We start from the raw sequence: 57,671 nt of genomic DNA on the forward strand, positions 1-57,671 counted from the left end.
GCCAACATTAACATGAGGTTTTTCTCTCACAAACTCGGCCATTTTTGTTCCTCCAGAATTATTTTTGTTCTTTTATTTTTTCAACAATACTATCAGGCACTTTTTGATAGCTTGAAAAATGCATACTATACTGTGCTCTACCCTGCGATGCTGAACGCAAATCATTAATATAACCAAACATATTAGCTAATGGCACCATAGCATGAACATATTGTACATTCTTGTCTGCATCAACACTTTCAATCAATCCTCTACGTGAATTAATATCACCAATTATATCACCTAAATAATCCTCAGGAGTAATAATTTCAACTTTCATTACTGGCTCTAATATACATGGACCAGCTTTTGTTGCCAAATCTTTAAATGCCCCTTTAGCCGCCAATTCAAAAGCCAAAACACTAGAATCAACATCATGGAATGCACCATCCATTAATTTAGCTTTTAACTTGATTACTGGATACCCAGCAATCATACCATTTCCCATTATTGATTCCAAGCCCTTTTTTACACCTGGTATATATTCCTTAGGAATAGCACCACCAGTAATACAGCTTTCAAATTCAAAATTATCCTCAGTATCATCTGACAATGGTTCAAAAATAATCTTTACTCTTGCAAACTGTCCAGCACCACCTGTTTGCTTTTTATGAGTATAATCAATTTCAACACTTTTTGTTATTGCTTCACGATATGCTACCTGAGGTTTTCCAACACTAACTTCAACATTAAATTCTCTTCTCAAGCGATCAACAATAATTTCTAAATGTAACTCACCCATGCCTTTCAGTATAGTTTGCGAGCTCTCATCATCAAATGACATATGTAATGATGGATCTTCTGCTGTTAAACGAGATAATGCAACTGCCATTTTCTCTTGATCTGCAACTGATTTTGGCTCTATAGCTAATTCTATTACTGGTACTGGTAAATCAATTTTTTCCAAAATAATCTTATCAGATATAGAGCATAAAGTATCTCCTGTTGTAACTTTTTTTAAGGCTGCCAATGCAACTATATCACCTGCTTTTGCTTTTTTAATATCCTCTCTATTATTGGCATGCATTAAAAGCATTCTGCCAATCCGCTCCTTATCGCCTTTAGTAGAATTCCAAACAGTATCACCAGATTGCAAGACTCCAGAATATATACGTAAAAAAGTAATGCTACCAACAAATGGATCATTCATTATCTTAAATGCTAATGCAGCAAATGATTCACTTGGTACACATTTTCTTGTTAGTTCCTGACCATCATCAACTCCAATTCCTGAAACAATTTCATTATCTAAAGGTGAAGGTAAATAATCAATTACAGCATCTAAAAGAGGCTGAACACCTTTATTCTTAAATGCAGAACCACACATTACAGGCACAAAAATACCTGCTATTGTACCACGCCTAATGCATTGTCTAAGCTCATCTAAAGTAACTTCTCCTGTATCTAAATATTTTTCAGTAATTGACTCATCAACTTCAACTACTTTTTCAATAAGTATTGTATTGTACTTCTTGGCAATTTCTATGTGATCATTGTCAATATCAACAATATTATATTTAGCACCAAGTTCTGAACCATCCCAAACCAATGCTTTCATTGTAAGTAGATCTATTATACCAACATGTTTATCTTCAGTGCCAATTGGTAAGTGTGTTACCAAAGGACAAATGCCCAGTCTATCTTTAATCATATCAACACACTTAAAAAAATCAGCGCCAGTGCGATCCATTTTATTTACAAAACATATACGAGGAACTTTGTATCTATCAGCCTGTCTCCAGACAACCTCAGATTGTGGCTCAACACCAGCAACACCATCAAATACAACAACTCCACCATCCAAAACTCTTAATGAACGCTCTACTTCAATAGTAAAATCAACATGGCCTGGGGTATCAATGATATTGACTACATAATCTTTATCATTCCTAAACCAACTACACTTTGTTGCTGCAGAAGTGATTGTAATACCACGCTCTTTCTCTTGTTCCATAAAATCCATTGTTGCAGCCCCTTCATGAACTTCACCAATCTTATGAACTCTTCCTGTGTAGTACAAAATCCTCTCTGTAGTTGTAGTTTTTCCTGCATCTATATGAGCCATAATGCCAATATTTCTGTAAAAATTAAGATACTCTATATTTTGTGTCATAAATAAAAACTACCAATATTAATATTACCATCTAAACTGTGAAAAAGCCCTATTTGCTTCAGCAGTTTTGTGCTTCTCTTCTTTTAATTTAATTGCATCGCCCTTTTTATTATATGCATCCATTAGCTCTATAGATAATCGTGAAGCCATGTCACTACCAGTCTTTTTTCTAGCAGATTGAATAATAAAACGCATACCTAAAACCCATGAGCGGCTCTCATTAACATCTACAGGAACTTGATAAGTTGCACCACCAACTCTGCGTGATCTAACTTCCACTAATGGCCTAACATTTTCTAATGCTTTATGAAATAACTCCAAGCAATCAATACTGGATTTTTTACTAGCTTTTGCTAAAGATTTATACAATATATTTTCTGCAGTAGTTTTTTGTCCACGTAACATTAATATATTAATAAATTTTGCAATCTTTATATCGCCATATATTGGATCTAAAGTAATTGATCTTTTTTTAGCTATTCTTCTGCGAGACATTAAATATACCTAAATAAATAATTAATTTTTTGGCTTTTTTGCACCATATTTGGATCTTCCTTTTTTTCTATCTTTTACACCCTGTGTATCAAGTGCACCACGCACAATATGATAACGTACACCCGGTAAATCTTGAACACGACCACCTCTAATCAAAACAACAGAGTGCTCCTGAAGATTATGCCCCTCACCTGGAATATAGCCAATAACTTCCATAGAATTTACTAATCTAATTCTGGCAACTTTACGCATAGCAGAGTTTGGTTTCTTGGGTGTTGTAGTATAAACCTTTATACAAACACCTCTTTTTTGGGGGTTTCTTGCCAATGCTGGAACTTTATTAATAACCCTTTTAGATACACGTGGTTTTTTTATTAATTGATTAATAGTTGGCATAGAAAATGTTAAAGAATAATTTAGTATGCAGTATAGCAATACAACCCAAACAAGTCAATTGCTACTATTAAATATAAGCCACATTATACAACATAATTTCCTATGTAATAATTAAATTATAAAATTAACCATTATTTTTAACAAAATATTATCTAAAGTTCAGTCAGCTCCAGCAAAACTAACCAATTTACTAACTTTAGATCAATAAGCAAAATACTAAAACACTAACTGTATTTTTATAAACTGTATTTTTATAAATAAATTTTAGAAAAATAAAATCTTATAATCTAAGAATAAACTATGAAACAATCTAAGCACTATAAACTTGCAATACCTTAGAAAAATAATCTAAAATGCTCTAAATATAGAATAAAGTTTTTAATCAAATATGAGAGCTAGACATACAACTCATATAACCAATATAGGTGGTATTACAATAGGAGGAGCTCTGAACATAGCTATACAATCTATGACAAACTCCAATACTGCAGATATTAAATCTACTGTTCAGCAAATCATAGATCTAAAAAATGCAGGATCCAAAATAGTTCGTATAACAGTTAATGATGATGAAGCAGCAAATGCTGTGCCTTATATTAAACAACAATTAATTGAAAAAGGTTGTAATATACCACTAGTTGGCTGTTTTCATTATAATGGGCATATTTTGTTAAAGAAATACCCTTCATGTGCAATGGCTTTAGACAAATATAGAATTAACCCTGGTAATGTTGGTTTTGGCAATAAAAAAGATGTAAACTTCATTTCAATAATTGAAACCTTATTAAAACAAGATGCTATTGGCAAAACACCATTTTCCAACATATACTATAACAAAGCATTAAGAATTGGTGCAAACTGGGGCAGTATTGATACAACATTAATGAATGAACTAATTGATAAAAATAATACCTCTATCAATCCCAAATCATACAATGAAATAATAAAATGTGCACTCATAACCTCAACAATACAGAGCGTAAAACTTGCAGTTAAAACTGGCATGACAGAAAACCAAATAGTACTATCATGTAAAATTAGCAACCCTATAGATGTAATAGATGTATATCAAAAAATAGCAAAAAAGAGTAATTGTGCACTGCATATTGGCCTAACAGAAGCAGGAAACGATGAGCATGGTGCATTAAAAACTGCCACTGCAATGTCAGTGTTACTATATAATGGCTATGGTGATACTATTAGAGCATCAACTACTAACATTAACAAACCACGCTCATATGAAGTCAAAATATGCCAACAAATATTACAGGCAATGGGACTACAATCATTTTCACCAGCTATTACATCTTGTCCTGGGTGTGGACGCACAAATAACCAATATTTCAAACAACTTGTACAAGGAATACAGCAATACATAGAAAAAAATCATCAGTATTGGCTCTCTCTATACAGCAAAACAAATGAGCTAAAAATAGCAATTATGGGATGCATAGTAAATGGTCCTGGGGAAAGCAAACATGCAGATATTGGCTTAAGTTTGCCAGGCAATGCTGAACATCCATCTGCAGTTGTATATATAAATGGACAAAAACATTGCACACTACATAATGAAGGATGCATACTCAGTGAGTTTAAAAAAATTATAAATAATTATATAAAAAACAAGCAGGATATAACACAATGTAGTGACTAAATACATGCTATTGATCTGCCTATATCTGATGAATTTGTTTATTGTCAACAATATTTTCACCATATTTTTCTGGAGTGACTTCTGACATAATAGATGAAGTGCATGAGTTATCATCATTAAAAATTTTGGACTGATTAATTTCAGCATGATTTAATGATTCTGGTTCAATAGGACTAATACCATTTTTAATACAATTGTAACCAATTAGAATGCCAGATATACCACAGAATGTCATACATAAAATCTCTAGAATATACACAGAAAACATAAAACCAAGAGCAACAGATCCATTACCAATTAAAGTTGATAAAATCCATGGGTTTGCAGCATGACAAAACAATATAACTAAAGAAAAAAGAACTATGCTACCAACCTTTTCTCCTATAGTCACAGGAGATAAAGTAAAAATTTTTTTTATTAAATCAAATAAAAACACAGCAAGTTAGATTAATAAAATTACTGATTATTGATTAGAGGAAGCTGAAGATTTGATAAAATTATCATAAAGCTCCCTAGTCTCATTCTCTGAGTGGGCAACACTCACATAAACAACAGTAGATACATCATAATGTAGGTTAATTTCTACTGGATGAACACCAGAAAATTTTATTGGTTTTCTTATAAGAATAAAATCTTTTGCTATTTTATGACCCATATTACTTAAACTTGCAGATATATCACGTGCTAATACTGATCCAAATAACTTATTATTATTTCCCACTTGCCTAACAATAGAAATCATTTTACCCTGTATTTCTTCTACTAACTTTTTAGCTATTTCCCATGCCTTATGATTTTCAGCATCAAGTTTTTCACGCATTGCAGTAAGCTTATCCTTATTTTCCTGAGTAGCATAAACTGCAAAACCATTGGGTAGCAAATAGTTTCTGGCATAACCATCTTTAACTTTTACAACATCCCCCACCTTTCCAAGGCCACGCCTACTACTAACTAAAATAACATCCATAATTACAAACTCTTGTTAATTTGACTGATAAGGCAATATAGATAAATAACGAGCTATTTTTATCTGTCGCGCTAGCAGCAACTGCTTGTTATGTGAAACAGAGGTAATTCTACTAGGCAATATCCTACCACGTTCAGATATAAATTTTTTTAATAAATCTGGATTCTTAAATGAAATTTCTTCATTTGTATTACCATGCAGTGGGCATAGACGCTTTCTATGAAAAAACTGCTGCTTCTTTAAATTAGCAAATGGTGAATTTTTTGTATATGAATCATTATTTGCAACCTCAGCATCACCACTCATTTATCCATCTCTTAAATTACTTAATTGTAAATTAAAATAATAATATAATAAAAATTTTTGTCAAGAATTTTAACGTAATAAATAGTTATCAATGACTTTATATACTTGACAAAGTGGCAATCCCACAGCTGCTGAATAAGATCCTCTAAACCACTGAACAAAAGCATCTGCAAAACCTTGCAAGGCATAACCACCAGCTTTACCTTGCCACTCACCTGTAGATAAATAAAAGTCAATTTCTTTACTACTAAGACATTTTATTTTCACTATACTAACCACAGTTCTCAAGATAATATTACGAGATGGAGTAACAAAACACAAACTAGAGTAAATCCTATGTCTTCTACCTGACATCTTACATAAAAAATTTTTAGCCTCATTTATATCAGATGGTTTGCCTAATACCTGTCCAGAAAGTACAACAACAGTATCTGCACTCAGCATAATATAATCTGAGTATTGCAAACAATCACGAAATGTTGATATTTTTAATTTAGCCATTCTAAGCGTATAACACTTAGCTGATTCATTCTTTCTTATTCTCTCATCCACATTGGGATTCTTAATTAATGTGGGGAAAACACCAATTTTTGCCAATAACTCTTTTCTTCTTGGCGACCCTGATGCCAACAACAATGGATTAGTTAATTGCAGCCTAAATTTTTGCAGTCCTGGCACTACCAGCTCCACCATCACCCTTTTCTCTATAAACTATACGTGCACGATTTTTATCATATACACTCATCTCCATGCTTACTCTATCGCCAGCAAGAATTCTAATTCTACGTTTACGAATTTTACCAGCAGTATGTGCCAATATTTCATGCCCATTATCAATCCTAACTTTAAAATTTGCATTAGGCAAAACCTCAGTAACTACACCAATAACTTCTATTATAGAATCTTTTTTACTCTTACTCATCACACCAACAAAACACAATAATCACTTTTTATATAACCAAAATAAACCAAAGTCAATTTAAGATAAACAATTTAATAAATTTAAATATCTCAATAAAGCTTTCAATCTCTATACATGTCACACAATACAATCAAAAATGACTAATAATATAATAACAAATCTATAATGCAACTAATCAACTAAACTATTAACAAACAATAAATTCAACTTTTTTCCAGTAGTTTGATCCAACCACCACCTAAAACCCTTGAACCGCTGTACATAACACATGCTTGCCCAGGTGCAATAGCAAAACATGGAACCATAACCTTACACAAAACCTGACCACATTCATCTAATGACACTACTGCCTCAATTCTATTAGAATTTGCCCTAATGCAAACATCAATTGTTTTACCTAAATGCATTTCAGCATCATTATTTATCCAATTTATATTTTCTATATAAAATAAACTACCTTTTAATTCATCTTTATGACCAACAATTATTCTATTGTTAAGTGCATCAATATGAATTACATACAAAGGATCAGTGCCAATACTCAAGCCGATACCCTTGCGTTGCCCTATGGTATAATTAATTATACCATTGTGAAATCCTAAAAAATCACCACTAGTGTTAACTATTTCACCTCTCTTACAAATCTTATCTCCTGATTCTCTGCTAATAAAATTAACATATCCATTAGTTACAAAACAAATATCCTGACTCTCCTTTTTTTTGCTTACACTTAAACCATAACTAGCTGCCAAGCTGCGAGTCTCATTCTTACTCAATCCACCTAATGGAAATTCCACAAAGTTTAATTGATCTTGTGTAAGGCTAAAAACAAAATAACTTTGGTCTTTTTTATTATCAATGCCAGTATGAAGTTCATTAATACCATTCTTAAATTTTTTCTCAACATAATGACCAGTAACTAGTGCATCACAACCAGAATTTTTTGCAAAATCAAGCAAATAGCCAAATTTAACTAACTCATTACATTTAGAACATGGTATAGGTGTTAATCCATTAATATACGAATTAACAAAATAATTAATTACCTTCTCTTGAAAAAGACTAACACAATCTATAGTATAGTGTGAAATACCAATTTGTTGCGCCACTTTTTTAGCATCTATTATATCTGCTGTTGCACAACAGGATTTACCATTACTAGACTTAGAAGTCTCATTATCTGGATAAAGCAGCAGTGTAGCTCCAACAACATTATAGCCATAATCTTTGAGAATTGCAGCAACAGTTGAGCTATCAACGCCTCCAGACATGGCAACCATAATCTTGCTACCCCTTGAAAGTCTTTTTGAAAAATTATTCAATGATTGATAATTAGTTAAATCCATTGATCAAAAATACCCAAATATTGACTTAAACAACAATAAGTAGTGGGATGTGAAAAAATAATTATTTAATTATATCACAATGCCTTTTAATAAAAAAGAATTCATTGACTCAATAAAAATTGCTAAAAAAAAATATTCGTATTTCAGTATTGACAAAATTTCACAGCATTTAAATATACAGCAACAAACACTGCCTAAATCACTAAAAATATTGTTAGAAAATAGCATACGTGGATCGGAAAGTCTTAATATTAAAAAACTCAAAACATTAAAAAACTGGCCAAATTTAAATAATAACCTAGAAATAAACTTCATGCCTAGCCGAATACTAATGCAAGACTTTACTGGAGTCCCAGCATTAGTTGATCTTGCAAGCATGCGTAATGCAGCAAAAAATGCCAATATAGCATTAAATAACATAAACCCACTAATACCTGTAGATCTAATTATAGACCACTCAGTACAAGTAGATTATTTTGGTTCAAAAAATGCATTTAAACAAAATATAAAAGAGGAATATAGACGAAATAAAGAGCGCTATAAATTCTTGCATTGGGCACAAAAATCTTTTAGCAACCTTAATATTTTTCCACCTGGAATTGGAATATGTCATCAAATCAACCTTGAATTTCTAGCTAATGTAGTTATGGTACATAAAAATGGCACAGATAACATGTTGTATCCAGACACATTACTTGGTACAGATAGCCATACCACTATGATTAATGCACTTGGTGTTTTAGGCTGGGGAGTTGGTGGCATAGAAGCAGAAGCTTCAATGCTTGGAAAGCCCTTAGTAATGCCAATACCACAGATAGTTGGTGTTAAGCTAGTAGGAAAAAAACCAGCAGAAGCTACAGCCACTGATGTTGTATTATTAATAACCAATATACTACGTAAAAAAAATGTTGTATCTAAATTTGTAGAATTCTATGGAAAAGGGGTAGACAACTTATCTCTTGCAGATAGAGCTACGATATCCAACATGTCTCCAGAGTATGGCGCTACCTGTGGATTTTTTGCTGTTGATGATCAAACAATAGAATACCTCACTCTTACTGGTCGTCCACGTAATCTTATAGAAATAATCCAACAATATTGGAAATTACAAGGACTGTATGGACAGTACAAAGAAGAGCCACAGTTTAGTGAAATTATTGAAATTGATATTAGCAATAGCAAAATATCATATGCAGGCCCAAAAAGACCTCAAGATTTGCTGACAATATCAAGTACAAAAATACATTGTGATAAAAAAACTAACAGCAATATACAAAAAAATGCACAAAACAAAAATTATCAACTAAAAAATGGCGATGTAGTTATTGCAGCAATAACTAGTTGCACAAACACTTCCAATCCATATGTAATGATAGGTGCAGGTATGATTGCTAAAAACATTGTGAAGTATGGCCTTAAAACAAAACCATGGGTTAAAACATCCTTAGCACCAGGATCAAGAGTAGTGAGTGAATATCTGGATAAACTAGGTTTAACAGAATACCTTGAAAATTTGGGTTTTAATCTTGTGGGATATGGATGTACAACATGCATAGGCAACTCTGGTGCTCTCAATGAAGATGTAACAAAACAAATTATAGATAAAGATCTAGATGTTGCAGCTGTTTTATCGGGTAATCGTAACTTTGAAGGCAGGATAAATCAATTAACAAAATCTAATTACTTAATGTCTCCAATTATGGTAGTTGTACATGCTGTAGTTGGCAATATGTGCACCAATTTACTAAAAGAACCAATTGGATTTAGCAAAAACAACAAACCAGTATACTTAAAAGATGTATTGCCAAAACAACTAGAAATAAATTTGGCAGTAAAAAACACCATTAATGGTAGTATGTTTACTGAAAATTATAAAAATTCATTAAGAGACAGCCCAGAATGGCTTGCTTTAGATAGTAAAGCAGAAATGACATACCAATGGGATGAAGATGATCTATATATACAAAACCCACCATATTTTGACAATATGAAACAAGATAGAAATCTTGATATTGTAAATGCACATATTTTAGCAATCTTTGGTGATGGCATAACCACTGATCACATATCACCCGCAGGTACAATAGCGAAAGATTCAGCAGCAGCAAAATTCCTCAAGAAAAACAAAGTAAAAAGTAAAGACTTCAATTCATATGGTTCAAGGCGTGGCAATCATCACATAATGATGCGAGGCACATTCAGCAATATAAGAATCAAAAATCTTATGGTTAAAGAAACTGAGGGTGGTATCACTAGGCATATACCTAGCAACAAGGTAATGAATATATTTGATGCAGCTATGTTATATAAAAATAAAAATGACTTAGTAGTAATAGCTGGAAAAGATTATGGAATGGGATCTAGCAGAGATTGGGCAGCAAAAGGCACCAGTCTGCTTGGTGTTAAGGTAGTTATAGCTGAGAGCTTTGAAAGAATACACCTTTCTAATCTTATTGGTGTAGGCATCATACCATTAATTTTCATAGAAAGTAATGCAGCCAGTCTTAAGTTATCTGGATATGAGTTAATAAGCTTCCCTAAGCTCAACAGCCAGCTAAAACCAAATGGCAAGGTTGAGTGTATAATACAATACCCAGACCAAAATAAAACAAAACTATACATGAAATGTGCTGCAAAAACAACCATTGATACAAGTTACATAAGACATAATGGCATATTACCTTGGGCAATGATGCAAATAATTGAATCTAAAAAGTAATAATTAGGTAGTATACCCATAAAAATCATTTACAAAAAAATTAAATAAATAATTATTTATAATGTCATTAATCTATGCTAAAAAAAATCCTGCTAATTTTAACATGCATAGCATATTTTTAATATAATCTTGTAAATTATTTACTATACAACACTTACAGTTTAGAATAAAATAATATTGACTCAATACTTCAAAATACTAAGCATAAATAATCAACCATATAAATAAATATACTGTGTTTAAAAACAAGCAGCACTTAGCATACAACAACATTAATTAAACATACTATTAAAGACTATCACCTAATGGCAATTTATCACTATGTGTAAATTCTTTATAGCATAAAAATTTATAAAACCTTAATAATAATACATCTATTAAAAAGCATTAGTGAACAAAAATTGATCTATGCACGTGAAATATATGATAAATCAGTAGTTGAGATAATAACCTTATCTCCTGCTTTAATAAATTGTGGCACCATAATCTTAATGCCATTTTTGATAATAGCTACTTTGGATGATGCACTAGCTGTCTGTCCTTTTATAACTGGTTCTGCTTCCTCTATATCAACCACAAGTTTTGTGGGAAGCTTAATTGATATAGGTATAGACTCACAAAATAAAACAGCAACATTCATGCCAGGCTCAAGAAAAACAACTCTATCACCAATAATACTACTTCTAAGATCTATTTGCTCAACAGGATCAATACACATAAATACAATTAGATCATCATATGAATATAAATATTCATAGTTCCTCTCTTCCACAAAAAGAATATCTACCTTATCACTAGCACTTAAACGCTTTCTAACATTGCTTTTACCCACATCGTTACCAGCAACTATTCTTAAATGTAAATCATAAGAAGAGCTACCTCTACCCTTCATAGTATACTCAATGTTTGTAATGCAATAGATATTATCAACATTATCTTTTGGTAATTTAATAAAATTACCCACCCTAACTTCAGTAACTCTTGATGACATAAAAACCTAACTAAAAAACAAATTTGATACCCATATTAACAAAAACTGCTTTAATACTATCAAATTCAAATCTGCCATCAACTGCTTCAGTTTGTTTGACTTTTAAGCTGTCAATATAACTAACACTTGATACTTTAAAATTAACTTTATTAAATTGTATATATCTAATATATGAAGTAAGCAAAACATTACTAGTAAGAGGCAGCTCCATACCTGCAAAACCTTGGTATGCAAGATTAATTGAATTATAGATAAAAAATGACACTGATGACATGCCTGCACCAATGCCAAGAAATGGTGCTATATCTAATTTATTATCAAATTTCATTGTTACATTAATAAAACCACAGGCAACATTCGATGAATGATCAAATGGTGTGCCACTAGAATCTGATACCTTAGGAATAAATGCAGTATTTACCTTGTTTTGCACAAAAATACCATTAGCTGCAATAGCTACAATATCTGTTATCTCATAATTAGCAGCACCTTCTAAGGCAAAAAACTTATTATCAAAATCAAGATTAAAATTTCCATTTTTTACAAACTTACTATCAGAAGTGAATTCACCAGTTTCTGTATTTGGAAAAAAAAAGCTGCCAACAGAAAAAGATGTGCTAAAATCACCTTTATATGCATAGGAAAAATTTGCAAATAGCAGTATAATTAAAAATAATGCTTTACTCATATCAAATCGTATTTAAATGGGTGATACTGGACTCGAACCAATGACCTCTTGCATGTCACGCAAACGCTCTAACCAGCTGAGCTAAACACCCTATATAATTAATTATTAAATGAAGTAGTGCTAATGTCAACAAAAATAAATAATCTAATTACATTATAAATTTCAATCCCAATGTAAATACACTACGAACAAAATTATCCTGAAAAAAACATTGTTTATTGCCATTAGTTACACTACTTGAATCCGAACCTGAATCTGTATCACTATTGTCCACATCAGTTGCTGATAAAGCAGAAACTGCAATGCTGTTAAAAGATGGTTTCTTTATAGAGCTTGCTTCATAAACTGTAAAAGCATGTATAGATTCTTTTAATATAATATTGACACCAGCCTTACCACCAAATCCCGTAGTAACACTATATGCATCAAAAAATTTACTTTGATTAGATGTGACAAAAATCCCAATAAATGGTGCTACACTACCTTTAGTAGTAATTTCATAATTAATACCAGCTGATACAGACAATAATTGCAAGGCACTTTCTATAAGTCCACCTGGCAAACCATCAACCTTTGGTATATTTGTTTTGAAATCAGCATGTGCCAATCTTGCTGCACCCTCTACTGACACAGAATCAAATAAATTATAGCCAATAAGAAAGTTAAAATCAATCTCATTGTCATAATTTGCAAATGCCTCACCTTCAATAATACTATTCCCATTATCATCTAGGCCTGCTATTAAAAAAGAGCTAGACTTCATTAAGCCAATTCCTGCTGCATTACTTACATAAATATCACCCATAAGTCCTGCACATGATATGCTTGCAAAACAGACAAGTGATACAATGAATATTACTAATCTAAGCATTTATAAAAACCTTACAGACAGCCAAACTAATATGATATATTCTGTATAAAATTTTAACAATAACCAATAGTTAACAACAGGATGAATAATGTTAAAACAAAAAAAACAAGTGTATTGATTTAATGTTATTAAGTATTAAGTGCAAAAAATTTATTTTAACTACTATGCCAAATAACAAACTCATCAATTAGTATTACTAAATTGAAAATCATATACATAAAGTTTTTATCTAAAAACAAAAACATCTAAGCAAAACTATTATGTTGTTTCACTATAAAATAGTTATTAATATTAATAAAAATTAAAAAATATATAAACAATGCAAACAATCTCTAATATTAAATTTATCATTAAAACTTATGGTAAAGATTTGGGTCTAGGCTTCTCTTTTAAAGAAATAGCAAAAACTCAACTCTCCAATATAGAGAAAGCAATCAAAACATTAATGCCAATGACAAAGCATATATGTATAATGCAACAAACACATTCTAGTAAAACTGTAAATATAGAGCAGATGCCTAATGGCAGCATATCCATACAACAATCAGATGCTCTAGTATCAAGACAGAAAAACATTGTGCTATGTGCTTTTCATGCAGACTGTGTTCCTGTTGTTGCAATAGACCAAAAAAGCAAAATTACAGGCATTGCACATACAGGGTGGAGAGGGGCAAAAAATAATATTCTAGAAAATATGATTAAATCTATGACCACTGCAGGATCTTCTATTCAAAATATACAAATTAATATTGGCCCATGTATCCGCCAAGAATGTTATGAGGTTGATAATGATTTTTTTCATGCATTTCTTGATGATGACAAAAATAATAGAAAATTCTTCATCTCAATAAAAAATGACACTAAACAGCTCTTCAATCTCCCTGAATTTATAAAAAACAAGCTAAAAAATTTAGGTATAGTAAACATAAATGACACAATGCTTAACACATACAGCCATGAAAATTATTTTAGCTATCGCAAATCTAGTCAGCAAAACAAACCATTGGGATCAAATATAACTATTGTGTCAGCAATCAATAAATGAGTAAAAAAATCCCACCAAGCCAAAATGATATAAATTTTTGGTTAGAGGTTATAAAAAATGTTAAGCCAATAAAACAAAATAAAAAAATTAGCATAATGCCACCAAAAGCAATGCAGGATAGACATTTTGCAAGTAAACCTGTGCAATCATTTAGCATGCCACCAAAAACAAGAGATATACCAGATAAGCAGATCAGTATTGCCAAAATAACACGTAAACAGTACAAAAATTTCTTACATATGGGTATACAGAAACTAGATTTGCATGGCTGCACATTACAAGAAGCATTTGAGCTGCTGCTTTATACAATTAAAACTAACTATGAGCAAAAAAATAGATCACTTCTTGTTATAACTGGTAAAGGTGATTTACATAATAAGAAAAAACATGAGTCAATCAAAGGCAACTTATCAAAATGGCTGTTACAAACAGAACTAAAAAACTACATAAGCTACTATTCACAGGCAATGAAAAAAGATGGTGGGGATGGTGCATTTTATATAAAAATAAGAAAAAAAACATAAATTCATCAATCAGCACACTTTATATTTAGCACAACAATCACAAAAAACCTATACAAATAAAACATGAGGTTATATAGATCCAAATAGTGCTACTGATTCAAATTACTTACGTAATGTCAGAATATGGTTTTAAATCTAAATTATTGCTAAAAACTCTATAAGCAAAGAAAGATAATATCTCAATATCAATCTTATGAAACATCTTGCAATCATCAATCTCCATAGAAAGCAAAATTCTTATTATTTTATTAATATAATCCATACTCCAAAAAGATAGCTGTCTTTTTATGGCATTTGCTAAATGAAAAAATATAGGAGGATTCATCATAGCAATAGCATTTTCAAAAGATTCACCTCTTTCTATAAAGCACTGTATTTTTAACATTTGTGAAAAATAATTTTGTAAATAACGTATAATAGTTGGCACCTTAACACCTTTGTACACAAAGCCATCTAGTAAAACAAAAAAGCTTGTATCTTTATCAGCAAGCTTAATGCACAAATCACTTAAACCATCTTGACTATAAGCAATACAACATTTTTTTACATCACTTTCTTCAATTATACTGCCATCAGCATACAAAGATAACTTTTTAACCTCAGATTCCATAAGTAATCTATCTCCATTAATAGCAGATACTATAGCTTTCTTAGCACTCTCACTGCATTGCAAATTGTAGCTTCTTAGTAAGAAATCTAATAATTTTCTTAGCTCTGCTATAGAGTCTGTATAGCAAGGAATTGAAGCAAATTTAGCGGACTTCTCACAAAAAAAACGTAATGTAGACTTAGCACTCAAACTACCTGCTAAAAAAATTATATATGATTTAGAAAACTCCATCTTATCCAACAATTTTAATAGCTGCTTTGATGCAAAGTCTACAGCACCATAAACTACAACGATTTTTAGTGCATTTGATGCAAAAAAATCTAAACTACATAACTCTAGTTCCAACAAACTAGGATCTTGCAATATGGAATTATATTCTAATTTAGCTACACAGGTATTATTCAATACAAAATTATTAAGATTTTTTACTATAGCTGCAAGCAACATCTCAACTTTACCCAAGTCTTGCCCATAGAGCAGTACACCTTTGTAGCACTGCAAACTATTTAAAAAATTTTTTACTTCTGTTTTTTTTATTTTCATTGCCAAGCACTAAAACAAAATATTAATTATTATATACACTTTAAGAAGATTGTGTTATTATTAGTGCAGAATAATGCTTGATATTTTATAAGGGGGTGTATTTTGGTAACTGTTTTTGTGCACAATAAAAACATTGAACAAGCTTTAAAATGGCTGCAACGCAAAATTCAACGTGAAGGCGTGCTAAGAGAAATCAAAATGCGCCGGGCATATGAAAAACCATCAGAAAAAAAAGCTAGGAAATCTGCTGACTCAACCCGTAGAAGACGTAAATTTGAAAAGAAAAAGATGAATAGTGGTTATTAAATTATCTATACAGATTTAACTTCAATAACTTCTGGGATATAGTATTTAAGCAAATTCTCTATCCCATGCTTTAGAGTAATATTAGCACTTGGGCAACCAATACATGCTCCTTTCAACTCTAATAAAACAATCCCATTATCAAAACCTCTAAATACCACTGAGCCACCATCCATAGCCAATGCTGGCTTAACACGATCATCGAGCAGTGCTTTTATCTGTTTAACTATATCACTGTTTAGATTATCATCTATATCACAATTGCCAGTATTATCACTTGGCAATATTTCTTCATTTCCATCAAACAGTGCCAAACCTACTTGGAAAAAAGATTCAATAGACTCAAAAATCATTTGACGTAAACTATCCCACAACTTACCATCATTTTTCCTCACAACAACAGCATTAGTTGTCAACATCACTGAAACAATACCTTCTATTTTAAATAATACTCTAACTAATGCAGAATTTATATTAGAATCATCTAGGTTAAAAGAAACTGGTTCAAAACTATAACCTAAATTCCCAAAAACAAATTTTAGTGCATTAGGATTTGGTGTTTCTTCAATTTGCAAGATCATAAAATAATAATTTTATTTAATACTATATAAAATTATACTATAGTTAATTATTTAGTGCAAAAAGTTATGTTGCAATATATATTGTTCATAGTAATCACACTATTTCTTGGTAAGTTATTAACGCCAATAATAATGCCATTAATACTAATATTTATACTAAGGCATATTTTAGTTGCATTTGGCATTGTGAAGCCAAAATTTTTCACAATCAACTTACGAGATTGGATTAACAAAAATACTACTAATAACTATAACCAACAAAGCTACAATGTAACTATGTCAAAATCTGAAGCTCTGGAAATTTTAGGCCTTAATATAAATGCAACAGAGCAAGAAATAAAATCTACATACAACAACCTTATCAAAAAAGTACACCCTGATCAAGGTGGGTCAGCATATCTAACAAGGCAGATAAATTTAGCAAAAAAAGTTTTAATAAAAAAATAATATCTAATTGAAAAGCTAAATTAGACTAATGAAATATTCATAACAAATGCTATTTGCCAAAAAATGAATAGAAATATACCAAAAATACAATGCTGTATACAAAAAATTAACATTTTATAAAAATAATTAAAATATGCTCAATTTGCACCAGGAATTATCATGCATGCAAAAAAAACTATTCAAAAACTAAAAGCTATAACCCTAGTAGAACTCAGTATTGTCTTAGCTGTTATGGGACTATTGATCAGTGCAACTTTAGTTGGCACACAAATTATAAAACAAGCACAAATACGCTCAATAATAACACATCTACAAGATGCAGAAAAGGCAATATACCAATTTCTCATTGCCCACGAATACTTACCAGGAGATTTTCCAAATGCACTAGATTTATGGAGTTACACAGATTTTCAGGAAAAATGTACAGGATATGATAATGGCACTGCAATTAATGATTTTACAAGCACCAATAAAGGATTTAATGGAAATGGTGATGCTATAGTTGGTGTTGCTGCCAATTCTGCTTCTGCTGGCAGTGTAGCTGGTCCAGATACCTCAGGTGTATTTTGCCACTTAGTACTTGGTGGATTTATGAAAACTGGGAACACAGTAATAACAAGAGTTCCTACATCTACAACTGCACAACTTGGAAAAGCAGGCATGTCACCAGATGGTAAAAACTCTATATATCTTATTGGCGCTAATACGGCCACAGACAACTTGCTTGGCAAACATGCACTTTATATGATTGGACCAGACAGCACTGCCGCTGACACTAAGCAAGCAAGAACTTCAAACCTAAAAAATACAGTTTCTACTAGCAAAGATCTCATGGCAATAGATATAAAAATAGATGATGGTCTGCCTGGTACAGGTCGAATAATTATGTTCAATGATACAAATGGAATTGGAACTAATTCATCATGCTGCGTAAAAAAAACAACTACTACTGGTTCAGCTCCTAAAACAACTGTTGGTACAGGTCTCACTGGTAGTAGCAAAAAATGCATTGATAGCTCATACTATAACTCAAAAAGCACAGGGAAAAATGCTTGCTATATGGCATATACAAGTAAAATGTTTTAACTAAATCACAACAAACACACTGTAGTTACAGTGTGTTTGTATCTAACATTCTTTAAACAAAATTATGATACAATCAATCCATCAAGACATTCATGTAAATCTTTCACTAAGTATAATGAACCGCATATTACTACCGTTCCAACCCTAGAGGAATTTTTTGACACTAACCTAAATGCATCTTCAATATCTTCAGCTATAAAAGATTTAACCCCTGCGCTTGCAGCAAACATACCAACCTCCTTGGCTGTACATGCAGATGGTTCAGACTTTACACAAACACAGCAAGCAAACTCTACAGCAGGCCTTAACCATCTAAAAAAATCAACCCCATTCTTACCTTGTGTGAAACCAGTGATAATATAAAATGGCTCTTTTTTTCCACTCAACATCCATGCAGATAAAACTCTTGCAGCATCAGGATTGTGTGCACCATCAACAAATACAGACCAACCACTACCCTTTAACAAACGATTCTTTTCCCAGCAATAATTAATCAATTCTATTCTAGCTGGCCAGTTTACATTAGCAAAACCATGCTCTATATCTTCTTGATATATATCAGCATCATTCCTTTTATTGAGAATACTAATAGCAGCAATTACTGTTGCAGCATTATATACTTGATGATCACCTGCTAATGCTGGCTTAAGACAGCTCATCTCCCAACCATTGGAAAAAAAAGTCATGTATGAATCTTTTATGCTGTAATCCCACTCAACACCACCTCTGGATAATGCCACTTTTTTATCCTTTGCATTATCTTCTATTTTTTTTATTATATCTGCAGTCTGTTTTGCAACAACACATGGCACACCTTTTCTCATAATACCAGACTTCTCATAAACAATATTGTCCATACTGGTACCCAAAAAATCAACATGATCAAATGATAAGCTGGTTATTATAGATACTAAAACATTATCAACTATATTGGTAGCATCCAATCTACCACCCATACCAACTTCCAATATAGAAAAATCTGCTCGAATCTGTGAAAATGCCACAAATGCTGCAACTGTTAGTGCCTCAAATAAACACATTCTTAAGCCATTAGATGCTATTCGAACATCTTCTAAACAATTATAAAGCAGACTATCGCTTATAGCAGAATTTGCAACCACAATTCTTTCATTAACATGAATTATATGTGGCGATGTATATAAATGCACTTTATAGCCAGCACTTACAAGAGTTGAAAACAATAATGCAGAGGTTGATCCTTTACCATTAGTTCCTGCAACATGCAATACTGGTGGGATTGATAAATGTGGATTTCCCAGCTTATTTAAAACTTCAGCAACAATCTCCAAGCCTTGCTCATGCTGGTATCTAGCAGAATTCTTAGGCCAATGTGGTAAAAATGCCATAAAAATTTATATAGAAAAATATAATTATAATTAAATAATCACTAATAATAAAATCTTTTATTGTCTCATGCAATCCAAGTGAATAGAATCAAAAAATAAAGTAATAATGCTTAAACTTGCATATGTATCAAAAGGCTATACAAATCCCTAAAAAATACTGTTTATTATTATTAATTGGTATGTTGATATGGTTCATGCCAAAAACAAAAACTTATCAATTAGCAGATACTATTAATACTTTACGCCTGAGCCTAACATGTATGATTGCAATGCCTGTGCTCACCATAAAAAAGAAATTCTCTCTAGATAGAAAAATGCCATCTATGTTTCATATTATACTTATGGCTCTTTGTGGGTTGTTAAGCACACTTTCAATTCCAATACTTCCACTAATTCCAGTATTTGTTACTATACCTATTCTATGCTTAATCACAGCTAAAGTTGATAAACGCAATGCTTTCATTCTTGCATGGATTTTTGGTGCATGCCATCAAATAACCAATATGTATTGGATATACAAACCATTGAGCATTGCTGGTGCAAATTTTAGAATGCTAACTCCATTTGCAATTATTGCTATTGCTATCTTCTCTGGCTTTTTTACTGCTATGGCCATTCTATTGGCGCACAATCAAAGACGAGAAATTCATACAAACCCTGTAATCTTCTCTACTACTTGGGTTGTAATGGAGTATTGGAGAAATTTTATGGTACAAGGATTTCCTTGGGGGATAACTGGGTATTTTTGGATGCAGTATGAAACAATGGCACAAATCACTTCTATTATAGGAATATATGGTCTAAGTTTTTTAACTGTTATTATCTCCAGCAGTATTGCTATTGCACCAAAGAATCCAAAAATAATTGCAGTTCCTATGATGATAATGTTATTGATGTATATATATGGATATATCAGACTAAACAATTCTCAAATTACTTATAATAAAAATATTAATATGATTATAGTTGGCTCTAACATAGAGCAGAAATACAAATGGGATCCAATGGAATCAAAATCAAATCTTTTTACTCAAATAAGCAATACACAAAATATATTAAAAAATTTACATTCAAAAACAACTGATACAAATATTGTTGTATGGCCAGAAACAGCAGTACCATATGCTATAAAACTTGATGACAATGGTGAAAGCATAAAAACCCTTACTAAAATATTACCGGACAATATACAATTTTTAATTACTGGTGCCATAAGAATCTCAAAAAATAGAATGTGGAACAGTCTTTTAGCAATAGATAAAACAAATGATATAGTTAAATTCTATGATAAAAGATTACTAGTTCCATTTGGAGAATATATACCAGCAATAATACCAATGAAAAAGATTACCCCTGGTCATATTAATCTAAATGCTGGCAACATAGATAATGTTATAACCCCATCCACTACAATACCTAATTTTGGCACTATGATATGTTATGAAGCATTGATGCCATATCAACTAACTAATACAAACAAACCAATCCAGTGGTTAATTAACATTACAAATGATGCATGGTTCAATAAAACAATAGCACCATATACACATTTTTCTATGACACGTATACGTGCCATAGAACGTGGAGTACCACTTATAAGAGTTGCCAATCAAGGCAAATCAGCTGTTATTGACCCGTATGGTAGAATAATAAGCAAAGATGACAAAAACCATATAGTTTCAGCATTGCCAAATCCCATAAAACCAACTATTTTTAGCCATTTCATTGACAATGGTCATATGCACAAACTTATGCTTGTAACAACTCTATTAGTATTCTTAAGATACTGTTTTAAAATATATTCCAAACATAACTTTTATTATGGTTAATATAGTAATATTTTACAACTAAAAGTTAAAAATATATAATTTATATATACAAAAAATTGTCTTTACAATAACTATTATATTATTATTGAATTATACTTTTACCCCCTATATACTAAAGTATTGTATTAGTGACATATAATTCATATGCCCCATCCAATTGATTTACACGCTGGCAAACAATTGCGTACCATACGCTTAGTCCGCAACTTAACACAAGAAGATTTAGGCAAAAAGGTAAATATAACAACTCAACAAATACAAAAGTATGAAAAAGGACAAAATCGCATTAGTGCAAGTAGACTTTATGAATTTTCAGTTGTGCTTAATGTCTCAATTGATTATTTTTTTAAAAATATAACAGATGAACCACAACTAAAAGATGATATATTAACACATGCAATACAAAATGATGATTTAAAATCACCATCAATGGCAATGTTCAGTGAAAATAGTGAGTCATTCATTAACGCTTTAAATGTCAACCCAATAGAAAACAAAGTTGCTGGCAGGCTACTGCATTCATTTTTCTCTATAAAAGAACACCACATTAAAGAAAAAATATTACAACTAGTCAAAGCACTAGCAAAAGAAACTAATTCATAATGCAATTGATTGTATAGACAAATCAACTGTACAATACTTATTTTTATCTATGTTATATGAAAATTCTAGCAAAAAAAGCTCTTGGTCAACACTTTTGCATCAATCAAATAGTTCTAGCATCCATGATTGAAGCTGCTGGAAATATTAAGAATGAATATATACTAGAAATAGGCTCAGGCACTGGTGCACTTTCCAATGCAATACTAGTAAACAAGCCAAAAGAACTTATCATGATAGAAAAGGATAGTAGATGTATACAGTTGCTTAATAAAATTAAAATACTACACAAAAATATAACTATAATAAATGCTGATGCCACAAATTATGATTTTTCTAAAAATTTTGCAGAAAAACAACCACTTACAGTAATTGCCAACTTGCCATACAATATCTCAACTGCAATTATTAATCATTTTCTAAAAAATATTAGTATTTTTAAAAAACTTACCCTAATGTTTCAACAAGAAGTTGCTAAACGTATAACAGCATCTCCTGGTAGCAAAGACTATAGCAGACTATCGGTATTGGTTGGTATGCTTTGTGATGTAAAATATATTACTACAGTATCACCACAAAGCTTTTACCCACAGCCAAAAGTTAACTCAGCAATAGTAACACTTACTCCAAAGAATATTACATATACACAATCTGAGATATCAACAATAAATAAAATAGCAAAAATAGTCTTCAATCAAAAAAGAAAGCAGCTTAGAAAAAGTTTAAATTTTATACCAAACATTATACAACACTTAGAAAATATAAAAATAAACCCAAAAAATAGGCCAGAAAATTTACAGATAGAAGATTTTTACAATATGGCAAAAATACCAACAATCAAAAATTTAATTCTCAGAAGATAATGATGCAATCAACATATCTAATGCACATAGCACAATATGCATTCTTATAGTAGCCCTATCATTGCCTAAAAAAATATTACTGACAATATTATTTTGAAATTCATTATTAATTTTGCATGTGCATGCTATGTATGCTAATCCAATATCTTTTCCCTCAACCTTATCAGGACCTGTAATGCCAGTGGTAGCTATTGCTATGCTATTTTTCAGTTTACCAAACTTATTAATAGCATTCAATGACATTGCTAATGCAACATGCTCACTAACAACGCCATGATTTGCTATCAAATCTTTATCAATGTCTAGTAAATTAATTTTTAAATCTGTAGCATAAGCAACTATTGCACCCTCAAAAAATCCAGATGAACCTGCAATGGAAGTGAGACTTGCTGCAAGCAAACCACCAGTACATGATTCTATGCTAATAATTTTTATATTTTTCTCATTAGCTAAATCTTTTATTTTAATAATTTTAGAATCAATTGAATTAACACTAGATGGATGGCAAATCATTTGGAAAGTTTTTTTCTCAGTATTTCATTCACCAATGATGGATTGGCCTTACCAGAAGTCTTTTTCATTACCTGTCCAACAAAAAAACCTAAGATCTTTTCTTTGCCATTTTTATATGCTAAAACACTATCTTGATTAATTGCTAAAATATTATCAACTAACTTCTCTATAGTAACTTCATCACTAAGTTGCTCTAGCCCCCTAGATTTGATTATAGACATTGGCTTACCACTAGTTTCACACATTTCTGCAAATACTTGCTTAGCTATAGTTCCAGATATAATACCTTGCTTTATAAGAATCACTAAGTCAGCCAAGTCACTAGGTTTAACAGGTGATTGCAATATAGATATTGAGTGTTTATTTAAATATCCAAATAATTCAACAGAAACCCAGTTACCTATCATTTTTGCATTCTCTAAGGAAATACCATGCTCAACAGCCTTTTCAAAAAAACTAGCACAATCCTTATTAGAAGCAATAACTTTTGCATCATATTCATTTAAATTCAAACTATTAACATATCTAGCAATTTTAGATTTTGGTAGTTCAGGTAAAGAGGCGGCAACACTATCTACAAAAGATTGCTCAAGTGAAACTACTGGTAAATCTGGATCAGGAAAATAATGATACTCATAAGCATTTTCCTTTTTACGCATAAATTCTGTAGTAGATAAATTAGGATTAAATAGTCTGGTTTCTTGTGTAATAGTGCCACCTGACTCAAGTAATGCAATCTGACGCTTTGCTTCACTTTCTATAGCAATAGAAATATTTCTAATAGAGTTTAGATTCTTAATTTCACACCTCTCTCCAAGTTTATCAGAACCTAATGGCCTCACTGAAACATTAGCATCACAACGCAATGAACCATTTTCCATATCACCATCACAGGCATTTATATAACGAAGTATTAAGCGTAATTCTTTAAGAAAACTAGTAGCCTCAGATGGTGAGGAAATATCTGGTTCAGTAATTATCTCCATTAATGCAATACCAGCTCTATTGAGATCAATGTAAGTGTGTATAGGCGACTGATCATGTATACTTTTTCCTGCATCTTGCTCAAGATGAATACTGCGCAAAACAATTTTCTTCTTATTTTCAATCTCAATAGCACCACCAGTAACAATTGGATTATAGAATTGTGTAATCTGATAACCTTGGGGCAAATCAGGATAGAAATAATGCTTACGATCAAAAAATGAATCCTTATTAATATTGCCACCTAAAGCTAAGCCAGTTTTAACAGCTTGTTTTATTACAAATTGATTCAATGATGGAAGAACACCAGGAAGTGCAGCATCAATAATTGAAGCATGTGAATTTGGTGCACCACCAAAATCTGTACTTGCACCAGAAAATAACTTAGATTCAGATATTACCTGAGCATGTATCTCTAATCCAACATCAACCTTCCAATCACCTTTGCTGCCATTTATAACCATCCTATCCACCACGTACGCATAACTTTTTCATCCTATTATACATTTTTGTAAAGCCAAGCAAAGAATAAGTATCATAAGACTTAGTGTTTTTATGAGATATTGCACTCACTCTCATTGTTAAGCCCTTTTTCATTTTATCAATTATAATATTATCAGTCTCTTGGTCATTAGCCCAAGCAAACTCACCTCTGGTAAATAAAGTATAATTATTCTTACCATCCACAGAGAGCATAACATTACTTTTCTCAAGATATGGATAACCTGCAGAAATGCTAAGCTCATCATCTCCTTCATCATTATTAATAACTATAATATATGGATCATCTCTTTTTTTATAAGTTCCCTCCTGCTTTATTGGAAAAGAGCCTATATAACATACGGAACTATCACCTTGCTTTGCCCTATAAAGACTCCATCTTTTCTCATGATCAATTTCTTTAACATCATCACTGGAAAAACTTGCAAAAGAACTAAATAACGTAAGCATTATAGCTAAACAGTGCAAAATATTAAGCATAAACAATCCAACAGGCATTAATAATGCATATAGTACTAATAAAACAAATCAAGTCAATAGCTCAAAAAACATTACGCAATGCTCGCAACTTTTTAAAGGCCTTAAATTCATCATTTACACCCAATGAGTTTCTTATGAAAATTTTATCACATCTAAAAAAAGGATTAATTTTCTTTTCCAATCTCAAGGTAGATGGTGCTGTAATTAGATTAGGCATTAGTAAATTTTTATAATCTAAAAGATCTCGATTGCCTGAATCATATTGCAATGCAAAATCCACATTCTTAATAGTATACTCATGGCCAAAAAACACCTTGGTATCTTCTGGTAAAGATTTTATATTCTGCATGCTACAAAATAGCTCAGACACACTGCCCTCAAATACTCTGCCACAACCAGCAGAAAACAAAATATCACCAGAAAAAAGCCACTTAAAATCTGATATATAAAACATTATATGACCAAAAGCATGTCCCGGGGTATTAATAAATTTAATATTAAAACCCTCAAACACAAATAAATCTTCAGCAATAATATCAATTCCAGCTATATATTTCTGATTTGCAATATTGTTTACAATTTGACAACCATATTTTTTTTTAATTTTATCATTACCACCAGTATGGTCATAATGATGGTGTGTGTTTAATATATATAATGGTTTTATATTAAGTTTATCAATTCTATTAATTAATGGTTGTGTATCTGTGGTAGTGTCTATGATAAGAGCATTACCATTTTCTAAAGAATAAATTATATAATTATAATTATCCAATAATACTCTAACAATCTCAACCTCTAACAATGCAAACCTCCATACAACTATTGGCAAAAAGTGAGCAATGGCCTAGCTTTAAAAAATATTTTAGATAATCATAAAACTAAAAAATTTGTAACAAATCATCTATTAAATAAGCTTAAGACTAGAACACAAAATACACACATTACATATTAATACAACACAAAAATAAATAAAAAATCTAAATGAAATCTTAAACTAGAAATGCACTAAAGCATAGAAGCAAAATAAAAAACCTGAAAAAAAACTACTTAAATATTAAGCTAAGCACCAGCTTCTATATTTGAACAATTTTGCTTACTAAAAGATTTCTCCACTACAACAGTATTGGACATACTTAACTTAGAATATCTCTCTAATAAGTCTAATTCAGCTACAATTTCTTTATATATTCCACGTAATTTTCCTGTCAAATCATAACAATTGGAAGCTTTATTCAAAAAATCATTACAATCAGATAAAAATCTATTTCTAACATGCTCAGATATACTGTCCATAATATCACAAAAAACACCTTGAGCTGTACACATTATAGAGGCGCTTACTGCATCACTATCATCACATGATTCTATATCATGAAAAATATTTTGCAATCTACCCATCAAAGTGTACAGTTCTTTAGTTGTAATATCAGTTGAAACAATAGAATTTTTTAATAACTGCATCATCATTGATGTATCTGATGCAAAATAAGATGTAATACCCTTAATAATAGGTGCATTGTTGCAAGAAAGCAGATAACCACTTATACTATTCTGCAGTGCTTCATAGCTCTGCTCAGACAAAGCATTATAACATCCAATCCAATAAATTATGTTATTAATTGAATTATATATATCATTTTTCATCTGCCCAATATTACTAAAAAATCTGGTAATTTTTACACTATCATCCAATTTAGAAATACACTCTTCTTGCTGCTCACCATGAACAGCAACGTATTTCTCGTGACTCTCATGCAATGACTGAGCAAGATAATCAGCTATAAATGGCAGCTCTCTAATAATTAAACTAAAAGCCATTTGAACCATTCGCATAATACCACCTTCACGATGCAGTGAGATGCCTTGTTCATTGTTAACTTTAGGTAAAATATTATCTATCTCATTAAACAATGCATCCACTGAAGTAATATTTGTAAAATTCAATAAAATTGACTTAGTTGATCCATCTATAGATATAAAGCTACTAGCTGGCAAATATTGAGAAAAATTTTCTAAGAGTGAAGTTATATTATTTACAACACTGGTCATCTTAATAAGCCAATCACCATAAATTCTACCATCATCAAAATTATCACGAAAAGATTGTATAGTTCCAACTAACTCTGTGCACATATCTTTAACGATATGCAACAAATTATACCATTGATCTTTTCTTATAGGAGCAATATTGCCACTATAATTTCTGTAGTGAATACAATCAAGAACCAATTCATTAATATTCTCAATACATTCAATAGCAATTGGCAGTAAACTTTCCACTCTATATGAACCTAAAACAAGAAAATTTATTACTGCATCTTTCATTCTATTAGTGCTGCTTTTTTTTAATCTATGACACTCTTTGCATGCTTCATCAAGTTCTACAATAGCATCTGCTAGTGTATTAATTACATCCTTGTCACACAAAATAGCTGTTAATTTATCAAAACTCTTTTGATTAAGTAAAATGCTACCTGCCATTCTAATCATGCGATTGCCAGACAATGAGTCTGCTAAAAATAAAGCTCTTTCTCTAAAAACTGGCCTAATAGCACAAAATCTCTCAAGTAGATCTTTATTTTCAATAATCTTTTCTGCAAGTTTTCCTAACCTATAATGACATACACGTTTCTTATAACTTGATAAATCTTCCCCAGGTTTTCGCTGGCAAATATTGTAAGGATAAAAACCAGCACGAGTTACTAACTTAGACAACAACAATGAACTATCAGCTGTAGCTTTTAATTTTAATGGAGTGTGTATATTAGAACTACTATGAGGTTTGCCATCTGTTACAAGCAGCAAAACTTCATCACTATACTTAAAACTTTTAGCATGAAAGGAGTGCTCTATGTTGTATACAAACCTTAAGACTGAAGTCACATATGGCGCAAAAAACAACATAATATCGCCAAGCATAGCTTTGACAAGATCTCTCATTACATCATATGTGCTCAAAAAAACCAGACACAAAAATACATAAAAATGTATTATTGTACCTATCATATTATTTAATGAATTAAAAAAACCTTTCTTATTCACTAAATTCCTAAAAAATTAATCTAAAATGCTAAATTATAACATATAAATTACAAAGAATCACAAAGTAAATCATTTAATTTACTTAAAAAATCAATCTTATTAACTATCTCTTCATTTTCCATTACACAAGCCTCTGCAAATAGTATATGCACAACTCTAGCTACTTTCTCAGTATCGCTATCTTTGTTTAAAGCAATAGCATTTTTTATGATAGGATGTTTTGTATTGATCTCTAATATTTTTGCTGACTTTTGTGAACCTGAAAGCTGTTTCTGATCAATAAGCATACGCTCCATCCTAGAGTTCATTGCCCCTTCTTTGATTGCTAAGCACACTGGACTATCATGTAATTTTTTGGAAATACCAACTTCACTTACTGCATCACCAAGTATCTCTTTTGCTTTTTCTAAAAACAACTTAACTGCCTCTTGATCTTCTTCTGTTTCTGCTGAGGAATCATCTTGTTCAACAGATTTTGCTATCTCATCAAGATCAATATCAGAAATTGCTACAGATTTAAATCCAGTACCCTTATAATCCTGAACTACACTAGTCCAAAAATCATCCACTGGATCACGCAAAATTAAAACCTCAATACCTCTAGAAACAAACCCTTCTATTTGTGGACTTCTTCTGGCATTCTCTATGCTATCTGCATTAATAAAAAAAATATTTTTTTGTTGCTCTTTCATTCTAGATAAATAATCATCTAAGCTTATTAGCTCATCTCCAATAGAACTGTAAAATCGTGATACTGATAAAATACGCTCTCTAGACTCAGTATCCATTGCCTCACATAAACCTTCTTTAAGAACAGAGCCAAAATTATCCCAAAACTCAACATAAGCTTTAGAATCTGACTTAGCTGATTTATCTAATTCACTCAAAACCTTTTTAACTATTAAAGATCTAATTTTATTAACTGTACTATTATTCTGTAATGTTTCTCGACTAATATTAAGAGGCAAGTCATCAGAGTCAACTACTCCACGCAAAAACCTCATATAACTAGGTATTAAATTTACATTATCTTCAGTAATAAAAACTTTATTTACATATAGCTTAACGTTTGTACGTCTGTCTGGATGAAAAAGGTCAAATGGTTTTATTTTGGGAATAAATAAAAGATTGGTATATTGAACCACACCTTCACTTTTATTGTGTAATATCATCCAAGGCTCACCACCAACATGTGCTACACTGCGAAAAAATTCATTATACTGCGTAGAGCTTATATCCTTCTTATTTTTACGCCATAATGCAGCACCACCATTCAACTTATCACTACCTTTCTCATCATCAATCCATTCAATATCAAAACCAACATGATCAGAATAAGTTGTTACAATATGCTCTATACGAAAACGATCTAAATATTCTTTCTTATTTTCTTTTAATTTTATTAAAATCTGAGTACCTCTAGGAAGTTCTGTATCAGACTCAGTAATTGTAAAACCATCCTTACCATCTGAACTCCAAACCCATCCTTTACCATTATCATCAAATTTTCTTGACTTAACAATTACTTCATCAGAAATCATAAAGACAGAGTAAAAACCAACGCCAAATTGACCAATTAAATCATTTGCTTTGCCTTTATCTTGCTTCATGGCTTCTATAAATCTTTGCGTGCCAGACTGTGCAATTGTGCCCAGATTATTTACTAAATCATCATGATTCATGCCAATGCCATTGTCATGCACCAATAAACTACCCTCATCTTTGTTGGCTTTAATACAAATTTTTAGCTTTGCATCATCACCAAAGACATTAGAATTAGAAATAGCCATATAACGAAGTTTATCACAAGCATCAGATGCATTGGAAATTAACTCTCTTAAAAAAATGTCTTCATTAGTATAAAGTGAGTGAATAACTAAATCCAAAACCCTGCCAATCTCAGCATCAAAAACATGTTTTTCTTTGTGCTTTGCTTCCACCATAAAAAACCTTAATGAATTTAACTATACTATATAGATAATTTTTAAAACTCTAATTTTCAAGTGCTAATCAAAAAATGTTTACAGAATGTCTATATTTATGTCAAAATAAAAATATTTTATTAGCAAAATACATTAATGAGTGATACTGATCTTAATGAGAAACAATGGGAAGCTGTCTCTAAAACAGAAGGACCTGTAATAATTCTTGCAGGTGCAGGAACTGGTAAAACAAAAACAATAACAACACGCATAGCACAGATAATAAAAGATGGCATAGCAGAAGCACCACAAATACTTGCTGTCACCTTTACCAACAAAGCTGCAAAAGAAATGCGGGACAGGATAGATAATATGGTTGGCTATCCAGTGAGACCATGGGTTCAAACTTTCCATGCTGCTGCTCTCTTGATTTTACGTCAAAATGTTGAAAATATTAAAAATTTCTCTAGAGATTTTACTATATCTGATGCAGATGAACAGCAAAAGCTGATTAAAAGCATTGCAAATGAAATTGCACCTGGTTTCATAGATAGAACAACACATAAAAAATTTACCTCACGCTACATCCTTGGAGTTATACAAAACTGGAAAGACAATGCCAAAACACCAGAACAAGCAGCACAAATTGCTGCCTTTAGAAAAAACCAACAACTTCAACAAATAGCAAAAATTTATGGCACATATCAAGAAAGATTGCAAAAAAATAATTCCATGGATTTTGGTGATCTTTTAATAAAAAATATAGAGCTATTTACAAATCAAGATATTTTGCAAAAATACCAAAACAAATTCAAATACATTACAATAGATGAATATCAAGATACAAATACAATTCAATACCAATGGGCAAAACTTCTAGCAAAACAACACAACAATATTTGCTGTGTTGGCGATGGTGATCAGTCAATATACAGTTGGCGTGGTGCCAAAATAGAAAACATAATGAATTTCATGAAAGACTTTCCAAATTTCACACTAGTTAAATTAGAAAAAAACTACCGTTCAACCACAAATATACTAAACATTGCATCTTCTATTATTAGTTACAATAAAAATAGAATCGACAAAAGACTATATTCAGACATGCAGCATGTAGAAAAGGCAAAAATAATCAAATTTCCCAATCAAATAATAGAAGCTAATCATATTATTAACCAAATAGTAAACACTAAATCTCAAAACCCAGAAAGAGATTGCATAATACTAATCCGCTCTAACTCACAAAGTAGAATATTTGAGGATATGTGTGTAAAAAAAAATATCCCATACCAAATAATTGGTGGCATGCGCTTCTATGATCGCGCAGTAATAAAAGACATGATAGCTTATCTAAAAGTTACACTAAATCCTGATAATGATATGGCACTACAACGCATTATCAATAAACCAAAACGTAGCATTGGGGAAGTAACATTTGAAAAAGCACTAAGCTATGCTATGCAAAATGGATCAACCATTGTGCAAAGTATAAATGATCAAACTCTAAATCAAAAAATTAAAACTAAAATAATACCTGTAGTGTCAAAAATAAAAACATGGCATGAGCTATCTAAAACAGAAAAGCCAGCAGAATTACTAAAAATCATATTAAATGATTCTGGATACAAGGAAATGCTAAATAACAATAAAGACAATGAATCATTGGATTCATTAAACAATATAAATGAGCTTATTAACTTTCTTTACAGCTTCAATGATCTTGGCACATTCCTTGAACAAATTGCATTAAACAATTCTGCTGATAATAGCACGGAAGAAGTAGTTAAAATAAAAATAATGACTATTCATGCTGCAAAAGGATTAGAATTTCATAGTGTATTCCTACCTAACTGGAATGATGGTGTTTTTCCTAATAGGCTAGCAATAGAAGATTCTGCTATTGGCATAGAAGAGGAGAGAAGGCTTGCATATGTGGCAATCACTAGAGCCAGAGAACAATTATGCATATCATACTCAGCATCTGGTATAAACAATGGAACTTACTCAGAGTTTGAGAAATCGCGCTTTATAAATGAAATAGATCAAGAAGATGTTAACTTTGTTGATCTAAGCACAGGAAATCTAATGCATCGGCCAAACAAAAAGCAAAATAAATTTAATAATATAAACAGACAACCTGAGAACAAACAAAAATCATTACTATCTATTATTGGTAAAAAAATAGATCATCCAGAACTTGGTAGGATAATTGTATTATCTGCTAGTAGTGATATGGCAGAAGTATTGTCACTTAAAAGTTGCAGCATAACAAAAATTCCACTTGCACAGCTAAAAATATTTAAAAATATTTAATCAATAACAACAGCATTTCCAGAAAATTATTCAGTTAAAAATCTGTAAGCTTAGTATCTGTAGATGCTATAATTTTTGAGCCATACAGTACTATGCAATCATTATTCATACAAAAAACTACTGTATGAGTCTATATCACTAGAATGAAAATTATTAACACCACAGCATTGCCCATTAAAATCACAACTGCACCTTTATCTTATTTTTTATACTTGTTTTTCATCAGTTATAGAGGATGATTATAGTTAACTGAATTAACAGTGTGCAATCTACTTGATGAGGTGTGTAACATGTATCTAGGAGTTTTATCACTTTGACTTGCATAAGTAGATCCTATGTCATTAGGGTTAACATAATCTATGTTACAACAACTACCAACTGCACCTCTGTCTTGTTTTCTATACTTGCTTCTCGTCAATTGTGGAGGATGATTATAGTTAACTGAATTAACAGTGTGCAATGCACTTGATGGGGTGTGTAACATGTATTTAGGAGTTTTATCATTATATGCAGAACAATAAGATAGCTTAGCACTAAAGCCACATCTACATGATTTATGCATATTCAATACTTTCTTCTCAGAAACCTTAGATGCTGAAACAAAAATACCATATTGTTTATCTTGCAAAAGCTCAGCAGAACCAAAATCTAATTTCATGCTACTTCTATAAACAATTTTGCCATCTGATTTCTCATATTTATTAAATGAAAATCTAGTCATAAACAATGGATCATATGATGCATAAGATCCTGCATGTGGAGTAATAAAATGAGCAACATGCCAGCTCTTTTGCATACTGGAATCTTTGAACTTCAGAAGTGGATAGTTACCAGCATTATCTTTTTTAAAAAGTGGACAACTGTTATGATCTTGAGATCTAGAATATCCCTCAAGCTTAGTATAACAATCTTTAACAAAAGAAATACTTCTAGTTTCTGGTATTGGTTTATAGTCTAATGTTTTTGTATCTCTCACAGGATAAGATTTTACATCAGTAAAATATATGGTATGTATTTTATCTGACAGCATGATAAATATCTTTTATAATTAGCAAACAATTATTATCTATAACTACTGCAAAATATCAATAAATTATATATTTTTTAAACAAACTAGATGAAATAAAAAAAACTAAATATATGTAAATAATATTAAAACAATCAATCAACAAACTTCTCAAGCTTAATGCTTGCTGCTTCAATAAAATGATCTATCCTAGTAGTCATCTTATCAATATCAGTAGAAAATTTATTATAAAAAACAAGTGCTGGTATTGCAGCAAACAAACCAATTGCTGTTACCAATAATGCTTCAGCAATACCTGGTGCCACAACAGCTATTGATGTATTTTTTGCACTAGCTATTGCCTGAAAACTTGTCATAATTCCCCAAACAGTACCAAACAATCCAACAAATGGACTGGTTGATGCTACTGTAGCTAATATTGACAAATTACACTCAGCATTCCTAAGCTCTCTCTCAGCTGTTAAAAGCATTGTATTATGAGCTTCCCTAATAGCAAAATTCTTTTTCTCATCAATACCAGCACAAGACTCTATCTTTTTAAAACCATTATTAAAAACCTTAGCTAAAAAACCACTTTGCACAGATGAAAATTTATTATAAAAATCCTTAACGTCTTCACTTTTGCCAAATTTTCTTTCAAAATCATCCATTGCCTTTGACTTTCCATGCAAAATAATTAGCTTATTAAAAATAATTGACCATGATGCAATAGAAGTAAAAACCAAAGTCACAATAACAACCTTAACCATAGTGGTTGCACCACCAAACATCTTGAAGATCCCCATATCACCTGTGAGTGAATTAGATACAAGACCTAAACTAACATACTGATTAATACCCATAACTCTACACAATCTATGTGGAAATAAATATATATAACAATAAACAAAGACTCAAAAAAATGCAACACTTGGAAAAAATTAATAAACTTGATCACCGCTACCAATAGAGCTTAGTGATTGGACATTAACTGAGCAAATTTGCTTCAAAAATGCAAGAATAAAACTTGTCCTTTTCTCTGTAAAGCCTTCATGGCTGTATATCCACATCTTTAACTGACCTTAAGCTGGAGCATCTAAAATTTTTTTTAATGCAAAATATAGCTCTCCACTATCTGTAAAAAATCCATCAGTCTTATTTTTTCAATAGATAGACCATTATATTAATATGACCAAGCTCATTGAAAATTCTTTCTAAAACAGCTGATCCATTCATCAATCCTCAAACTCTAGTCACATAAAGTTAATTTTTTATAATTTTAGCAACTAAATCAGTAAATCTGTAGCGCAACTTAACAACACTACGCATTATAATTGGTGGAGTGTTCTCAAATGCATCAACCCCATGAAATGCATCACTAAGAGTAATTAAATCACTCTTAGACAACTTATCAATTTTTTTCTTTTTCATAGATTCAAACACATCAATTAAAATTAATGCTGCTATCCTATGCTTATAAAGTGGATGACTACTTGAATGTTGTAAAATAACCTTCAAGTTTGCTATCTCTTTGTTGAGAAAATTTACTAATGATATTTCTAATAACTTATCTTTTACATCATCTGAGACACTTGACAATGATCTCAAAATTTCAACTAAAAAAGTCACAAAATTATCAAGAGCCGCAAAACCATGGAACACAATGTAGTTATTAAACACTTCAATCTTAACACTATGAATGTGATGAACAACATCATTTCTATCAGCTAAAGACAATTTTATTTTTTTTACTAAAGCAACTGCTAAATCATTCTTTGCAATATTATCTATGCCTATTGACTTTAAAATCAAATTGTCATGACTAAAATATATAGCAAATGATGGGTTATGAATAGGCAAAAAAACTCTATCATCAGCAATCAACTTGTTAAAAGCCTCCTTGTAACCAGCACCATACCAAGCACTCTCACCTATATTATTAGTATACATACGTTCTAATATTTTCTCTGCATCAGAATAGAAAAAATCTTGATCATTGGATAGCACTACATCGTACAAGCCATTAAAATTATTTTTTTTATAATCAATAGCAACACTACTTGACAAAATAAGATGACTTACCATGTTATGATTAGAAATAAATAGATCATCCCACTTATTCTTTGCCACCTCATTGCCAAGGTGTAAAACCATTGTATTGCTATCTTTTACTGTTAGATTCTTATGCACTAATATTTACCAAGCTAGTATTAATAATTATTAATTAAAATATTAATCATAAATAATTAATATTTTATTTAAATAACAAACTACAAAAATTTACACAAATAAACTATATTATACATAAACATATAGTATGCACTCAAGAAGCTAAAAACTTTTGAAAGACTCTACTAAAATTATAAAATACATAATGCTGTTAATTTAATCAAAAAGATAAAAAATTTGAATAATTATTGATAAGTTCAATAGAAATACATTAATAAAATACTGTTTTATCTGCCTCTGGTTCTTATAAAGTAAGATTTACATTTTATTCTAAATAATAAAAAAATTCTGAATAAATACTATTTAACTAATTATAGATATGCTCAGTTAAGCATATAGACCAGCCTAAAGAAGAAGCGGGGCTGTCTATAATAAAATAGCTTGTCCATTGCCAAACTCATGCACTAATAATACAATGTTAGCAATATCTACATAAGGTAAATTAAAATGGGTAGGAAAATAAAAATTGCTCCATCGATATTATCTGCTAATTTTGCATCACTTGGAAGTGAGATAGAGGAAGTAACCACAGCTGGTGCAGATTATATACACATAGATGTTATGGATGGCTTCTTTGTACCCAACTTAACAATTGGTCCATGTGTAGTAAGCAGTATAAGAGGCAATAGTAATGCTGTGTTTGATGTTCATCTTATGGCCACACCAGTAGAAAATTTAATACATGAATTCATAAAAGCTGGTGCTGACATAATAACAGTGCACTATGAAGCAGTAACACATCTGCACAACATAATTAACCAAATTAAACTACATGGTAAAAAAGCTGGAATAGCAATTACACCATCAACCCCTGTTAGCGTACTTGAATATATAATGACAGATATAGACCTATTGCTCATAATGACTGTTAATCCAGGATTTGCAGGACAAAAATTCATTAACTCACAACTACGCAAAATAAGTGAAGCAAAATCAATGTCCATAAGACTAAATCCTGATATTGACATATCAGTTGATGGAGGCATTAATATTGATACAGCTACTATGGCAGTTAAAGCTGGCGCCAATGTATTAGTTGCTGGCACTGAAATTTTTAAAAAAGGCATAAAAGATTACAAAAAAAACATTGAAAACCTACGAGGTATCTAATATGAAAATAAAAATTTTTGCATTGATCGTATTAATAATTAGCATTTCTTCAAATAGCTGCCTAGCCGTAAGAAAACAACAGGTAATCAGCAAACCACCTGAATTGCTTTATGCAAATGGCATTAAACAAATTAAGGAACATAGCAAAAACACAAAATCCATAGAAATTTTTAAAAATCTTATGGTAAGCTATCCATTCTCAAATTATTCACTCAAGGGACAAATAGTTAGTGCATATATCCACTATAAAAATCGTGAATATCAAGATGCTTATACTGCAGCACAAAACTATATAAACAATTATCCTGGTGGACAGTATTCATTGTATGCATTATATTTAATGGCTTTAGCTAGCTTCCATAATGCTATTATAAATAGCACAGACATTTCTATGCTATCAAAAGCAAAACTAGAGTTAGAATATCTATATAATAAAGACCAAAATGGTATATATATCAATGATATTAAACAAAGACTAAAAATTATAAACCAACTAACAGCAAATCAAATTATAGAGATTGGTTTGTTTTACTTTAAAAAACAAAAATATCAAGCCACTATAAATAGAATGCAAGATATAGTAAATCAATATCCTGATAGCAAAAACGTCACAACTGCACTCCAGTATATTATTATCTCTTATAAAAATTTAGGCTTTAATGATAGAGCTGAAGTATATACAAACATTCTATATAAAAGATATACAAAAAAAAACAATAACATGCAAAACAACAACAATTGAAATAATAGTTACAAGCTACAGATTAGCCTGAGTTACAGTAAATTTTTTTAAAAAATATTTAATGTCCATGACAAATTACCTGTTCCTAAAAAAAATAAGACTATCATTATTAACTCTCATAGTGCATTCTAGTAAACATTATTAATATTAAATCAAAAATCTATTAATCAATAAAATGGATGAATTGCCATAAGATGGCTGAATAAACCCTATGTCAACATTAAAGCTTGTCTATAAACAATAGACCTTGATTAATAAAGCTGATAATATGTTTATATATCTATGTTTATAGTCATTACTTATACTAATATGAAATAAAACAAATCTAGCAGTATGAATTGCACTAATTATAGCATTAACCAGCAACTTCACTAAATAAACTATACTATGACCTAATGCTGATCCATGTTCCAATCTTCTAAAGAAATAGATCATGCACATCACCTATTTTGTCTCTTTCTTTTAACAAATATCAGTAATTCTTTATCTAGATAATACCTAAAGACAAAGTTAAGAACTCTTATAATGAAAACCAGTTCAAAAATCTACAAAATCAATTTTTCAATAACAATAGCTCATATTTTGTACAATTAGTGGAACCAACGTTACAACAAATTACTCATCTTCATTAAAGCTATTATCATTTCCATCAGATTTATGAATATTTGATTCTTCTTTGTTTACATCTGAATAATGATCAGAGCTCTCATCACTAGACTCATAACCAGAACCTCCACTGCTATTATCATCAGCCCCACCACTCCTCTTACCAAGTGTAACTGCATATACGCAAAGCTCTTCAAAAGATACGTGATTTTTCTGAGATAATTTATGTAACTTATCCAAACTACTCATAATAACTGCAGATATAACTCCACCTCTCTCTTTACTTAGCCATGATGACTGATTTTGCAAAGGATGTGCATCCTTCTTGGGCTCTCCAACATAAACAACAAATGGAGAAACTTGACCATTAAAACTACAAGGTAAACTAAATTTTTTCATAAACAGCAGCACTTCAATTTAACAATCTATATACAAAACTAACATAACAAACATTAATTAAATCATTTTATATGGATTTTCCAAAAAACTTCTTAATGTCTTTGCAAATTTAGCAGCAACCACACCATCAACTACTCTATGATCAACCGACAATGAGCATGTCAAAACAGATTTTATAACCATCTTATCGTCAACTACAACTACTCTTTTATCTGCGGCTCCAATAGCTAGTATAGCAGATTGTGGTGGATTAATGATAGCTTGAAACTCTTTTACGCCAAACATTCCCATATTTGAAATAGTGAAACTACCTCCTTGAAATTCATCCAATTTTAATGCATTATCTTGTGCACATTTAATTAATCTCTTAACCTCTCTAGATAAATCAATCAATCGTAATTGATCAGCCTTTCTAACTATAGGAGTTATTAAACCAGACTTAATTGACACAGCAACAGAAATATCTACATCTTTATAATGAACAATCTTACCATCTTCACGCCAAGATACATTCATCTCGGGATGCATGCTTAATGATAGTGCTACAGCTTTAATAATTAAATCATTCACTGTAACTTTAAGCCCAACATCACCTGCACACTCATTAATTTTTGCTCTAGCCAATAATAAATTATCTACTATAGAGTCCATAGTTAGATAAAAATGAGGTATTTCTCTCTTAGAAAAAGATAAACGCTCAGCAACAACTTTGCGCATATTATCTGGTTCACTAATACTTAAGTCACTATGAGTATTTAAATTGTGTGCTGATGATACCATGTTATTTACATCATTGGATAAAATATCCAAAACATCGCTCTTAACTATCCTGCCATGATCACCACTGCCATATACTTGATAAAGGTTGATATTGTTATCAGCGGCAATTTTCCTAGCCAAAGGTGTTGCAAAAATACGATCACCACAAGATTCATCTCTGTATACTGTCTTAAGACAATCTATATTATCATTAATGGATTTCTCAGTTATATTACCATTTTTCTCATATAGCTTATCTCTATTCAAATCTGCTATTATATTATCCAAAACATCAGGATTCTCTCCTCTTGTGAGCAACATTGCCACCACTGAATTAACAGAAACATTTTCAGTGCCATTACCAACAATAATCTTACCAAGCACTCCTTTATCAGAGGATTCTACCTCCATAACAGCTTTGTCAGTTTCCACTTTAAACAAAACATCACCAGGAGATACTGCATCACCCTCGGCTTTAGACCAATCAACAATTTTTCCCATTTTCATTGTTGGTGACAAAGCTGGCATCAGGATCTCTATTGGCACATAAACTCCACATTAACATAATTTACATATAAAACATTGTAGTAAAGGCTTATGTTTTTTGCAACAGGTCACATAACTACACCTAATACAATAAATGAGTCAAACTTACTCATAACTAATACAATTTAACTCTATTTTTTAAAATCACTGTGTCTTCCAAGAGCTAAAAGCTTTATTAAACCTGAGTCTTTTTTCTTATAAATCAATAACAAATCATCTTTAACATGACATTCTCTACAATTTTTCTCATTTCCAACCTTTCCATTCCATTTATGCTCTTTATGGTTAGAATCTAACTTTCCCATGTGAATCTTACTTATTACATCACACAACTTTTGCAAATCATTCTTCACATCATGAGAAATATTCTTAAAATTCTTTCTGAATTCAGATGACATTATTACCTCTATCCTAGAATCATCAAGTATGCTTTTAAAATCTTCTATGTCTTGTTTTAATTCTAAGCACCTAGATATCATCTTCAATTTCTCTATATAATTCTTCAATATCAAATTTTTCACAATCACTATCAGGAGTATTAATTGCATCAACTATTTCTTTTTTTAAAACAAGCATCTCATAACCATCATCACCTTGTCTGATTATTGTATTTTCAGGCAATAATGCAGATATATTTTCTAATGCATAAAAATCTTCAATTGCATTATCAGTAATAATTTTATCTTTATTGCAGCAAACTTCTTGCCATGGTGCTTCTTCATGTGTTTTCTCTACTAATCTACCTGTACTATATTGCCCATATGCATCCCAAATTGTATCCAGAAAAACTACTAGATCATCTGATGCAATATCAGCAGATGATTCAATGGCATCTAACGTTATATTATTAGATCCATATTTTTTCAATCTATCATACTGACTTCTGATAACAGGACCATATGGCCAAGCTTCAATTGGATCTTCAAAAATTCTCTTTTTTTTCAACACCAAGTACCAGACATAAGAATAGTACAATATTTTTTGTAGTTTCAAATGTGTAATAGATTCTTCTTTCTCCAGATTTTTATTAACTTTTTTTATAAAAAAATCAGCAATCACATTAGATTTAATAGAATCATCAGTGGATTTATTATCATAATACATAACTTGTACCATTGCTCATTATATTTCTATATAATACAATACTCTCTGCTTCTGAAAAACTAAAAGCTATTGTTATTAAATATATCAATTATTTTATTCTATTAATGCTGTGTAAAAAATATTTAATAATTAATTATTATTGTATATTTTTGATTGCTTATGTTTTTACTCTGTCTTCATAATGGAAATAATAAACCTATAGATAACACAATACTCAATAAATCAAAGATTGAACTACTGAAGATACAATTGACTACAAAGCATATAAGTTATAATATTCAATTTTATTATCTCATTATACTTCAAATGGGCATTGATCAAGATGCATTGCATTTCCATCGCTCTGGAAAAAGACCAGGAAAAATTTCATTAAAACCTACCAAACAATTACTAACTCAAATGGATCTATCTTTGGCATACTCCCCTGGAGTTGCTGCACCATGTCAAGAAATTGTAAGAGATCCTGAGACTATTTATGAATACACATCAAAAGGAAATTATGTTGCCATTATTACAAATGGGACAGCAGTTTTAGGACTTGGAAACATTGGTGTAGCTGCATCAAAACCAGTTATGGAAGGTAAAGCAGTGTTGTTTAAAAAATTTGCTGATATAGATGCAATTGATATAGAAATTGATTCTACTGATGTAGAAGAATTTGTACAAATTGTCAAAAAAATATCTGTAGCTTGGGGTGGCATTAATCTTGAAGATATTAAATCACCAGAGTGTTTTTCCATAGAAAAAAAATTAAAAAATATACTAGATATTCCAGTATTTCATGATGATCAACATGGCACGGCAATCACAGTTGTTGCTGGATTAATTAATGCACTAGAAATAACCAATAAGCAGTTTGATGAAATTAAAATTGTTATAAATGGCCCAGGTGCTGCAGGAATAGCCTGTGGTGAGCTCATAAAAGCCATGGGTGTTAAGTCAAAAAATATAGTATACTGTGATAGCAAAGGTGTTCTTTATAAAGGACGCAAAGAAAATATGAATTATTTAAAAGAAAAGCTTACATTAAATACAAAAGCAAGAACTCTTGCCGATGCAATAATTGGTGCAGATGTTTTTCTTGGGCTATCCACAAAAGATGTGTTGCTACCAGAAATGCTGAAAACCATGGCCAAACAACCAATAGTATTTGCTATGGCCAATCCAGATCCAGAAATCAAGCCAGAATTAGCAATAAGCACTTGCCCTGATGCAATAATTGCTACTGGCCGCTCTGATTACCCAAATCAAATTAATAATGTAATGTGCTTCCCATACATATTCCGTGGCACCTTAGATGTTAGGGCAAAAGAAATAAATCAAGAAATGAAAATAGCAGCAGCAAAAGCCATAGCTGGCATTGCCAAAGAAACTGTACCTGAAGAAGTCATAAGAGCCTATCCAAATATAGAGATGCAATATGGAACCAACTATATAATACCATCGCCATTTGACCCAAGATTGTTGCCCACAGTTGCAACTGCTGTTGCCATAGCAGCAATTGAAACAGGCGTTGCCAGAAAACCTGTAGATATAGAAAAATACAAAGAAAAACTTATGCACTCAACTGATGCAGCATTGACAACATTAAACACTCTATATGCAATGGCGAAAAGCAAGCGTAAAAAAGTTATATTTGCAGAAGGTGAAGAATATAGCGTAATTAGAGCTGCATCTCAGTTATATGAAAATGGATATATACAGCCAATACTAGTTGGTGATTGTGCTAAAATAGCAAAAGCAATGAAAAACTTAGGTATTAAAAATAAAAATGGTATTAAAACTATTAATGCAGCAATTTCACCACACAATGATCTATACATTGACTATGCCTACAACAAGCTTAAAAGACATGGCTTTCTTCTAAGAGATTGTGCACGTGCTGTTAAAAATAAACGTAATGTCTTTGCATCTTGCATGTTGGCATGTGGTCATGGCGATGCAATGCTTGCTGGTTTAACAAGAAATTATCATAAAGCATTAAATGAAATATGCAGCGTACTAGCCAATCCAGATGATTCAAAAGAAATATTATTTGGAATGACAGTGAATGCATTTGCAGACAAAACAATATTTATCACTGATACAAATGTAATAAAAAATCCAACTGCTGTACAAATGGCTTCAATGGCTATTCTAACTGCTAAAGAAGTAGAAAATCTTGGTTTTATACCAAGAGTTGCTTTTATAGACTCATCCAACTTTGGTTCTCATAAATCTGAAAATTATGATAAAATTCAATTAGCTAACAAAATCTTGCAGCAACATGATGTTACATTTGAGCATGATGGAGAGCTGTCAATTAGCATTGCTCTAAACTATGATAAAATAAAAAATCGATACCAATTCTGCAGGCTTACAGCAGCAGCCAATATATTAATTATGCCAAATATGCTAACTGCAAATTCTGTTCATGCAACTATAAAAGAAATGGCAGGTGCAAAGGTGATTGGGCCAATGCTAGTTGGTACTTTGCATTCAGTGCAAATACTGGAAATGGATTCAAAAATGAATGATATTATAAATGCTGCAATATGGGCCACAGCACACATGGATGACATTAATGATGTAGACAGTAAACAACCAGAGAATAGATAATGTTATATAATACAACTATACTTTTAGTGTTGCTTGTTTATTGGATGGCACTTATTGGACATGCAACAATCACATCTACCATAATTGGCATTGCAGTATCTGCAGCAATAGTTAAGTTTATGTACAGAATAATAAAAATCTCCAGTAAATCTTATGCAAATCAAAAAAAATTTAGACCACAACTCAAAATATCATTTTATATATTTCTCTATATTCCATGGCTTTTATGGCAAATAATTCTTTCCAGCTTAAAGGTAGCTACTCTTATATGGCGTAAAGCATCTATTAATCCTATGATAATTGAAACTAAACCAAACAGCAAAACCAATCTTGGAATCACCATGCTGTCAAACTCAATAACACTAACACCTGGAACTATCAGTATCGTTGAACAAGGAATAAGCAAGATAAGAATACATGCACTTGATATTAATTCAACAGCAGATGCTATAAAAGAATTAGATAAATTCAACCTTCAAATAATGAGAGTTACTGGCACAAAACAAAAAAATAAAAAAATATCTAAATTTAATTAACATTCTTACCACGCCTACGCATAAATGCTGGAATATCTATAGAGTCATTGTTTATATCAGTATCAGCAGAAACAGATGCAAGCTCCTTAGCTTTTTTAGATCTAGCATTAGCATCAGCAACCATGCTCAATAAATTACTTATGTCCTGTTTGGTCTCATCAGATACAAGATCAGATGCATCACTGTCTGCACCAACATCATCAAAAGACACTGGGGTGTCAGTTTTTTCTTCAAGATGAAAACCTGTAAAAGTCTTTAAACGCGACTCAATTTTTTCACTGCCAACACCAGTAGCAACAACAGAAATTTTAATTGATCCATTCAGCGACTCATCAAAAGTAGAACCAAATATAATATTTGCATCACTATCAACTTCTTCTTTTATACAACCAACAGCAGCATCAACTTCAAATAATGTTAAATCATCACCTCCAGATATATTAACCAAAACACCTTTAGCACCCTTCATGGAATTATTATCTAATAATGGATTAGAAATAGCACAATCTGCTGCTAACATTGCACGGTTGTCACCACTTGCCTCGCCTGTGCCCATCATTGCTCTACCTTTGCCTTGCATAACAGATTTAATATCAGCAAAATCAAGATTAATTAAACCAGGATTGACCATCAAAGCAGTGATACTATTAACCCCATCTCGCAAAACATTATCCACTCTTTTAAATACATCTTTAAAAGTTGTGTTTTCATTAGCAACACGAAATAAATTTTGATTAGGAATAATAATTAATGTATCAACATTCTTTTCCATCTCTTCAAGACCCAGCATAGCAATTTTTTTGCGACGCAATCCTTCAAAATCAAATGGAGTTGTTACAACACCAACAGTAAGAATATCAAGTTCACGAGAAATTCTTGCAATTACAGGTGCTGCCCCTGTTCCCGTTCCACCACCCATACCAGCAGTTATAAAAACCATACTAGCTCCCTCTAAATGAGAAGTAATATCATCAATTGACTCTTCAGCAGCCATACGTCCAATTTCTGGATTTGAGCCAGCTCCTAAGCCACGTGTAGCACATGCTCCAAGTTGAAGGCGATGAGTAGATTCACACAATGAATGGGTTAAAGCTTGAGCATCTGTGTTTGCTACCACAAATTCAGCACCTTTAACACCAAACTCAATCATATTGTTAACAGCATTACAGCCAGCACCACCAACACCAATAACTTTAATACATGGTGTATTAAAACTACCATCTGGCACACCTATGCTGATAGCCATCAATCCTTCACCATCCATACTATTAAAATAAAATTATCTTAATTCAGTATTAAAGGCAATTATTTTTTTTAAAACTCCATGTGCTTTATCCAAATTGTTAAAAATATCTATAAATTTATTATATAGATCACAATCATTCATCTGTAATAAAGTCTCATATTCATTTAAATCATCATTGCTCATATGTGATAACTCTGTCAATGCAAACTCAGAAAGGAGTAGTTCTACTTCTTTACAACCCCTGTTAATACTATTATACAGCATCTTTTTCTTCCTTTCATTCATATAGCAAAATATAACAAACAACTACAAGGGCTAGTGTCTTAACATGGTGAAGACTTGTCAATATTTTTATTTTGCTTTGGCAAAAACAAAGCACTTGATACCATCAAGTTAGCATGTATTTTGATTAAAGTACAAAAAGTAAGGTGCTACAAATTATGTCAATTGCTCTGCAAAATACTGACCAATATCAATCAACTATATCAAATGATGAACATTTGTTGTGGGCTCAGATTAAAAAATCAATCATAAGTAAATACCTTGGTTTCACATCACGCTGGTTAAACAACTTGGATTTCAAAAGCACTGAAAACAACAAAATTATTCTTGTATCATCAAGTTATTGGACCAAAGACTATGTAGAACGTCATTATACAAATGATATTCTAATAGAATGGCAGAACAACAACAGCAATATAAATAATATCTGTATTGAAGTAAATTGCAGTAAGCCATCTAACAAAACATCTCAAAGTAAAATAAAAACCCATAGCAATAGTAATTATAGTAATAACTCTATAAATACCATAGAGATTGCAAATAATTTCTCCTCACCACTAGATCCAAGATTTACGTTTGATTCCTTTGTAGTGGCAAAACCAAATGAATTTGCCTTCAATGCTGCATATGCAATGGCAAAAAATAATGGCCCAATGCCAAACAGTAACCCACTTTTTTTACGTGGTGATGTTGGATTAGGCAAGACTCACTTAATGCATGCAGCTGGTCACTATATCAAAGCATACAATGCTAGAAAAAGAGTTGTATATCTATCAGCAGAACGTTATATGTATCATTTTATAAACTCATTAAGAAACAAAAATATTTTTGACTTTAAGGAATATTTTCGCTCAGCCGATGTGTTAATGGTTGATGATATACAGTTTATTAGTGGCAAGGAAGGCACACAGGAGGAATTCTTTCACACATTCAATGAACTAATTAATAGCAATAAGCAGTTAGTCTTCTCCGCAGATAGACCACCATGTGAGCTAAAACGCATAGAAGAAAGAATTAGATCGCGTCTTAATTGTGGATTAGTAGTAGATGTAAATGCAACAACTTTTGAACTCAGACTTGGCATATTACAATCAAAAATACGCAACATTCCAATTCATATACCGGATAATATATTAGAGTATTTAGCTAGTAATATTATGTCAAATGTGCGTGAGCTAGAAGGTGCATTAAACAGAGTTGTGGCATATGCAAAATACAACAATACTAATATAACTATAGATAATACTAGGTCAATACTTTCTGATATGCTTATTGCTACTCGCATTGTAGTAACAATTAAAGATATACAGTGCAAAACAGCAGAATACTTTGATATCACTACTTCAGCCATATGCAGTGCATCTCGCGAAAGACGTGTAACTATTCCACGTCAAATAGCAATGTATTTATCCAAAACACTAACTACAAAAAGTCTTCCAGAAATTGGACGTGAGTTTGGTGGCAGGGATCATACTACAGTTATACATGCTTGCAGGAAGATAGTAAAACTCAAGCAAACAGATGTGCAGATAGACCAAAAACTAGAAGCAATACGTAAACACTTGCATCAATGCTAATAAGTATTATTGATATTCTTTGATCATATGACCAAGATTTTGATACATTGGACCAAAAACTCCAATAACTATCCACATAAGCAGTAGCCCTATGCACATAATCATTGCTGGATTTATAGTAGCAGCTAAATTATTTATTATTAATTTTGCTTCCTCATCATAATAATTTGCAATTTTTTCCATCATCTCTGGCAATGATCCTGTTGTCTCACCAATCTTTACCAACTTTACCACCATCTCAGGAAAATAACCTGAAACCTCAAGTGAAGATGATAATGGGTTGCCATTAGTAACAGAGGTCTTGACATCCTGCATTGCATCTTTTACAATTAAATTATTCACTACACTGGCACCAATATCACATGCTTCTATTACACCAATCTTACTTCTTAATGACACAGCAAAAAGATAAGAAAAATATGATATATCAAGCCTCAAAGCAAGATTCCCTAACACTGGCAACTTCAGCTTAAAAAAATGCCACCAATAAAGATATTTATTAAAAAACTTAAGTGTAAAATACTGTATAGCAGTAATTAATGCTACAAACAATATAATATAATACCATTTATGTGCTACAAAGCCAGCTGTTGCTATCAATGCCCTAGTATAAAAAGGGATTATCATATCTTGCTCATGTAAAAAACTTAACATTTTAGGTAGCACCTTGATAAACATGAACACTAGTGCACCTAACGCCATTATTAATAAAACAATTGGATAGTACGTAGCTCTTAATAATTTATTTTTAACAGCTAACTTCCATTGCATATATTTAATTAAGTAATGCAATATTTCTACAATATTACCACTTTTTTCACCAGCGCCTATAATGCCAACTATAACACTGCTGAAAACATTAGGATACAATGCCAAAGCCTCATGAAGCATTTTACCATCTGAAACAGCATTTCTTACTTCATTTACAATATTCTTTAATTTACTGGAAGTAGTTCCTGCAACAACATCATATAATCCTTCAAGTAGTGGAATATTTAAAGCCATAATCTTTTCTAAGTGCACAAATATATCAATAATATGATGCTCTTTAAAACCTTTACCAAAAGAACTGTAGCTAAATTCATTTTTTATATTTGCAGCAAGCAACTGATAATTCATGTTTTGCAGTTTCTCTCTCAAATCATTAAGATTTACAGCTCTAACCTTACCATAAGTAACTTTTGATTTACTGTTAATTGCTTTATACTTATAAAGTGGCATGTAAGAATAACCAAAGATATAGATTTATAAAAATTAGTAAAAAAAAGTTAACAATCACTAAACTATAAGCTAAATAGATGATATAATGCTTCTTGTTATATATATATGACACATTGCTATTGCACATGCATCATATGCATCATGCTTAATTGGCTTGTTTTCAATGTCTAGCTCTTTACACACCATATAGCGCACTTGATCTTTGCTGGCATGGCCACAGCCAACAATGACCTCTTTAATTTTACAAGCATGATATTCAAAAACTTCAAGATTTAAAATTGCAGAAGTCAATAAAACAGCACCTCTTAATCTCTCCAATGACAAGGATGATCTTGGATTTTTGTTCAAAAAAGATATTTCAGTAGCCATTTGCAATGGTTTGTAAATATTAACTACATTATTAATAGCATTGTGTATAAAAAATAAACGTTTTATGTAACTAAATTTAACATTGGTTTTAATAATACCAAAATCAACAAAAGATGGTAATTGTGCATGATCATAATCTAAGACACACCATCCAGTTGATTGATTACCTGGATCAATACCAATAACTCTCATGTTTTGTTAAAGTTACTGCCAGGTCTATGCAATGGCATGGAAATAAGATGCTCTGGCAGATTATTTGCATCATAAGTTTTTAAGTCCATATTTATCAAAGAACAAAGTGGATAGTTAAATGGATTACCATTGCTTCTGTTAATAACTGAACAAATTGCTATTATATTACATTTATAATCACTTAAGCAGCACAATACTTCTTGTACAGACTTACCAGATGTAACAACATCTTCTACAATAACAACCACTGAATTTTCTGGTATATAAAAACCACGCCGTAATTCAAAAACATCTTGGGCATTTCTTTCACAAAAAATATTATGAGCACCAGATGCTCTTGCTAATTCATAACCACAAAGCATGGCACCCAATGCTGGAGCAACAACAAAATCAATCTTAGCATTGCTAAAATCCTTTATTAGCTTGCCATATAATGCATTACAAATAATAGCTGCAACATCTGGGTATGTAAAAAGCTTGGCACACTGCACATAAGTATCACTATGCAAACCAGATGATAACAAAAAATGACCTTTTATTACTACATTCAAACATTCTAGCAATCTAAAAACATTTTCCTCAACATCCTTGCCACTTGCAATTTCCCAACAAAGAGCTTGATACTCTAATAAATCAGCCATAACAACCAACAGAATTAGTCTAACAAATTATTATAAACATAGAAAATAGTATTGCAAACAGAAACAGTTCACTTTATAAATACTAATAAATAGGTTATTAGCTAAAATATGCTGTCATTAAATCAAATACATAAATCATGGCATATTTAGAATTATATTACAGCTAAACTTATTGATAGCAATTGTTAGTACATCCATTTAAAATAATTTCATATTAATAAACTAACTCTCAATCAAATTAATATATAAATCTATATTCTATTTAGTACTCCAATGCTTTATTGAAAATTGATCTGCATTATGACCATCTTCTCTTATAGTAGCTTTAATAAGTATTACAGTCTCAACTTCTTCAACTTGCTTAGAAGATGTTTTAAATAAATTACCAATAACAGGTAACTTGCCTAACACTGGCATACCATTATCCTTGTTTTCTATACGCCTCTCATGCAGTCCACCAATTGCCATAACACCGCCATTCTTTACTCTCACCATAGAATCCATAGTTCTAACCTCTATAACTGGCACATTGCTTGCACCTCTCAGTTCAGTAGTAATACCACTCTTAGCAATTGCATATTCTGTGGCAGGATTTTGCACATTATCAACTATACGTGATATTGATGGTCTTAAATTAAGAGATATCTCACCATTTTCAAGATCAATACTTGGTTGTAATGATAATATAATACCCACAGGAACAGTTTTAATTGTGCTATCTACAGTAAATCTTCTGGTATCAGCAGTTGTGTTATTGCTATCATTGCTATCAATGTCTTCCTCAGTAACTTTAGTGTCAAAATATACAAAATTCTTCACAAAACTTATAACAGCCTGCTGATTATTGATAGTACTAATTCTTGGACTTGACACTATTCTGGTCTCACCAAATACCTGTAACCAATTTAAATTAGCACTTATACTGTTATTCTCAAGTAAACTGACAATACTTTTCCATCTAAATCCACCTTTTTCTTCTTGAGCTGTCTCCAATGCACTAGCAGGATCTATGCCAAATGCAGTGCGTCTACTATTTTGAAAATTATCTCTATCTGCTACATTGTTTAAATTATTAGGATCATAAACAGTCCAATCTATACCAGTTGAATATACATCTTTCAAAGAAACTTCAACTACTTTGGCTTCTATCAAAACTTGTGAATTAAGCTTTCTACGAATTTTATCAATATACTTTGCAACTTCATTATGTGACTTATAAGATGTAAAAATAGTTATAATACCACTTTGTTTACTAATAGAAACTGAGCTAGGCATATTATTTATAATAATCTTACTGTTATTTTCAATATTTGCCTTACTAACTGCAGAATCATCATTAACATTATTAACTTTTTCAATAAAAGCGCCGCCAAAAGAACGTTGATAGTTATCAATGCTACTATATAAAGCATCATACTTACTTAAAATTTCTTCTAAATCACTCTTAATTGAATTCCATATATCATCTTTATATTCAACTTTAATATTATTAGATGATCCACTTGCACCAGAAACGTTTTCATTGCCAGACTCATCAGCAGAACCTAGCACCTTTGTATTAACATCAAATGTATTGTTTGCATTACGCACAATATTAAGCAAGTCTAGCCTATAATGTTTAATAAATGGATCATCGCGCACAAAATAAACTATACCATCCTCAACATAATATCTAATATGAACCTTATCTGCTATTTGTTTAAAAATATCTGAGACCTTACGATCATGAACTTTCATTATCATCCTACCATCAATACTAGGATCAATATTAATGTCAATTTTTGCTAAATCACTAATTTCTCTAATCAAATCGCGCACATGAACATCAGAATCAACAGCAACAGATATTAACTTATCTGCACCTTCAAAAGGCTCATCAAATATTTCCAATACTGGTTTTATAAACATTTGACTGCCTAAAATAGACATGTCACTATCCATGTTTGTTATTAAATCCAAAGAAGTTTCTTCATTTTTATGGTTGTTAGAAGGCAGTTTTTTATTATTTTCTAATGTGCCAGGGTGCATACAACCTGTCAATGTGCAAAGTAAAACAAATACTGTTAATAAACTTCTCATGTTAATATTTACTATAAAATATAGAGTATTAAACTAATTACAGAAAAAATATCAAAAAACAATTAATTGATAGTGCTAGCCATATAAAATTAACTGCATAATATTGTTAAAATGCACAGGAAAAAGTAGACATAAAAACAATGATACAATCAAAGATGGACCAAAAGGGAAAAATTTACCATATCCAAAAAATCTCCATAAAACAGCACTAACAAGACCCAAGACACCTGCCATAAAAAACAGCACTGGAATACCTGGCATATTCAAAAAAATTCCTAAAACACCCATCAGCTTTACATCACCAAAACCTAAGCCTTCAATTTTTCTAAAAAAATAATAGTAAAAAAATAATAGTAAGCCCAAGCCAAAACAAAACATAGAGGATAAAATTGATTTATAAAGTGAGCCATGATTAAAATAAACAAACAACAATCCAACAATTGCAATAATAACATGCACCATATCTGGTATAATATAGTGTGAACAATCAGTTATTATGATTGCCACAATACAAGATAATAAAATGAACAACAAAATACTATTATAACCCATGCCATAATTATATTGTATAGGGATTATGGTCAATGGTGCTAACAGCATTAAAAATATAATTCCTATATTAAAAGAATTTCTTCCACATTTTCTGCATCTTGATGCAAAAAAGCCAACTTTGCTAGCACACTTCTGACAAAAACCCCATAACACATCTTCATTCTCAGGATTATAAAATATATTCCTAAGAGTAAAAACAACAAACATTATGCATATAGAAAATATTAATGCACCAGAGGCATTAAAGTTATTTTGCACATTAATTGTATCAATATTGATATTAATTAGTGTTGGGGTATACATAGTTATTTATCAAATGATTGCAATAATTTAATTAAATCCATATGATCATGCACAATAGCCACTGGTTTATAGGTTGAATCATACTCACCATCTTCTAAATTATATAATACTGGTACACAGCCAGATACATATGCACACTCCATGTCAATCACACTATCTCCCACAAACCAAACTTTTTCTCTTGCATACAATGAAGTTGGCATTGCCATATCAACTGGATCTCTTGCAGGTTTATCATTTAAGACATCACCTGCACCAACAATCTTATTGAAATAATTCTCTAATCCCAATTTATCAATCTCATTTCTAAGCAATATGCCATGCTTATTGCTTGCTATAGACATAGTAATATCTTGCATTTGTAAAAAATCAAGCATCTCATTTACACCTGGCAAGAGCACTAAATCATCAGCATGTTTTACAAAACATTTCCTATAAAATTTTAGTGCATCATTGGCATTATCACCAAATATATCATGTATATAATCTTTTTTTGCAGACGATACAAACTTTTTTGTTTCTTGCATGTTAAATGATTTTTTACCAAACTCTTTAAGAGTATCCAATAAACAACTATGTATTGTTGACCATGAATCAAGCAATGTATTGTCCCAATCAAACAAAATTGCAGATGGATATTCAATATTTTGCAATCTTTCCACTTAACCTCCAATCAACAAATTTTCTATCTCATGAGCTAAGCCTATTTTTCCCATTTTCTTGGCAATAGAAAGTGCATCAAAACCTGCTTTATTTTTCACTGTCAAATGTGCACCTTTAGCTAATAAAGTACGTACTGCTTCAGTATTGTCAGTTTTAACAGCAAATATTAATGGTGTATCACCTGTATTGCCCATATAAACTTCCGTGCCGCCAATAATATCAATTAAATAAGACATGGCAAGGTTGTTATGATCAGCTATAGCAGCAAAAATCATTAACTTTAAATCATCAGAATAAATAGCCCTACCTAGGTGAGCATTTTCATTGTTGTATTTTTTCTTATATACAAGTGGCGATAAATTGCTCATAATTGGCTTGGGTACATGCAATTTTTTCTTTGGCTTTCTAAGCTTTCCAGACCAATCGAAAAAACCTTTCTCAGCATCAGCTTCAATCAATTCCTTACTATGATCTACAACAATTCTATTGTCTGTGGCAACCTTGGCACTAAATCCATTCATATCTGTCAATGAATTCTTAGTCTTGTTAACTACAGGTACTTTTGATATTTGCTGGTTTATGTTAACTGAGGAGCTAGATTGCATATCATGATCAGTGTTGGAATTAGACTTAGTATTATGCTCTATGTTTTTAGCAGATGATATTTTACTACCCTGTATTTTTGATGTTGCATTAGGAATAGGATTAAGTTTTTCTATATCTTTTATGCTAATAGCACTAGCAGAAGCATTATTCTTCAAGCTATCAGATGCTTCCACTGTCTTATCTGGCACCTTTACTTTTTCAGAACTTTTAACATCATTTTTTCGTCCTTTCCAAGTCAAAGGTGCATTAACAGCTCCTATATAGTCTAATGGCACAATAGTTTCTTTCTTATCTAATATAGCTTGGGATTTAGCTGGAGCAGAATTGTCTAAAGATTTTGTGTCTATTTTTTTATCTAGTGCATTACCAAGTGCATTACCATCTTTGACACTATGAGTCAACTCTGTCAGAGAATCTTGATTTTCATCTTTCATGCTAGATGCTTCGTCATCTAAATAGTTTAACAACATATCATCAGCATTAGCATCCTGCCCCTGCAATTCAATAGAATAAAACAGTGGTAAAAATAATATCAAAAAACAAAAATAACGCACCATAAAGTCTACCTAAGTTAACATAAATTAAAAATAGTGGTATAACAAAATTTATTTATACAATCATTAACAATATTTTGCAAACAAGTAGCAAAAACAAACCTAAACACTAGCTCTATTTAGACATGCTAAGCATATTGTCAAAAAAATAATATGTGTTATATTGTTATAATCAGCAAATTTAGCTAATGCACTATGCTGCAAATATATCTACCAATAATTAAAGCATCTATTAGCCTAAGCAAGATAATATTTGTTGGCTTGCTAAGTGGTGTGTTTTCTGGTGCATTTGGTGTTGGTTCTGGTTTCTTTGTAATTCCTACTCTAATATTCATGGGAATTCCAGCAAAATATGCAGTATCATCATCAAATGGACAAAGCATTACACCATCATTTAGCAGTATGATGACATATCACAAAAAAAATAGCGTAGATTTTCAACTTGGCAGCTTGATGTTAATTGGCACAATTACTGGTATGCTAACTGGCACTAAAGTATTTACCTTTCTCACGAAAATTGGCTGGACTGATATAGTAATATCAATTTGTTATATATTAGTATTGGGATCAATTGGAACTAGTATGTGTATAGAAAGTATAAAATCAATTGCCAACAAAAAAAATACTAAAAATACCGCTAAAAAAAATAAAATATTTGAATTCATAGAAAAACTACCATTTAAAGTATATCTCATTAAAGGCAAAATAGAAATTAGTGCAATGGCTTTAGTTATTATAGGTTTCATCTCAGGATTTCTTTTATCACTAGCTGGAATTAGCTTAGCATTTCTCATGCTACCCACGCTAACTTATGTATTAAGAATACCAACAACACTGGTTATTGGCACAACATACTATAATACCATGATTGTTTGCTCTCTGCTCACCATAACACAGGCAATCTATTTAAATAATGTAGATATATTACTACTGCTACCATTAATGCTTAGTTCACTTTTTGGCTCTAAGATTGGTTACAAAATAAATGCAAAAATACCGCCAGAAGTGTTACGCTCATTATTATCATTAATAATGCTTGGCTTTGTGCTAAAATTAATACTAAAATTAACAGTGAAACCAACTAATCTATATAGCATGATTGAATTATAAACCAACACAATAATGCACATATCAACATTCATATTAATACTTACCATCATAATTACACCTTGGATTGTTGCAGGCGATTTGGCTGTTGATATATCAAATGACTTTGTAAATATAGGCTCAGATTTTAATGGTATTGATCTATTAATATTTGGCACTAAAAAACCTGATGAAGATATAATAATATTAGTAAAAGGTGTGAAAAAAAATATTAACATCTTAAAAAAAGAACATACTGCTGGCATCTGGATAGTTAAAGAAAAAAGAAATATTAAAGACATAGAGTCATTTTATTACATAGCAAGCACAAAACCACTGTCAGAATTTAATCAAATAACATTAAAAAATTTGGGAATAGGAATTGAAAATATTACAGTCAACATAAAACATCTCTCTAAAAAAAACCAAACATTAACCAGTGATAAAGATTTTATTAATGCTTTTTTAACATTAAGAGTTAAAAGTGGATTATATATAGATAGAAAACAAAGCGTAGAAATACTGGATAATAAATTATTTAAGGAAAATTTATCATTCCCACATAATATACCACTTGGAACATACAGCTCACAAATTTTCTTATTTAAGAACAATATATTACGAGAAATAAAAATACTACCAATACATATTGAGGACAAAGGAATTGGTGCGCTTATATTCAAATTCTCACGTGAATGGTCAATATTTTATGGAATTTTAGCTGTAACTATGGGAGTATTAATAGGGTGGATTGGCAGCACACTATTTAAAGACTATTAAATGCAATATCATCTTGGGTAAAAATATGAAAAATGATCATATAAAAAAAATATTAGTTTGTGTTGATGATTCAGGGCAATCAGCCACAGCAATTAAACTATCATGCACCCATGCATCAAAAGTTGATGCCATAGTTGAAATGATTGGCACTGCAAACTTTAGTGATGCGCAAAAATTCCCCTATATTGGCAATGCACTGAAAAAAGAAATGGAAGAAAAGGCACAGGGTGTAATGGAAAAATCAATCACTATTACTAAACAATGGCCTGAAGTAAAAATTATATGTAAAGTGTTACAAGGAACCATGGCAGAAGCTATTCTACAGTCAATTTCAAATGATGATAAAATTATGATGGTAGTTCTAGGAATAGGCGACAGTGAGTCTAAACAAACATTAACAAATATATTTAACAAAACTGAAGATCAGCTCACTATACCAATAACATTGGCACCAAGTAATTTAACAGATCAGCAAATAAGAGAACTCTATGAAAATAATTAAATATTAAACAATAGTCATTTAATGAAAGCAATCTGTATCAACAAACTATGCAAACATAAAAAACTGTAAATCTTTTCAAAAAATTATTTGTATTCTACGCTATACCACAAACCAAGACGTAAGTTAAGTTTATGCGTAAATTGATTGATCATTTTACGTATGCGTCCATGCATATATAAAACATGCGTGTGTTTTTATATAGTTTTTGCTCTTACAAAAAAATTTCTTGTTTGCAAACTATTTCCAAACAATTTCCCCTATCTACAAAAAATTTTAGTAAAAAATTAAATTTTTTTGTAAAATACTTGACATTATATTTG

56 protein-coding genes and 1 tRNA gene are annotated in these 57,671 nt (G+C 31.2%); 19 read left to right on the forward strand and 38 right to left on the reverse strand.

The window, feature by feature from the left end; translation table 11 throughout:
- Positions 1 to 58: 58 nt before the first annotated feature.
- The 3 genes from fusA to rpsL are packed head-to-tail and all read right to left on the reverse strand — an operon-like array spanning position 59 to position 3,043.
- Positions 59 to 2,152: an elongation factor G gene (fusA, locus tag AABI72_RS01995; RefSeq protein ID WP_338363895.1), complete on the reverse strand. Its 2,094-nt coding sequence runs from the start codon at positions 2,150 to 2,152 to the stop codon at positions 59 to 61.
- A gap of 24 nt (positions 2,153 to 2,176) precedes the next feature.
- Positions 2,177 to 2,647 carry a 30S ribosomal protein S7 gene (rpsG, locus tag AABI72_RS02000; RefSeq protein ID WP_338363897.1) on the reverse strand — a complete coding sequence of 157 codons (471 nt, stop codon included), beginning with the start codon at positions 2,645 to 2,647 and terminating at the stop codon, positions 2,177 to 2,179.
- 21 nt (positions 2,648 to 2,668) lie between these two features.
- Entirely contained in the window at positions 2,669 to 3,043 is a 375-nt protein-coding gene (rpsL, locus tag AABI72_RS02005; protein WP_338363899.1) for a 30S ribosomal protein S12, read from the reverse strand.
- Positions 3,044 to 3,431: 388 nt separating this feature from the next.
- On the opposite strand from rpsL, the gene ispG reads away from it, so the two are divergent.
- The gene (gene ispG, locus AABI72_RS02010; RefSeq protein WP_338363901.1) at positions 3,432 to 4,697 is read left to right on the forward strand and encodes a flavodoxin-dependent (E)-4-hydroxy-3-methylbut-2-enyl-diphosphate synthase; all 1,266 of its coding nucleotides are present in this window, start codon (positions 3,432 to 3,434) and stop codon (positions 4,695 to 4,697) included.
- A 19-nt stretch (positions 4,698 to 4,716) separates the two neighbouring features.
- Here ispG and AABI72_RS02015 read toward each other — a convergent pair whose 3' ends face one another.
- The 6 genes from AABI72_RS02015 to mnmA all read right to left on the reverse strand — a co-directional run bounded on the left by AABI72_RS02015 (position 4,717) and on the right by mnmA (position 8,238).
- Entirely contained in the window at positions 4,717 to 5,133 is a 417-nt protein-coding gene (locus AABI72_RS02015) for a hypothetical protein (RefSeq protein WP_338363903.1), read from the reverse strand.
- A 27-nt stretch (positions 5,134 to 5,160) separates the two neighbouring features.
- Complete coding sequence (gene rplI / locus AABI72_RS02020) at positions 5,161 to 5,664, reverse strand: 50S ribosomal protein L9 (RefSeq protein ID WP_338363905.1); 504 nt, start codon at positions 5,662 to 5,664, stop codon at positions 5,161 to 5,163.
- Between the two features lie 15 nt (positions 5,665 to 5,679).
- A complete protein-coding gene (gene rpsR / locus AABI72_RS02025; protein ID WP_338363906.1) occupies positions 5,680 to 5,970 on the reverse strand; it encodes a 30S ribosomal protein S18 in 291 nt (96 codons plus the stop codon).
- 69 nt (positions 5,971 to 6,039) lie between these two features.
- A complete protein-coding gene (locus AABI72_RS02030) occupies positions 6,040 to 6,663 on the reverse strand; it encodes a Maf family protein (RefSeq protein WP_338363907.1) in 624 nt (207 codons plus the stop codon).
- Complete coding sequence (gene infA, locus AABI72_RS02035; RefSeq protein ID WP_338363908.1) at positions 6,626 to 6,892, reverse strand: translation initiation factor IF-1; 267 nt, start codon at positions 6,890 to 6,892, stop codon at positions 6,626 to 6,628. The genes AABI72_RS02030 and infA overlap by 38 nt, the downstream gene beginning before the upstream one ends.
- A 203-nt stretch (positions 6,893 to 7,095) precedes the next feature.
- Positions 7,096 to 8,238, reverse strand: a complete 1,143-nt coding sequence (gene mnmA / locus AABI72_RS02040; protein ID WP_338363909.1) for a tRNA 2-thiouridine(34) synthase MnmA — start codon at positions 8,236 to 8,238, stop codon at positions 7,096 to 7,098.
- 79 nt (positions 8,239 to 8,317) lie between these two features.
- Here mnmA and acnA point away from each other — a divergent pair, with 79 nt between their 5' ends.
- Positions 8,318 to 10,957, forward strand: coding sequence for an aconitate hydratase AcnA (acnA, locus tag AABI72_RS02045; protein WP_338363910.1), 2,640 nt, complete (start codon positions 8,318 to 8,320; stop codon positions 10,955 to 10,957).
- A 406-nt stretch (positions 10,958 to 11,363) separates the two neighbouring features.
- Here the strand turns inward: acnA and AABI72_RS02050 are convergent, their stop codons facing one another.
- The 4 genes from AABI72_RS02050 to AABI72_RS02065 all read right to left on the reverse strand — a co-directional run bounded on the left by AABI72_RS02050 (position 11,364) and on the right by AABI72_RS02065 (position 13,507).
- Positions 11,364 to 11,948, reverse strand: a complete 585-nt coding sequence (locus AABI72_RS02050; RefSeq protein ID WP_338363912.1) for a hypothetical protein — start codon at positions 11,946 to 11,948, stop codon at positions 11,364 to 11,366.
- 10 nt (positions 11,949 to 11,958) lie between these two features.
- Positions 11,959 to 12,636 carry a hypothetical protein gene (locus AABI72_RS02055; RefSeq protein WP_338363913.1) on the reverse strand — a complete coding sequence of 226 codons (678 nt, stop codon included), beginning with the start codon at positions 12,634 to 12,636 and terminating at the stop codon, positions 11,959 to 11,961.
- Between the two features lie 17 nt (positions 12,637 to 12,653).
- Positions 12,654 to 12,727: transfer RNA gene (locus tag AABI72_RS02060), tRNA-Val, on the reverse strand.
- Between the two features lie 57 nt (positions 12,728 to 12,784).
- Entirely contained in the window at positions 12,785 to 13,507 is a 723-nt protein-coding gene (locus AABI72_RS02065; RefSeq protein WP_338363915.1) for a hypothetical protein, read from the reverse strand.
- A gap of 319 nt (positions 13,508 to 13,826) precedes the next feature.
- Between AABI72_RS02065 and pgeF the strand changes: the two genes are divergently transcribed.
- Together pgeF and AABI72_RS02075 are read left to right on the forward strand one after the other, a co-directional pair.
- The gene (gene pgeF / locus AABI72_RS02070; RefSeq protein WP_338363916.1) at positions 13,827 to 14,552 is read left to right on the forward strand and encodes a peptidoglycan editing factor PgeF; all 726 of its coding nucleotides are present in this window, start codon (positions 13,827 to 13,829) and stop codon (positions 14,550 to 14,552) included.
- Complete coding sequence (locus tag AABI72_RS02075) at positions 14,549 to 15,076, forward strand: Smr/MutS family protein (RefSeq protein ID WP_338363917.1); 528 nt, start codon at positions 14,549 to 14,551, stop codon at positions 15,074 to 15,076. Before pgeF ends, AABI72_RS02075 begins: the two co-directional genes overlap by 4 nt.
- A gap of 106 nt (positions 15,077 to 15,182) precedes the next feature.
- On the opposite strand, the gene holA is transcribed toward AABI72_RS02075, so the two are convergent.
- Complete coding sequence (gene holA / locus AABI72_RS02080; protein WP_338363919.1) at positions 15,183 to 16,229, reverse strand: DNA polymerase III subunit delta; 1,047 nt, start codon at positions 16,227 to 16,229, stop codon at positions 15,183 to 15,185.
- A 102-nt stretch (positions 16,230 to 16,331) separates the two neighbouring features.
- Between holA and rpsU the strand changes: the two genes are divergently transcribed.
- On the forward strand, positions 16,332 to 16,535 hold the full coding sequence (gene rpsU, locus AABI72_RS02085) for a 30S ribosomal protein S21 (protein ID WP_338363921.1): 204 nt from the start codon (positions 16,332 to 16,334) through the stop codon (positions 16,533 to 16,535).
- A gap of 5 nt (positions 16,536 to 16,540) precedes the next feature.
- On the opposite strand, the gene AABI72_RS02090 is transcribed toward rpsU, so the two are convergent.
- The gene (locus AABI72_RS02090) at positions 16,541 to 17,113 is read right to left on the reverse strand and encodes a NifU family protein (protein ID WP_338363924.1); all 573 of its coding nucleotides are present in this window, start codon (positions 17,111 to 17,113) and stop codon (positions 16,541 to 16,543) included.
- A 132-nt stretch (positions 17,114 to 17,245) separates the two neighbouring features.
- Here AABI72_RS02090 and AABI72_RS02095 point away from each other — a divergent pair, with 132 nt between their 5' ends.
- Positions 17,246 to 17,560 carry a DnaJ domain-containing protein gene (locus AABI72_RS02095; protein ID WP_338363926.1) on the forward strand — a complete coding sequence of 105 codons (315 nt, stop codon included), beginning with the start codon at positions 17,246 to 17,248 and terminating at the stop codon, positions 17,558 to 17,560.
- A 159-nt stretch (positions 17,561 to 17,719) separates the two neighbouring features.
- On the forward strand, positions 17,720 to 18,646 hold the full coding sequence (locus AABI72_RS02100; protein WP_338363928.1) for a type II secretion system protein: 927 nt from the start codon (positions 17,720 to 17,722) through the stop codon (positions 18,644 to 18,646).
- 62 nt (positions 18,647 to 18,708) lie between these two features.
- On the opposite strand, the gene AABI72_RS02105 is transcribed toward AABI72_RS02100, so the two are convergent.
- Positions 18,709 to 20,013 (reverse strand): folylpolyglutamate synthase/dihydrofolate synthase family protein, encoded by a 1,305-nt coding sequence (locus tag AABI72_RS02105; RefSeq protein ID WP_338363930.1) that lies wholly within the window; start codon positions 20,011 to 20,013, stop codon positions 18,709 to 18,711.
- 194 nt (positions 20,014 to 20,207) lie between these two features.
- Here AABI72_RS02105 and lnt point away from each other — a divergent pair, with 194 nt between their 5' ends.
- The 3 genes from lnt to rsmA all read left to right on the forward strand — a co-directional run bounded on the left by lnt (position 20,208) and on the right by rsmA (position 23,305).
- Positions 20,208 to 21,842 carry an apolipoprotein N-acyltransferase gene (gene lnt, locus AABI72_RS02110; protein WP_338363932.1) on the forward strand — a complete coding sequence of 545 codons (1,635 nt, stop codon included), beginning with the start codon at positions 20,208 to 20,210 and terminating at the stop codon, positions 21,840 to 21,842.
- Between the two features lie 144 nt (positions 21,843 to 21,986).
- Positions 21,987 to 22,445 carry a helix-turn-helix transcriptional regulator gene (locus tag AABI72_RS02115; RefSeq protein WP_338363934.1) on the forward strand — a complete coding sequence of 153 codons (459 nt, stop codon included), beginning with the start codon at positions 21,987 to 21,989 and terminating at the stop codon, positions 22,443 to 22,445.
- A 56-nt stretch (positions 22,446 to 22,501) separates the two neighbouring features.
- Positions 22,502 to 23,305 (forward strand): 16S rRNA (adenine(1518)-N(6)/adenine(1519)-N(6))-dimethyltransferase RsmA, encoded by an 804-nt coding sequence (gene rsmA, locus AABI72_RS02120; protein ID WP_338363937.1) that lies wholly within the window; start codon positions 22,502 to 22,504, stop codon positions 23,303 to 23,305.
- Here rsmA and AABI72_RS02125 read toward each other — a convergent pair.
- From AABI72_RS02125 to htpG, 6 genes are all read right to left on the reverse strand, one after another.
- Complete coding sequence (locus AABI72_RS02125) at positions 23,288 to 23,818, reverse strand: CinA family protein (protein WP_338363939.1); 531 nt, start codon at positions 23,816 to 23,818, stop codon at positions 23,288 to 23,290. The two genes, rsmA and AABI72_RS02125, sit on opposite strands and share 18 nt — an antisense overlap.
- Entirely contained in the window at positions 23,815 to 25,266 is a 1,452-nt protein-coding gene (gene gatB / locus AABI72_RS02130) for an Asp-tRNA(Asn)/Glu-tRNA(Gln) amidotransferase subunit GatB (protein ID WP_338363998.1), read from the reverse strand. Before gatB ends, AABI72_RS02125 begins: the two co-directional genes overlap by 4 nt.
- A 1-nt stretch (position 25,267) precedes the next feature.
- On the reverse strand, positions 25,268 to 25,783 hold the full coding sequence (locus AABI72_RS02135; RefSeq protein WP_338363941.1) for an invasion associated locus B family protein: 516 nt from the start codon (positions 25,781 to 25,783) through the stop codon (positions 25,268 to 25,270).
- Positions 25,784 to 25,844: 61 nt separating this feature from the next.
- Complete coding sequence (gene gloB / locus AABI72_RS02140; protein WP_338363943.1) at positions 25,845 to 26,615, reverse strand: hydroxyacylglutathione hydrolase; 771 nt, start codon at positions 26,613 to 26,615, stop codon at positions 25,845 to 25,847.
- 230 nt (positions 26,616 to 26,845) lie between these two features.
- Entirely contained in the window at positions 26,846 to 28,726 is a 1,881-nt protein-coding gene (locus AABI72_RS02145; RefSeq protein WP_338363945.1) for a hypothetical protein, read from the reverse strand.
- A gap of 149 nt (positions 28,727 to 28,875) precedes the next feature.
- Positions 28,876 to 30,771: a molecular chaperone HtpG gene (gene htpG, locus AABI72_RS02150; protein WP_338363947.1), complete on the reverse strand. Its 1,896-nt coding sequence runs from the start codon at positions 30,769 to 30,771 to the stop codon at positions 28,876 to 28,878.
- 135 nt (positions 30,772 to 30,906) lie between these two features.
- Between htpG and AABI72_RS02155 the strand changes: the two genes are divergently transcribed.
- Positions 30,907 to 33,063 carry an ATP-dependent helicase gene (locus tag AABI72_RS02155; protein WP_338363949.1) on the forward strand — a complete coding sequence of 719 codons (2,157 nt, stop codon included), beginning with the start codon at positions 30,907 to 30,909 and terminating at the stop codon, positions 33,061 to 33,063.
- Positions 33,064 to 33,289: 226 nt separating this feature from the next.
- Here the strand turns inward: AABI72_RS02155 and AABI72_RS02160 are convergent, their stop codons facing one another.
- The 3 genes from AABI72_RS02160 to AABI72_RS02170 form a co-directional block, all read right to left on the reverse strand.
- Positions 33,290 to 34,093: a hypothetical protein gene (locus AABI72_RS02160; RefSeq protein ID WP_338363951.1), complete on the reverse strand. Its 804-nt coding sequence runs from the start codon at positions 34,091 to 34,093 to the stop codon at positions 33,290 to 33,292.
- A 131-nt stretch (positions 34,094 to 34,224) separates the two neighbouring features.
- Positions 34,225 to 34,932 carry a protein TolQ gene (tolQ, locus tag AABI72_RS02165; protein WP_338363953.1) on the reverse strand — a complete coding sequence of 236 codons (708 nt, stop codon included), beginning with the start codon at positions 34,930 to 34,932 and terminating at the stop codon, positions 34,225 to 34,227.
- A 400-nt stretch (positions 34,933 to 35,332) separates the two neighbouring features.
- A complete protein-coding gene (locus AABI72_RS02170; RefSeq protein WP_338363955.1) occupies positions 35,333 to 36,259 on the reverse strand; it encodes a hypothetical protein in 927 nt (308 codons plus the stop codon).
- 486 nt (positions 36,260 to 36,745) lie between these two features.
- On the opposite strand from AABI72_RS02170, the gene rpe reads away from it, so the two are divergent.
- Positions 36,746 to 37,408 (forward strand): ribulose-phosphate 3-epimerase, encoded by a 663-nt coding sequence (gene rpe, locus AABI72_RS02175; protein WP_338363957.1) that lies wholly within the window; start codon positions 36,746 to 36,748, stop codon positions 37,406 to 37,408.
- 1 nt (position 37,409) lies between these two features.
- On the forward strand, positions 37,410 to 38,150 hold the full coding sequence (locus AABI72_RS02180) for an outer membrane protein assembly factor BamD (protein WP_338363959.1): 741 nt from the start codon (positions 37,410 to 37,412) through the stop codon (positions 38,148 to 38,150).
- Between the two features lie 615 nt (positions 38,151 to 38,765).
- On the opposite strand, the gene AABI72_RS02185 is transcribed toward AABI72_RS02180, so the two are convergent.
- The 4 genes from AABI72_RS02185 to AABI72_RS02200 form a co-directional block, all read right to left on the reverse strand.
- Positions 38,766 to 39,155, reverse strand: a complete 390-nt coding sequence (locus AABI72_RS02185) for a DUF2610 domain-containing protein (protein WP_338363961.1) — start codon at positions 39,153 to 39,155, stop codon at positions 38,766 to 38,768.
- Between the two features lie 57 nt (positions 39,156 to 39,212).
- Positions 39,213 to 40,460 (reverse strand): dihydrolipoamide acetyltransferase family protein, encoded by a 1,248-nt coding sequence (locus AABI72_RS02190; protein ID WP_338363963.1) that lies wholly within the window; start codon positions 40,458 to 40,460, stop codon positions 39,213 to 39,215.
- Positions 40,461 to 40,591: 131 nt separating this feature from the next.
- Positions 40,592 to 40,939, reverse strand: a complete 348-nt coding sequence (locus AABI72_RS02195; RefSeq protein ID WP_338363965.1) for a type II toxin-antitoxin system mRNA interferase toxin, RelE/StbE family — start codon at positions 40,937 to 40,939, stop codon at positions 40,592 to 40,594.
- Positions 40,929 to 41,564 (reverse strand): Panacea domain-containing protein, encoded by a 636-nt coding sequence (locus AABI72_RS02200; protein ID WP_338363967.1) that lies wholly within the window; start codon positions 41,562 to 41,564, stop codon positions 40,929 to 40,931. The genes AABI72_RS02195 and AABI72_RS02200 overlap by 11 nt, the downstream gene beginning before the upstream one ends.
- Positions 41,565 to 41,870: 306 nt before the next feature.
- Here AABI72_RS02200 and AABI72_RS02205 point away from each other — a divergent pair, with 306 nt between their 5' ends.
- Positions 41,871 to 44,162 carry a phosphate acyltransferase gene (locus tag AABI72_RS02205; protein WP_338363969.1) on the forward strand — a complete coding sequence of 764 codons (2,292 nt, stop codon included), beginning with the start codon at positions 41,871 to 41,873 and terminating at the stop codon, positions 44,160 to 44,162.
- On the forward strand, positions 44,162 to 44,698 hold the full coding sequence (locus tag AABI72_RS02210) for a Na+/H+ antiporter subunit E (protein WP_338363971.1): 537 nt from the start codon (positions 44,162 to 44,164) through the stop codon (positions 44,696 to 44,698). Before AABI72_RS02205 ends, AABI72_RS02210 begins: the two co-directional genes overlap by 1 nt.
- Here AABI72_RS02210 and ftsZ read toward each other — a convergent pair.
- Both ftsZ and AABI72_RS02220 read right to left on the reverse strand, forming a co-directional pair.
- Positions 44,691 to 45,944: a cell division protein FtsZ gene (ftsZ, locus tag AABI72_RS02215; protein WP_338364000.1), complete on the reverse strand. Its 1,254-nt coding sequence runs from the start codon at positions 45,942 to 45,944 to the stop codon at positions 44,691 to 44,693. The genes AABI72_RS02210 and ftsZ overlap by 8 nt on opposite strands.
- A 33-nt stretch (positions 45,945 to 45,977) precedes the next feature.
- Positions 45,978 to 46,229, reverse strand: a complete 252-nt coding sequence (locus tag AABI72_RS02220; RefSeq protein WP_338363973.1) for a succinate dehydrogenase assembly factor 2 — start codon at positions 46,227 to 46,229, stop codon at positions 45,978 to 45,980.
- Between the two features lie 155 nt (positions 46,230 to 46,384).
- Between AABI72_RS02220 and dnaA the strand changes: the two genes are divergently transcribed.
- Complete coding sequence (gene dnaA / locus AABI72_RS02225; RefSeq protein ID WP_338363975.1) at positions 46,385 to 47,803, forward strand: chromosomal replication initiator protein DnaA; 1,419 nt, start codon at positions 46,385 to 46,387, stop codon at positions 47,801 to 47,803.
- A 6-nt stretch (positions 47,804 to 47,809) separates the two neighbouring features.
- On the opposite strand, the gene AABI72_RS02230 is transcribed toward dnaA, so the two are convergent.
- The 7 genes from AABI72_RS02230 to AABI72_RS02260 form a co-directional block, all read right to left on the reverse strand.
- Entirely contained in the window at positions 47,810 to 49,024 is a 1,215-nt protein-coding gene (locus tag AABI72_RS02230; protein ID WP_338363977.1) for a type II secretion system F family protein, read from the reverse strand.
- A gap of 69 nt (positions 49,025 to 49,093) precedes the next feature.
- The gene (gene ruvC / locus AABI72_RS02235; RefSeq protein ID WP_338363979.1) at positions 49,094 to 49,585 is read right to left on the reverse strand and encodes a crossover junction endodeoxyribonuclease RuvC; all 492 of its coding nucleotides are present in this window, start codon (positions 49,583 to 49,585) and stop codon (positions 49,094 to 49,096) included.
- Positions 49,582 to 50,226 (reverse strand): orotate phosphoribosyltransferase, encoded by a 645-nt coding sequence (gene pyrE, locus AABI72_RS02240; protein ID WP_338363981.1) that lies wholly within the window; start codon positions 50,224 to 50,226, stop codon positions 49,582 to 49,584. Before pyrE ends, ruvC begins: the two co-directional genes overlap by 4 nt.
- Positions 50,227 to 50,484: 258 nt before the next feature.
- Positions 50,485 to 52,254: a hypothetical protein gene (locus AABI72_RS02245; protein WP_338363983.1), complete on the reverse strand. Its 1,770-nt coding sequence runs from the start codon at positions 52,252 to 52,254 to the stop codon at positions 50,485 to 50,487.
- A gap of 126 nt (positions 52,255 to 52,380) precedes the next feature.
- Complete coding sequence (locus AABI72_RS02250) at positions 52,381 to 53,160, reverse strand: A24 family peptidase (protein ID WP_338363985.1); 780 nt, start codon at positions 53,158 to 53,160, stop codon at positions 52,381 to 52,383.
- Between the two features lie 2 nt (positions 53,161 to 53,162).
- A complete protein-coding gene (locus AABI72_RS02255; protein ID WP_338363986.1) occupies positions 53,163 to 53,822 on the reverse strand; it encodes an HAD family hydrolase in 660 nt (219 codons plus the stop codon).
- Entirely contained in the window at positions 53,823 to 54,986 is a 1,164-nt protein-coding gene (locus AABI72_RS02260) for an ankyrin repeat domain-containing protein (RefSeq protein ID WP_338363988.1), read from the reverse strand. It lies immediately after the preceding gene.
- Between the two features lie 192 nt (positions 54,987 to 55,178).
- On the opposite strand from AABI72_RS02260, the gene AABI72_RS02265 reads away from it, so the two are divergent.
- Genes AABI72_RS02265 through AABI72_RS02275 form a run of 3 tightly spaced genes read left to right on the forward strand, consistent with a single transcriptional unit; the run spans position 55,179 to position 57,351 of the window.
- Positions 55,179 to 56,093 carry a sulfite exporter TauE/SafE family protein gene (locus AABI72_RS02265; protein ID WP_338363990.1) on the forward strand — a complete coding sequence of 305 codons (915 nt, stop codon included), beginning with the start codon at positions 55,179 to 55,181 and terminating at the stop codon, positions 56,091 to 56,093.
- A gap of 12 nt (positions 56,094 to 56,105) precedes the next feature.
- On the forward strand, positions 56,106 to 56,849 hold the full coding sequence (locus AABI72_RS02270; RefSeq protein ID WP_338363992.1) for a TIGR02186 family protein: 744 nt from the start codon (positions 56,106 to 56,108) through the stop codon (positions 56,847 to 56,849).
- Positions 56,850 to 56,874: 25 nt separating this feature from the next.
- Positions 56,875 to 57,351 (forward strand): universal stress protein, encoded by a 477-nt coding sequence (locus AABI72_RS02275; protein ID WP_338363994.1) that lies wholly within the window; start codon positions 56,875 to 56,877, stop codon positions 57,349 to 57,351.
- Positions 57,352 to 57,671: the final 320 nt, after the last annotated feature.

Source organism: Candidatus Xenohaliotis californiensis, from assembly GCF_963930935.1.
Lineage (GTDB): Bacteria > Pseudomonadota > Alphaproteobacteria > Rickettsiales > CAWVOK01 > Xenohaliotis > Xenohaliotis californiensis.

Coding starts and splice junctions, on each gene's coding strand:
- fusA (WP_338363895.1), bottom strand. CDS start 2,152: ATGACACAAAATATAGAGTATCTTAATTTTTACAGAAATATTGGCATT.
- rpsG (WP_338363897.1), bottom strand. CDS start 2,647: ATGTCTCGCAGAAGAATAGCTAAAAAAAGATCAATTACTTTAGATCCA.
- rpsL (WP_338363899.1), bottom strand. CDS start 3,043: ATGCCAACTATTAATCAATTAATAAAAAAACCACGTGTATCTAAAAGG.
- ispG (WP_338363901.1), top strand. CDS start 3,432: ATGAGAGCTAGACATACAACTCATATAACCAATATAGGTGGTATTACA.
- rplI (WP_338363905.1), bottom strand. CDS start 5,664: ATGGATGTTATTTTAGTTAGTAGTAGGCGTGGCCTTGGAAAGGTGGGG.
- rpsR (WP_338363906.1), bottom strand. CDS start 5,970: ATGAGTGGTGATGCTGAGGTTGCAAATAATGATTCATATACAAAAAAT.
- AABI72_RS02030 (WP_338363907.1), bottom strand. CDS start 6,663: ATGGTGGAGCTGGTAGTGCCAGGACTGCAAAAATTTAGGCTGCAATTA.
- infA (WP_338363908.1), bottom strand. CDS start 6,892: ATGAGTAAGAGTAAAAAAGATTCTATAATAGAAGTTATTGGTGTAGTT.
- mnmA (WP_338363909.1), bottom strand. CDS start 8,238: ATGGATTTAACTAATTATCAATCATTGAATAATTTTTCAAAAAGACTT.
- acnA (WP_338363910.1), top strand. CDS start 8,318: ATGCCTTTTAATAAAAAAGAATTCATTGACTCAATAAAAATTGCTAAA.
- AABI72_RS02050 (WP_338363912.1), bottom strand. CDS start 11,948: ATGTCATCAAGAGTTACTGAAGTTAGGGTGGGTAATTTTATTAAATTA.
- AABI72_RS02055 (WP_338363913.1), bottom strand. CDS start 12,636: ATGAGTAAAGCATTATTTTTAATTATACTGCTATTTGCAAATTTTTCC.
- AABI72_RS02065 (WP_338363915.1), bottom strand. CDS start 13,507: ATGCTTAGATTAGTAATATTCATTGTATCACTTGTCTGTTTTGCAAGC.
- pgeF (WP_338363916.1), top strand. CDS start 13,827: ATGCAAACAATCTCTAATATTAAATTTATCATTAAAACTTATGGTAAA.
- AABI72_RS02075 (WP_338363917.1), top strand. CDS start 14,549: ATGAGTAAAAAAATCCCACCAAGCCAAAATGATATAAATTTTTGGTTA.
- holA (WP_338363919.1), bottom strand. CDS start 16,229: ATGAAAATAAAAAAAACAGAAGTAAAAAATTTTTTAAATAGTTTGCAG.
- AABI72_RS02090 (WP_338363924.1), bottom strand. CDS start 17,113: ATGATCTTGCAAATTGAAGAAACACCAAATCCTAATGCACTAAAATTT.
- AABI72_RS02095 (WP_338363926.1), top strand. CDS start 17,246: ATGCCATTAATACTAATATTTATACTAAGGCATATTTTAGTTGCATTT.
- AABI72_RS02100 (WP_338363928.1), top strand. CDS start 17,720: ATGCATGCAAAAAAAACTATTCAAAAACTAAAAGCTATAACCCTAGTA.
- AABI72_RS02105 (WP_338363930.1), bottom strand. CDS start 20,013: ATGGCATTTTTACCACATTGGCCTAAGAATTCTGCTAGATACCAGCAT.
- lnt (WP_338363932.1), top strand. CDS start 20,208: ATGCCAAAAACAAAAACTTATCAATTAGCAGATACTATTAATACTTTA.
- AABI72_RS02115 (WP_338363934.1), top strand. CDS start 21,987: ATGCCCCATCCAATTGATTTACACGCTGGCAAACAATTGCGTACCATA.
- rsmA (WP_338363937.1), top strand. CDS start 22,502: ATGAAAATTCTAGCAAAAAAAGCTCTTGGTCAACACTTTTGCATCAAT.
- AABI72_RS02125 (WP_338363939.1), bottom strand. CDS start 23,818: ATGATTTGCCATCCATCTAGTGTTAATTCAATTGATTCTAAAATTATT.
- gatB (WP_338363998.1), bottom strand. CDS start 25,266: ATGGTTATAAATGGCAGCAAAGGTGATTGGAAGGTTGATGTTGGATTA.
- AABI72_RS02135 (WP_338363941.1), bottom strand. CDS start 25,783: ATGCTTAATATTTTGCACTGTTTAGCTATAATGCTTACGTTATTTAGT.
- AABI72_RS02145 (WP_338363945.1), bottom strand. CDS start 28,726: ATGAGAGATCTTGTCAAAGCTATGCTTGGCGATATTATGTTGTTTTTT.
- htpG (WP_338363947.1), bottom strand. CDS start 30,771: ATGGTGGAAGCAAAGCACAAAGAAAAACATGTTTTTGATGCTGAGATT.
- AABI72_RS02155 (WP_338363949.1), top strand. CDS start 30,907: ATGAGTGATACTGATCTTAATGAGAAACAATGGGAAGCTGTCTCTAAA.
- AABI72_RS02160 (WP_338363951.1), bottom strand. CDS start 34,093: ATGCTGTCAGATAAAATACATACCATATATTTTACTGATGTAAAATCT.
- tolQ (WP_338363953.1), bottom strand. CDS start 34,932: ATGGGTATTAATCAGTATGTTAGTTTAGGTCTTGTATCTAATTCACTC.
- rpe (WP_338363957.1), top strand. CDS start 36,746: ATGGGTAGGAAAATAAAAATTGCTCCATCGATATTATCTGCTAATTTT.
- AABI72_RS02180 (WP_338363959.1), top strand. CDS start 37,410: ATGAAAATAAAAATTTTTGCATTGATCGTATTAATAATTAGCATTTCT.
- AABI72_RS02185 (WP_338363961.1), bottom strand. CDS start 39,155: ATGAAAAAATTTAGTTTACCTTGTAGTTTTAATGGTCAAGTTTCTCCA.
- AABI72_RS02195 (WP_338363965.1), bottom strand. CDS start 40,939: ATGATATCTAGGTGCTTAGAATTAAAACAAGACATAGAAGATTTTAAA.
- AABI72_RS02200 (WP_338363967.1), bottom strand. CDS start 41,564: ATGTATTATGATAATAAATCCACTGATGATTCTATTAAATCTAATGTG.
- AABI72_RS02205 (WP_338363969.1), top strand. CDS start 41,871: ATGGGCATTGATCAAGATGCATTGCATTTCCATCGCTCTGGAAAAAGA.
- AABI72_RS02210 (WP_338363971.1), top strand. CDS start 44,162: ATGTTATATAATACAACTATACTTTTAGTGTTGCTTGTTTATTGGATG.
- ftsZ (WP_338364000.1), bottom strand. CDS start 45,944: ATGGCTATCAGCATAGGTGTGCCAGATGGTAGTTTTAATACACCATGT.
- AABI72_RS02220 (WP_338363973.1), bottom strand. CDS start 46,229: ATGAATGAAAGGAAGAAAAAGATGCTGTATAATAGTATTAACAGGGGT.
- dnaA (WP_338363975.1), top strand. CDS start 46,385: ATGTCAATTGCTCTGCAAAATACTGACCAATATCAATCAACTATATCA.
- AABI72_RS02230 (WP_338363977.1), bottom strand. CDS start 49,024: ATGCCACTTTATAAGTATAAAGCAATTAACAGTAAATCAAAAGTTACT.
- ruvC (WP_338363979.1), bottom strand. CDS start 49,585: ATGAGAGTTATTGGTATTGATCCAGGTAATCAATCAACTGGATGGTGT.
- pyrE (WP_338363981.1), bottom strand. CDS start 50,226: ATGGCTGATTTATTAGAGTATCAAGCTCTTTGTTGGGAAATTGCAAGT.
- AABI72_RS02245 (WP_338363983.1), bottom strand. CDS start 52,254: ATGCACCCTGGCACATTAGAAAATAATAAAAAACTGCCTTCTAACAAC.
- AABI72_RS02250 (WP_338363985.1), bottom strand. CDS start 53,160: ATGTATACCCCAACACTAATTAATATCAATATTGATACAATTAATGTG.
- AABI72_RS02260 (WP_338363988.1), bottom strand. CDS start 54,986: ATGGTGCGTTATTTTTGTTTTTTGATATTATTTTTACCACTGTTTTAT.
- AABI72_RS02265 (WP_338363990.1), top strand. CDS start 55,179: ATGCTGCAAATATATCTACCAATAATTAAAGCATCTATTAGCCTAAGC.
- AABI72_RS02270 (WP_338363992.1), top strand. CDS start 56,106: ATGCACATATCAACATTCATATTAATACTTACCATCATAATTACACCT.
- AABI72_RS02275 (WP_338363994.1), top strand. CDS start 56,875: ATGAAAAATGATCATATAAAAAAAATATTAGTTTGTGTTGATGATTCA.